Source organism: Paenibacillus sp. OV219, from assembly GCF_900110075.1.
Taxonomy (GTDB): Bacteria; Bacillota; Bacilli; order Paenibacillales; family Paenibacillaceae; genus Paenibacillus_Z.
Genome location: NZ_FOCJ01000007.1, coordinates 1 through 57671 on the forward strand (window position 1 = coordinate 1; position 57671 = coordinate 57671).

The 57671-nt window shown below is 50.9% G+C and carries 45 protein-coding genes, 18 tRNA genes and 1 rRNA gene (1 of these 64 running past the window's edge); 61 read left to right on the top strand and 3 right to left on the bottom strand.

Annotated features, from left to right (window positions below; translation table 11 throughout):
- The 27 genes from BMY11_RS17675 to BMY11_RS17805 form a co-directional block, all read left to right on the top strand.
- Positions 1-94 (top strand): 23S ribosomal RNA (locus tag BMY11_RS17675); the annotation flags it as partial.
- Positions 95-205: 111 nt separating this feature from the next.
- Positions 206-282 (top strand) — tRNA-Ile (locus BMY11_RS17680).
- A gap of 8 nt (positions 283-290) precedes the next feature.
- Positions 291-366 (top strand) — tRNA-Ala (locus BMY11_RS17685).
- Positions 367-384: 18 nt separating this feature from the next.
- Positions 385-460, top strand: a tRNA-Asn gene (locus BMY11_RS17690).
- A gap of 5 nt (positions 461-465) precedes the next feature.
- Positions 466-556: transfer RNA gene (locus BMY11_RS17695), tRNA-Ser, on the top strand.
- 19 nt (positions 557-575) lie between these two features.
- Positions 576-650: transfer RNA gene (locus tag BMY11_RS17700), tRNA-Glu, on the top strand.
- Positions 651-663: 13 nt separating this feature from the next.
- Positions 664-739, top strand: a tRNA-Val gene (locus BMY11_RS17705).
- Between the two features lie 13 nt (positions 740-752).
- A tRNA-Met gene (locus BMY11_RS17710) sits at positions 753-829 on the top strand.
- Positions 830-868: 39 nt separating this feature from the next.
- Positions 869-945, top strand: a tRNA-Asp gene (locus BMY11_RS17715).
- Positions 946-961: 16 nt separating this feature from the next.
- A tRNA-Phe gene (locus BMY11_RS17720) sits at positions 962-1037 on the top strand.
- 16 nt (positions 1038-1053) lie between these two features.
- Positions 1054-1129, top strand: a tRNA-Thr gene (locus tag BMY11_RS17725).
- Positions 1130-1133: 4 nt separating this feature from the next.
- Positions 1134-1217: transfer RNA gene (locus BMY11_RS17730), tRNA-Tyr, on the top strand.
- A 49-nt stretch (positions 1218-1266) separates the two neighbouring features.
- A tRNA-His gene (locus BMY11_RS17735) sits at positions 1267-1342 on the top strand.
- 27 nt (positions 1343-1369) lie between these two features.
- Positions 1370-1444 (top strand) — tRNA-Gln (locus BMY11_RS17740).
- A 10-nt stretch (positions 1445-1454) separates the two neighbouring features.
- Positions 1455-1530, top strand: a tRNA-Lys gene (locus BMY11_RS17745).
- A 33-nt stretch (positions 1531-1563) separates the two neighbouring features.
- Positions 1564-1643: transfer RNA gene (locus BMY11_RS17750), tRNA-Leu, on the top strand.
- 11 nt (positions 1644-1654) lie between these two features.
- A tRNA-Gly gene (locus BMY11_RS17755) sits at positions 1655-1729 on the top strand.
- Positions 1730-1733: 4 nt separating this feature from the next.
- Positions 1734-1804: transfer RNA gene (locus BMY11_RS17760), tRNA-Cys, on the top strand.
- A 22-nt stretch (positions 1805-1826) separates the two neighbouring features.
- Positions 1827-1903 (top strand) — tRNA-Pro (locus tag BMY11_RS17765).
- 351 nt (positions 1904-2254) lie between these two features.
- The gene (locus tag BMY11_RS17770; protein ID WP_177182696.1) at positions 2255-3952 is read left to right on the top strand and encodes an ankyrin repeat domain-containing protein; all 1698 of its coding nucleotides are present in this window, start codon (positions 2255-2257) and stop codon (positions 3950-3952) included.
- 228 nt (positions 3953-4180) lie between these two features.
- A complete protein-coding gene (locus tag BMY11_RS17775) occupies positions 4181-5401 on the top strand; it encodes a hypothetical protein (protein WP_090579025.1) in 1221 nt (406 codons plus the stop codon).
- A 195-nt stretch (positions 5402-5596) separates the two neighbouring features.
- The gene (locus BMY11_RS17780; RefSeq protein ID WP_090579030.1) at positions 5597-6703 is read left to right on the top strand and encodes an amidohydrolase/deacetylase family metallohydrolase; all 1107 of its coding nucleotides are present in this window, start codon (positions 5597-5599) and stop codon (positions 6701-6703) included.
- Positions 6681-7784, top strand: coding sequence for a DgaE family pyridoxal phosphate-dependent ammonia lyase (locus tag BMY11_RS17785; protein ID WP_090579033.1), 1104 nt, complete (start codon positions 6681-6683; stop codon positions 7782-7784). Before BMY11_RS17780 ends, BMY11_RS17785 begins: the two co-directional genes overlap by 23 nt.
- Positions 7785-7786: 2 nt before the next feature.
- Entirely contained in the window at positions 7787-8542 is a 756-nt protein-coding gene (locus BMY11_RS17790; protein ID WP_090579036.1) for a 2-dehydro-3-deoxy-phosphogluconate aldolase, read from the top strand.
- Positions 8535-9560, top strand: coding sequence for a sugar kinase (locus BMY11_RS17795; protein ID WP_090579039.1), 1026 nt, complete (start codon positions 8535-8537; stop codon positions 9558-9560). Before BMY11_RS17790 ends, BMY11_RS17795 begins: the two co-directional genes overlap by 8 nt.
- Positions 9560-10276 carry a GntR family transcriptional regulator gene (locus BMY11_RS17800; protein WP_090579041.1) on the top strand — a complete coding sequence of 239 codons (717 nt, stop codon included), beginning with the start codon at positions 9560-9562 and terminating at the stop codon, positions 10274-10276. The genes BMY11_RS17795 and BMY11_RS17800 overlap by 1 nt, the downstream gene beginning before the upstream one ends.
- 118 nt (positions 10277-10394) lie before the next feature.
- Positions 10395-11282, top strand: coding sequence for a fructose bisphosphate aldolase (locus tag BMY11_RS17805; RefSeq protein WP_090579044.1), 888 nt, complete (start codon positions 10395-10397; stop codon positions 11280-11282).
- 110 nt (positions 11283-11392) lie between these two features.
- Here BMY11_RS17805 and BMY11_RS17810 read toward each other — a convergent pair whose 3' ends face one another.
- Entirely contained in the window at positions 11393-13660 is a 2268-nt protein-coding gene (locus BMY11_RS17810; RefSeq protein WP_177182697.1) for a helix-turn-helix domain-containing protein, read from the bottom strand.
- Positions 13661-13852: 192 nt separating this feature from the next.
- Here BMY11_RS17810 and BMY11_RS17815 point away from each other — a divergent pair, with 192 nt between their 5' ends.
- The 29 genes from BMY11_RS17815 (at position 13853) to BMY11_RS17955 (ending at position 48191) form a co-directional block, all read left to right on the top strand.
- A complete protein-coding gene (locus BMY11_RS17815) occupies positions 13853-14830 on the top strand; it encodes an ABC transporter permease (protein WP_090579050.1) in 978 nt (325 codons plus the stop codon).
- Positions 14831-14890: 60 nt separating this feature from the next.
- Complete coding sequence (locus tag BMY11_RS17820; RefSeq protein WP_371262867.1) at positions 14891-15727, top strand: carbohydrate ABC transporter permease; 837 nt, start codon at positions 14891-14893, stop codon at positions 15725-15727.
- 52 nt (positions 15728-15779) lie between these two features.
- Positions 15780-17096, top strand: coding sequence for an extracellular solute-binding protein (locus tag BMY11_RS17825; RefSeq protein ID WP_256217620.1), 1317 nt, complete (start codon positions 15780-15782; stop codon positions 17094-17096).
- A gap of 12 nt (positions 17097-17108) precedes the next feature.
- Positions 17109-17354, top strand: coding sequence for a hypothetical protein (locus BMY11_RS29355; RefSeq protein ID WP_256217621.1), 246 nt, complete (start codon positions 17109-17111; stop codon positions 17352-17354).
- Between the two features lie 84 nt (positions 17355-17438).
- Positions 17439-19193, top strand: a complete 1755-nt coding sequence (locus BMY11_RS17830) for a glycoside hydrolase family 35 protein (RefSeq protein WP_090579055.1) — start codon at positions 17439-17441, stop codon at positions 19191-19193.
- Positions 19194-19232: 39 nt separating this feature from the next.
- Positions 19233-20492 carry a Gfo/Idh/MocA family protein gene (locus BMY11_RS17835; protein ID WP_090579058.1) on the top strand — a complete coding sequence of 420 codons (1260 nt, stop codon included), beginning with the start codon at positions 19233-19235 and terminating at the stop codon, positions 20490-20492.
- Between the two features lie 64 nt (positions 20493-20556).
- A complete protein-coding gene (locus tag BMY11_RS17840; protein ID WP_143069296.1) occupies positions 20557-20961 on the top strand; it encodes a hypothetical protein in 405 nt (134 codons plus the stop codon).
- A 553-nt stretch (positions 20962-21514) separates the two neighbouring features.
- Entirely contained in the window at positions 21515-21808 is a 294-nt protein-coding gene (locus BMY11_RS28530) for a hypothetical protein (RefSeq protein ID WP_143069297.1), read from the top strand.
- 127 nt (positions 21809-21935) lie between these two features.
- On the top strand, positions 21936-22589 hold the full coding sequence (locus BMY11_RS17855; RefSeq protein WP_090579070.1) for an alpha/beta hydrolase: 654 nt from the start codon (positions 21936-21938) through the stop codon (positions 22587-22589).
- Between the two features lie 330 nt (positions 22590-22919).
- Positions 22920-23150, top strand: coding sequence for a DNA-binding protein (locus tag BMY11_RS17860; RefSeq protein WP_090579073.1), 231 nt, complete (start codon positions 22920-22922; stop codon positions 23148-23150).
- 177 nt (positions 23151-23327) lie between these two features.
- Positions 23328-23576: a cold-shock protein gene (locus BMY11_RS17865; RefSeq protein ID WP_090579076.1), complete on the top strand. Its 249-nt coding sequence runs from the start codon at positions 23328-23330 to the stop codon at positions 23574-23576.
- Between the two features lie 51 nt (positions 23577-23627).
- Positions 23628-24776 (top strand): YecA family protein, encoded by a 1149-nt coding sequence (locus tag BMY11_RS29100; RefSeq protein WP_218150197.1) that lies wholly within the window; start codon positions 23628-23630, stop codon positions 24774-24776.
- A gap of 157 nt (positions 24777-24933) precedes the next feature.
- A complete protein-coding gene (locus BMY11_RS29360; RefSeq protein WP_256217622.1) occupies positions 24934-25383 on the top strand; it encodes an SEC-C metal-binding domain-containing protein in 450 nt (149 codons plus the stop codon).
- Positions 25384-25599: 216 nt separating this feature from the next.
- Complete coding sequence (locus BMY11_RS17880; protein WP_090579082.1) at positions 25600-26673, top strand: ABC transporter substrate-binding protein; 1074 nt, start codon at positions 25600-25602, stop codon at positions 26671-26673.
- 21 nt (positions 26674-26694) lie between these two features.
- Positions 26695-27612, top strand: coding sequence for an ABC transporter permease (locus BMY11_RS17885; RefSeq protein WP_371262868.1), 918 nt, complete (start codon positions 26695-26697; stop codon positions 27610-27612).
- Positions 27612-28406, top strand: coding sequence for an ABC transporter ATP-binding protein (locus tag BMY11_RS17890; protein WP_090579084.1), 795 nt, complete (start codon positions 27612-27614; stop codon positions 28404-28406). Before BMY11_RS17885 ends, BMY11_RS17890 begins: the two co-directional genes overlap by 1 nt.
- Before the next feature lie 449 nt (positions 28407-28855).
- Positions 28856-34132: a beta strand repeat-containing protein gene (locus BMY11_RS17895; protein ID WP_090579087.1), complete on the top strand. Its 5277-nt coding sequence runs from the start codon at positions 28856-28858 to the stop codon at positions 34130-34132.
- 211 nt (positions 34133-34343) lie between these two features.
- Positions 34344-34850 (top strand): GNAT family N-acetyltransferase, encoded by a 507-nt coding sequence (locus BMY11_RS17900; protein WP_090579090.1) that lies wholly within the window; start codon positions 34344-34346, stop codon positions 34848-34850.
- A 140-nt stretch (positions 34851-34990) separates the two neighbouring features.
- Positions 34991-36094, top strand: a complete 1104-nt coding sequence (locus BMY11_RS17905) for a glycosyltransferase (RefSeq protein WP_090579093.1) — start codon at positions 34991-34993, stop codon at positions 36092-36094.
- Entirely contained in the window at positions 36091-36708 is a 618-nt protein-coding gene (locus BMY11_RS17910) for a glycerol-3-phosphate acyltransferase (protein WP_090579096.1), read from the top strand. The genes BMY11_RS17905 and BMY11_RS17910 overlap by 4 nt, the downstream gene beginning before the upstream one ends.
- A gap of 100 nt (positions 36709-36808) precedes the next feature.
- A complete protein-coding gene (locus BMY11_RS17915; RefSeq protein ID WP_090579099.1) occupies positions 36809-39136 on the top strand; it encodes a xanthine dehydrogenase family protein molybdopterin-binding subunit in 2328 nt (775 codons plus the stop codon).
- Positions 39133-39975, top strand: coding sequence for an FAD binding domain-containing protein (locus BMY11_RS17920; RefSeq protein ID WP_090579101.1), 843 nt, complete (start codon positions 39133-39135; stop codon positions 39973-39975). The genes BMY11_RS17915 and BMY11_RS17920 overlap by 4 nt, the downstream gene beginning before the upstream one ends.
- Entirely contained in the window at positions 39972-40442 is a 471-nt protein-coding gene (locus BMY11_RS17925; protein WP_090579104.1) for a (2Fe-2S)-binding protein, read from the top strand. The genes BMY11_RS17920 and BMY11_RS17925 overlap by 4 nt, the downstream gene beginning before the upstream one ends.
- On the top strand, positions 40435-41499 hold the full coding sequence (locus tag BMY11_RS17930; protein ID WP_090579107.1) for an XdhC family protein: 1065 nt from the start codon (positions 40435-40437) through the stop codon (positions 41497-41499). The genes BMY11_RS17925 and BMY11_RS17930 overlap by 8 nt, the downstream gene beginning before the upstream one ends.
- Positions 41496-42107 (top strand): nucleotidyltransferase family protein, encoded by a 612-nt coding sequence (locus BMY11_RS17935; protein ID WP_090579110.1) that lies wholly within the window; start codon positions 41496-41498, stop codon positions 42105-42107. The genes BMY11_RS17930 and BMY11_RS17935 overlap by 4 nt, the downstream gene beginning before the upstream one ends.
- A gap of 186 nt (positions 42108-42293) precedes the next feature.
- The gene (locus tag BMY11_RS17940) at positions 42294-43379 is read left to right on the top strand and encodes a Gfo/Idh/MocA family protein (protein ID WP_090579113.1); all 1086 of its coding nucleotides are present in this window, start codon (positions 42294-42296) and stop codon (positions 43377-43379) included.
- 16 nt (positions 43380-43395) lie between these two features.
- The gene (locus tag BMY11_RS17945; protein WP_177182698.1) at positions 43396-45885 is read left to right on the top strand and encodes a GH116 family glycosyl hydrolase; all 2490 of its coding nucleotides are present in this window, start codon (positions 43396-43398) and stop codon (positions 45883-45885) included.
- Between the two features lie 49 nt (positions 45886-45934).
- Positions 45935-46924, top strand: a complete 990-nt coding sequence (locus BMY11_RS17950; protein WP_143069298.1) for a phytanoyl-CoA dioxygenase family protein — start codon at positions 45935-45937, stop codon at positions 46922-46924.
- A gap of 172 nt (positions 46925-47096) precedes the next feature.
- Positions 47097-48191 carry an AbrB family transcriptional regulator gene (locus tag BMY11_RS17955; RefSeq protein ID WP_090579119.1) on the top strand — a complete coding sequence of 365 codons (1095 nt, stop codon included), beginning with the start codon at positions 47097-47099 and terminating at the stop codon, positions 48189-48191.
- Between the two features lie 328 nt (positions 48192-48519).
- Here BMY11_RS17955 and BMY11_RS17960 read toward each other — a convergent pair whose 3' ends face one another.
- A complete protein-coding gene (locus BMY11_RS17960; RefSeq protein ID WP_090579122.1) occupies positions 48520-48747 on the bottom strand; it encodes a hypothetical protein in 228 nt (75 codons plus the stop codon).
- 11 nt (positions 48748-48758) lie between these two features.
- Entirely contained in the window at positions 48759-49820 is a 1062-nt protein-coding gene (locus tag BMY11_RS17965; protein ID WP_177182699.1) for a LacI family DNA-binding transcriptional regulator, read from the bottom strand.
- Positions 49821-50184: 364 nt separating this feature from the next.
- On the opposite strand from BMY11_RS17965, the gene BMY11_RS17970 reads away from it, so the two are divergent.
- The 5 genes from BMY11_RS17970 to BMY11_RS17990 form a co-directional block, all read left to right on the top strand.
- The gene (locus BMY11_RS17970; protein WP_256217649.1) at positions 50185-52539 is read left to right on the top strand and encodes a cadherin-like beta sandwich domain-containing protein; all 2355 of its coding nucleotides are present in this window, start codon (positions 50185-50187) and stop codon (positions 52537-52539) included.
- Between the two features lie 246 nt (positions 52540-52785).
- Positions 52786-54519, top strand: a complete 1734-nt coding sequence (locus BMY11_RS17975; protein WP_090579131.1) for a sensor histidine kinase — start codon at positions 52786-52788, stop codon at positions 54517-54519.
- 12 nt (positions 54520-54531) lie between these two features.
- Positions 54532-55305, top strand: a complete 774-nt coding sequence (locus BMY11_RS17980; RefSeq protein ID WP_090579133.1) for a response regulator transcription factor — start codon at positions 54532-54534, stop codon at positions 55303-55305.
- 196 nt (positions 55306-55501) lie between these two features.
- Positions 55502-57259, top strand: a complete 1758-nt coding sequence (locus tag BMY11_RS17985; protein ID WP_090579136.1) for a type 2 periplasmic-binding domain-containing protein — start codon at positions 55502-55504, stop codon at positions 57257-57259.
- An 88-nt stretch (positions 57260-57347) separates the two neighbouring features.
- On the top strand, positions 57348-57671 hold the beginning of the coding sequence (locus tag BMY11_RS17990; protein WP_256217623.1) for an ABC transporter permease. It continues 585 nt past the right edge of the window; only the first 324 of its 909 coding nucleotides appear in the window; its start codon is at positions 57348-57350; its stop codon lies beyond the right edge, outside the window.

A 57671-nucleotide genomic window follows, 5' to 3' on the forward strand; every position in this document is an offset into this window, starting at 1 on the left:
AGACCCCTGAAAGACGATCAGGTTGATAGGTTCGAGGTGGAAGCGCGGCAACGTGTGCAGCTGACGAATACTAATCGGTCGAGGGCTTATCCTAACGTCTCTTCTTAGAGACAACCAGCTAATGTTTTGCATGAAATCATATTCAGTTTTTATGGTGTCATCTTTGAATAGAATGAAGACTCCCACCTAACCGTGGGTTTTTTATTGGCCTTTAGCTCAGCTGGTTAGAGCGCACCCCTGATAAGGGTGAGGTCGGTGGTTCGAGTCCACTAAGGCCAACCATTCCCTTTGGGGCCATAGCTCAGCTGGGAGAGCGCCTGCCTTGCAAGCAGGAGGTCAGCGGTTCGATCCCGCTTGGCTCCACCAAACTTTTTTAAAAACTATTCCCTGATAGCTCAGTTGGTAGAGCACTCGACTGTTAATCGAGTTGTCACAGGTTCGAGTCCTGTTCGGGGAGCCATTTCTGGAGAGCTGTCCGAGTGGTCGAAGGAGCACGATTGGAAATCGTGTAGGCGCTAACCGCGTCTCGAGGGTTCGAATCCCTCGCTCTCCGCCAGAATTTTTCATCTGTATCAGGCCCGTTGGTCAAGTGGTTAAGACACCTCCCTTTCACGGAGGTAACAGGGGTTCGAGTCCCCTACGGGTCACCATCTTTATCTTTATGGAGGCTTAGCTCAGCTGGGAGAGCATCTGCCTTACAAGCAGAGGGTCGGCGGTTCGATCCCGTCAGCCTCCACCATATAACTTAATGACGCGGGGTGGAGCAGCTCGGTAGCTCGTCGGGCTCATAACCCGAAGGCCGCAGGTTCAAATCCTGCCCCCGCAACCAATTTCTTATTTCGAATATTTATTCGAAATAGCTCAACGCGGAGCCGTGGTGTAGTGGCCCAACATGCCTGCCTGTCACGCAGGAGACCGCGGGTTCGAATCCCGTCGGCTCCGCCATTTAACTTAATAATTAGGCTCGGTAGCTCAGTTGGTAGAGCAGAGGACTGAAAATCCTCGTGTCGGCGGTTCGATTCCGTCCCGAGCCACCATTTAAGAATTAAATATGCCGGTGTAGCTCAGTTGGTAGAGCAACTGACTTGTAATCAGTAGGTCGTGGGTTCGACTCCTATCGCCGGCACCATCATGGAGGATTAGCGAAGTGGCCAAACGCGGGAGACTGTAAATCTCTTCCTTCGGGTTCGGTGGTTCAAATCCATCATCCTCCACCACTCATTACCTAGGGGCATATGCTACCCATGTCATTTGAATAGTTGTATGGCGGTCGTGGCGAAGTGGTTAACGCACCGGTTTGTGGATCCGGCATTCGTGGGTTCAATTCCCATCGGTCGCCCCATAACAGCTAACACAACCTCTTATACGTTGGGGATTAGCCAAGCGGTAAGGCAACGGACTTTGACTCCGTCATTCCTAGGTTCGAATCCTAGATCCCCAGCCATGTTACTTTTGAGCCATTAGCTCAGTTGGTAGAGCACCTGACTTTTAATCAGGGTGTCGTAGGTTCGAGTCCTACATGGCTCACCATTTTCTAGCCAAGAAAATGGTCAATCTCATTATGCGCGTATGGCGGAATTGGCAGACGCACCAGACTTAGGATCTGGCGGGCGACCGTGGGGGTTCAAGTCCCTCTACGCGCATCTTATTTTCTGCGGAAGTGGCTCAGCGGTAGAGCATCGCCTTGCCAAGGCGAGGGTCGCGGGTTCGATTCCCGTCTTCCGCTCCATCATGGCGCCATAGCCAAGTGGTAAGGCAGAGCTCTGCAAAAGCTTCACCCCCAGTTCGAATCTGGGTGGCGCCTTGAAAGTTTTCTTCTCTGATTGCGGGATGTAGCTCAGCTTGGTAGAGCACCTGGTTTGGGACCAGGGGGTCGCATGTTCAAATCGTGTCATCCCGACCATATCTGCTTAGTTGGTTAAGACAATCTAAGCATTACATTTTGAGGAAATGTGGTTTGTAGAGCCACTGTTTGCCTCCAACATGAAAACCCAGTCCGCGTGAGGACTGGGTTTTGTTTTATCCTGAAACTGCAGATGAAAATTTCGCCTCCGCCATGCAACTCCACAACCGCAAGAGGTTGTGGGTTTTTGCTTTTAAGCTACCTTACGTTCTTCTTAATAAAAATCAATCGAGCCCGCACAAGATTAGTTTGTCTCTCGCGTTATTTTGAAAAACTACTTGCCGTTAACGTTACGTCACCTGTTATGGTTATCATAGAAAGACGAAGTGAAGAGGAAGGAGGTACATGTGCGTGAAAGGGAAAGGTGATACGTCCTTGTATCGTACGGGACGATTTGCAGAGACAGCGGGAGTTACGAAACGAACATTGAGGTATTATGACCGGATAGGCCTGCTTACGCCCAGTGGAATCTCTGATTCCGGGCAGCGTCTATATGCATCGGAGGATTTCATACGGCTGCAGCAGATCGTCACGTTGAAATATGTCGGTTTCTCGCTTGAGCAGATTAAGAGCATTATGGAAATGGAAGATGTTATTCAATTGCCCGCACTCTTGTCGATGCAACGAGAATGGCTGGAAGATAAAGTCCGGAATATGCAATCTGCCATTCAGGCCATCAAGGAGGCCGAGAGAGTTATAGAGAACGGTAACGAAGGAAGCGTTGAAAAAATCCAAACCATTATCGGAGTGATTGAAATGGAAGCCAACCGTGACTGGGAGCATGAACTTTTGGAAGCCGTTATTCAAGGGCGTGAAGATAAGGCAAAGACGATCCTGGCAGCTAACAAGCATTTATCCGTTTCAAGCATCTATGTGGCAGCCGCGCTTGGTGAAGTGGACAATGTCCGGAGCCTTCTGGCCATTGACTCGTTATTAGCGCGAAAACCCGGGGGACCGGAGCAGTGGGAGCCGCTGCTATATATGAGTTTCTCCTGCTTTCTTAAACATCGTGAATATAGTGATCGGTTTGAGCAGACAGCTCGTTTGCTGCTTGAGCATGGCGCGGACCCGAATGCCTTCTGCCTGCAGAAAAATGACGTTTATGGACGGACGCTTAGCGTACTATACGGTGCCATAGGCGCTGCGGGTAATGTGCCTGTAGCCAAAGTGCTGCTTGAAGCAGGGGCAGATCCTAACGATGGTGAATCCTTGTACCACGCGGTGGAATGGCCTACCCTTGATGGGCTGGAATTGCTACATCAGTATGGTGGCGATATCGGAGCAACGCCTGCTATATTTTTTCATAAACTTGATTTCGATGACGAGCCGGGAGTGAAGTGGTTTCTGGAGCATGGATCGGACCCCAATCAGATTTTCGGTGATTATGGCACTACCCTACACTTTGCGGTGTACAGGGGAAGATCTGCTGCGATCATCGAGCTTTTGCTCAAATATGGCGCTGATGTAGATGCACGGAGGTCCGACGGGAAAACTGCGTATATGCTGGCCGTACGCTATGGCGTAACCGAGATTGTCGATTTGCTGAGCAAACATGGGGCAACAACGGAAGTGGATGACACGGATAGACTCTTCGGGGCTTATGCGGAAGTGAACGAAGGAACTGTTCGAAGCATTTTGGAAAGAAAGCCCTCACTGCTCGCATCGTTATCCGAGCAAGACAGGATGATGATAATTGAATATGCAGAATTGAACAAGGCGGATACCGTAAAGCTCATGCTGGAGTCGGGATTCGACAGCTCCGTGAGGAAGGAACCTGGTACAGCGCTGCATTTTGCCGCTTGGCATGGAAACGTTGAGACGGTGCAGGTGTTAATTGAGCATGGAGCATCCATGACGGAAATCAATGCTTATGGCGGAACGGCACTGGGAAGCGCTATTCATGGCTCGATTCATCGCATTAATCCAAGGCCAGGGGTACATGCCAAAGTTGTAGAAGCATTGATTAAGTCAGGTGCTGTTGTGCCGGAAGTGGCTGCGGGAAGCAAGGAAGTAAATGAAGTGCTCTGTAAATACGGGGCGAGGTATTAATAATCCTAAATTTTGTGAGGCTGTGTTTTGCAAGAGCCATGGTTCACATCCACTATCACGTAAGCCGACCGAATGGGTCGGCTTTTTGTTATGTGGAAAAGGGATTTTCAACTTTCATCGACCGATTCATACTAAAAATAGTAACGTCAAAATAGCTATTGATTAATGATATGAGAGAATATAGAATTAAGGATATATTTCCAACTTTTGGATAATGGGTAATTGAATATGAAGAGATTTATTGCTGTTTTGGTTATCGCTATATGGCTTCTACCTTTCGCAATGACTGCTCAGTCGGCAAATGCCGATGAATTTGACGAGGACATACCGGAGACCGTTATTGTTGATGAAGAAGCTGATGATGCGCCGGATAGTATCCAGTTTACATTCAACCAGTCAGATGAAGATGATATAATAGTCAACTCGCTTACCGGGTATAAACTAACCAATGGGGCCGTACTGACACTTGATTATGAAAGTACAGATACGAGGGATGTCAGCTTCTTCAATCCTCCCGAAGGTGACGTTATTAAAAAAGTATTTCGGCAAGCTATAAAACCCGGTCATAATACATTGGATATTGTGCTGAACGATAAGAACCTCGGCAAAGCTATGGAGAATGAATCCATTACGATGATTCTCGGTTTTGACGATAAGACAAGCTTCCTTAACTTTAAGGTTGAAGAGTTAGAGGAGCTCCCGGTTCATGAAGGGACGTTGCCTGATTCCACTAGCAGCATTGATTATGGAATAGAGGCTTCCAAAAAGGAAACGCTGGTAGTCCACTCTTTAGAAGGATACAAGGTTTCCAATGGAATCATCCTCAAGGTTCGCGTGACCAGTCCGGACGCCAGAGATGTTACACTCTTCAACCCACCTGACGGTGACAAGGTAATGAAAACGTATAACAACAAGATCAGCAAGGGTGAAAATAGCTTTACCATCGAGCTATTAGATAAAGATGTGGAAAAGCTGAGAGAAGACGATACAGTGACCATGAAACTGGGATTGAAAGCAAACTATACGTTTCTTTTCTTCGACACCGCAATTTTCGATGACCTGCCTGTAAAGGAAGGAAGTATAAAAGTTACGAATGAACTGAATTACAACACCCAAGCGATGAAGGGCGATACCTTTACCGTTCTTTCTTTCAAAGCCTTTCGTGTTGGATCCGGCTTTCAGTTCGAGCTTATCTACCAAAGCCCAAATGTAAGAAGCTTCAGTATGTTTAATCCGCCTAACGGTAACAAGATTATGAAAAAGTTCAATAATCAGGTTAAAAAGGGTAAAAACAAAATTATCTTGAACTTGAGTGGAAAAGAAGTGGAAAAGATAATGGCAAGTAAGGAACTGACGTTTAAATTTGGATTTGAAAATAAATGTACATTCATTTACTTGAGAACGAGTGAACTTACGGACCTTCCAGTTAAACCGAGTAAGAAAACATAAATAATTCAGTGATATGGCTAAAAGACCGACCTCAAGAGGTCGGTCTTTTTAGTGTATAAATCCACTACTGAGCAAGGTTCAAAGTGTCGGGCACCCGATTTGATCGGCGATGAAACATTACAATGTTCATTGACTCACTCCTCGAATCCATATAAATTAACATTATAACGTTATAATCTTTAAGGTGGACTTATGATGACAGATAATATGGTGTTGCGAGGAGCGACGCTTACGGACGGTCGGAAAGTAGATATCGTGATCGTGGATGGCGTCATAGCCGAAGTTGCGGCTATGGGGACCTCCAATTCCGCTTGTGAGCGGGAGCTGGATTGCTCCGGATTGTTCGTATCGAGCGGTTGGATTGACCTTCATGTTCACGCTTTTCCGGAATTGGATCCCTACGGAGACGAGATCGACGAGATCGGCGTAAAGCAGGGCGTCACGGTGATCGTGGATGCGGGCAGCTGTGGCGCGGACCGGATCGGTGATTTGGCGGCGAGCCGCCAGGGAGCGCTGACGACTGTGTTTGCGCTGCTGAACATATCCAAGATTGGGCTGCAGCGTATCGACGAACTGTCTGATCTCGCTTGGCTTGACCGAGAGCTCGCTGTGCAAGCCGTTCAAATGTACCCGGACTTCATCGTCGGATGGAAGGCCAGAATGAGCGGCAGCGTCGTTCGCGAGAATGGCATTCAGCCTTTGCGGATTGCAAAGGAGCTGGCCGAAGCGACAGGTCTGCCGTTAATGGTCCATATCGGCTCGGCTCCGCCGAAGGTCGAAGATATCCTTCCCTTGCTCACGCGAGGCGATGTTGTGACGCATTATTTGAACGGGAAAAGCAATCGCTTGTTTCAAGAGGATGGCAGGCCGATTCCTGCTTTAACCGAAGCCGTCGCTAGAGGTGTGCGAATGGATGTCGGACACGGCACGGCTAGTTTCTCCTTCGAGACAGCGGAGGCAGCGAAGCGAAGCGGTATCCGGTTCGATACGATCAGCTCGGACATTTATCGCGGAAACCGGCAGAACGGTCCCGTTTACAGCTTGGCACATGTCATGTCGAAATTTCTAGCCTTAAGCTATTCGCTCGGCGAAGTGATCGGCGCAGTGACGGCGGGTGCGGCGCAGTGGCTGGGCAAACCGGAGCTAGGCCGCATTCAAGCAGGAGATCGGGCGAATCTGACGCTCTTCACCGTCACTGACGAGCATATCGTATTCGTCGATTCCGAGGGCGCGATGCGCACAGGCGAACATCAAATTAAAGCGAGAGGGGTTTATACGAATGGGCGACTCATTGAATGCTAAATATGGATTGAAACGCGTAATCAACGCCAGCGGGCGCATGAGCATTCTCGGCGTGTCAGCTCCTACGGATACGGTCATGGAGGCGATGAGGCAGGGCGGGCAAAGTTACGTTGAAATCGCTGATCTTGTGGACAAGGCAGGTGATTACATAGCTGGTGTGATCGGCTCTGAAGCTGCGGTTATTGTCAATTCGGCATCAAGCGGCATCGCATTGTCGGTAGCGGGCATCGTTACTCGGGGGAACCGCCGTCTGAGTGAACGGCTTCATCAAGAGCCAATCGAGCGGAACGAGATTATTATACTCAAGGGACATAATGTCCAATATGGCGCACCTATCGAAACGATGGTCTATCTTGGAGGAGGCAAGCTCGTCGAGGTTGGTTATGCGAACGAAGGCAAAGCCGAGCATATTGAGGATGCTATCGGCGAGCGGACGGCAGCGATCCTGTACGTCAAATCCCATCATGCCGTGCAAAAGAACATGATCGGTGTGGAGGAGGCTTGGGAGCTCGCGCAGCGCAGAGGGATTCCTCTTATTGTGGACGCGGCGGCGGAAGAAGACATTTATAAGTACGTGAAGTTCTCGGACCTTGCAATATATAGTGGATCGAAGGCTATCGAAGGGCCGACCTCAGGTATTGTCGCAGGCAAGCGGAATTACATCGAGATGGTCAAAGTGCAGCTGCATGGGATTGGTCGAAGCATGAAGGTCGGCAAAGAAGCCTCGTTTGGGCTGCTTCAAGCGCTCGACGAGTATACGGTGAAGAAGGATAATAGCGAGCAGGAGAAGGCGTCCTTGCAAGTACTTATGCCGCTGAACGAGCAGCCAGGCGTCAAAGTGACAGTCGTTCAAGACGAAGCGGGTCGCGCGATATTCCGTGCGCGCATCCAGATTGATCCTCAGCTTGCGGGGACGACAGCCAAGGCTGTCAACGATGGGCTGCTGGGCGGTGACATCGCCATTTATACACGCGATTATGGCGTGAAGCAGGGTTATTTTGATATCGATCCGCGTCCACTTCTCGGCGATGACATCGATGTCATCGCGGCTAGAATTCGTACGCTTACGGGAGGTAACTGAACATGTCTAACATGACCAAGAGACTATATAAGGGCCGCGCGGCCTTGAATGTGCTGGCAAACCAATTGGACAACGCAAAAGAAGTATTCGATGCCGCAGAAGGCTTCGTGCTCGTCGGCGTCCTCTCGAAGGACTATCCGACTGTCGAAGCGGCCGTCTCCGCGATGAGACAAATTGGCGAAGTGATCGACGATGCGGTCTCGATCGGGCTCGGCGCTGGGGACAATCGGCAGGCAGCCGTTGTCGCACAGATTGTGAAGCATTATCCCGGCACGCATATCAACCAGGTTTTCCCCGCTGTTGGCGCTACTCGGGCGAATTTGGGTGAGCGGGACAGTTGGATTAATAGTCTTGTTTCCCCTACGGGACAGGTTGGTTACGTGAATATTTCGACGGGTCCATTCAGTGCGGCGCAGCCGGAGCAGGCTATCGTGCCTGTGAAGACGGCGATTGCACTCGTACGCGATATGGGCGGCAATGCGCTCAAATATTTCCCGATGAACGGCTTGGCCCGTGAGGATGAGCTGCGTGCTGTGGCGAAGGCTTGCGGAGAAGAATGCTTCGCCCTCGAGCCGACAGGTGGAATCGACTTGGACAATTTCGAACCGATTCTGCGCATTGCGCTTGAAGCGGGCGTGCCGCAAGTTATCCCGCATGTCTATTCGTCCATTGTTGACAAGGTGACCGGCAGGACGAATGTCCAGGACGTACGAGTGCTGCTGGAGATCATGAAGAAGCTGGTCGACCGCAATGGCTAACCGCCGTGTACGCGTCGCCGCGTTTGGCGAAGTCATGATGCGTCTGCAGGTGCCCGGGTATGAATTATTGTCACAGGCAGACAGCTTGCGCTATTCGTTCTCCGGCACCGGCGTGAACGTAGGCGCGGCGCTTGCCCGTTTTGGTCATGAAAGCTTCCTCATCACAAGGCTGCCAGACAACTCTCTCGGAGACGCCGCGGCGGCAAACCTGAGGAAACTGGGGCTATCGCTGGATTACGCAGTCCGTGGAGGCCACTATCTTGGCATGTACTTCCTTGAGAATGGATTCGGTGCTAGACCGAGCCGGGTCACGTATTCCAACCGGCAAGAGAGCAGCTTTAATACGGGTCCGTCAGACGCCTACGATTATGAAGCAATAGCCGCTGGCATCGATCTGGTTCATTTTTGCGGGATTACTTTGGCTATGAATGATGCTGTCAGGGGGCATATGCTACAGCTGGCGAACGCGATAAAAGCAAGAGGCGGCACTGTTGTCTTCGACTGCAATTACCGACCGGCCCATTGGGGCGAGAATGGGTACGCGAAAGCGAAACGCCACTATGAGCAGATGCTTGCGCTCGCGGACATCGTCATGATGAACGAGCGCGATATGATCCACATCCTCGGCATGACGACGGACAAGACGGATCGCCTCGAACAGCTTACGGAACTGATACCGGCAGTGGCCAGCCGATTCGGCATCTCCGTAATCGCGGGCACGCATCGCACCATTCATGGTGATAACCAGCACTCGCTGCTCGGGTTCTTGTATAAGAACGGCGTCTTTTCTTTCGCAGGGCCTCGCACGTTCGCGGTTTACGACCGGATTGGAGCGGGAGATGCGTTTGCCAGCGGTATTATACACGGCGAGCTCTCTGCCTTCGAGCCGGAACGGACGGTCCGATTCGCGACCGCAGCTGCGATGCTCGCGCATACGGTGTCAGGAGACACGCCGATGTCGGGCGAGGGCGAAATTCTGCTAGCCGTGAAGGATGCGAATGGAGACGTGATTCGTTAATGAAGCTATCGCGCAGCAAGAAGCCGTTGTACGCGCAAATCGCGAACATCGTGAAGGATCGGATCCTGCACGGCGTCTATCCGGTTGGAACGAACATACCGACGGAGCCACAGCTTGAGGAACAATTTGGCGTCAGTAAAGTCACGGTGCGTAATGCAATCAAGGAGCTGGCGCGGAATGGCTATGTGGAGACGGGCAGTGGGAAAGGGACGAAGGTCATACGCAATACTTCCGCTTCCAAGCTGTCCAAGCTGAAGCGGTTTACGGAAGTGTTGGTGGAAGAGGGACATCGGATTCGCAAGCAGCTGCTTGTCGCAGAGAGCGCCGCGAACGAAGCGGAATCGGTGGCGTACCGATTGTTCGGAGAACGGTGTCTGCATATCGAGAGATTGTATTATTTGAACGACGAGCCATACATCCATTACACGCACTTCCTGTCGAGCCGAGCTGCGGGTCTCGAGCTGCCAGACCTGAGCGAGCAGTCGCTCTATGATTTGCTGGAAGAACAGGACGTGTCGCTTGGCAAGTACCGGGATGAATTTTCTGTCACTGCCACACCGCCTGCTCCCGTCTTAGTCGCTTTGGGAATCGAGGCGGGAACGCCGCTTCTCAAGCGTTCGCGTTATGCGTACGACGAGAGCGGGGAACTGATCGAATACAGTGAAGGCTACTACTACACCGAACGTCACCATTACGTCGTCAATTACGACGTCTGAGAGAAGCATAAATTGCTGCGCTTGCTCGAACAATAATACAGTTACGCTTGGTTTTATTGTAAAATAAGGGAAACGAAGCCACATGCCCCATTAGGCGATATTGAGGAGGGATATTCCGATGAACCAGGAACAGTTGAAGCGCATCCGCTCTGGCAAAGGTTTTATTGCAGCACTTGACCAAAGCGGTGGAAGCACTCCAAAGGCATTGCTGCAATATGGAATTACGGAAGACCAGTATTCCGGTGAGGAAGAGATGTACGTTCGCGTTCACGAGATGAGAACACGAATCATTCAGAGCCCAGCATTCAGCTCGGCCTCGATTCTCGGTGCGATTCTGTTCGAGAATACGATGGACCGGAAGATTGAAGGGCAGTACACCGCCGAATTTTTATGGGAGAAGAAGGGGATTGTGCCTTTCCTGAAGATTGACCAAGGGCTTGCTGCGCTTGATGGAGGCGTTCAGCTGATGAAGCCGATTCCCGGGCTGGACGAGCTGCTTGCGCGTGCGAACGAGAGACATATTTTCGGGACAAAAATGCGCTCGGTCATCAAAGAGGCAAATACCGATGGCATTCGAAAAGTGGTGGAGCAGCAGTTCGATATTGGCAAGCGGATTATCGCAGCAGGGCTTGTACCGATCATCGAGCCGGAGGTTGACATTCATTGCGCGGATAAAGAGGAGTCAGAGCGGCTGCTCAAGGCAGAGATTAGGAAGCAGCTTGATTTGCTCCCATCAGAAGCCCTCATCATGCTGAAGCTATCGATCCCGACAATAGATGACTTCTATCGCGATTTGATGGATGATCCGCATATCATCAGAGTTGTCGCGCTTTCCGGCGGATACGAGCGAGAGGATGCGAATACAAGATTGTCTCGCAATCATGGTCTTATCGCCAGCTTCTCTCGTGCACTGGCAGAAGGACTTACTGCTCAGCAATCGGATGACGCATTCAATCAGATGCTATCCGAGACGGTACAATCGATCTATGATGCATCTATTACGTAAGTATCCGTTCTTCAAGCTAATGCATAGGAGCCCGGCCTAAGAGGTCGGGCTTTTTTTCGTGTCTTACATAACACAAACTGTTGGGTAAGTTCATCCTTATTAGATCACCGTCATGTAGACGAATTGTCTACATGGGCATCCGCATTTCTTCTATATTCGGTCGGGGTGACGCCGGTAAACTTCTTGAACGTGCGATTAAATGAACTGAGCGTATTGTAGCCGGACTTCAAGGCGACATCTTGAATTTTCAGCTCCGATTGAAGCAGGAGGACTTGTGCTTGCTTGATTCGGAACTCATTGACATAATCTACGAAATTTGCCCCCGTCATCTCCTTGAAATACGTCGACAAGTAACCTCTGCTAATATTCAATTTGCCGGCGATGATATCAAGAGACAGCTCTTCGCTGAAATGCTCCTCCATATAACGCAGGGTGAAGCTGATAATCGGATCGTGCGTATCTTTCTTGAGCCGAATCAGCCTTCCGGCCTCGCTGACCAGCTCCTCGAAATACGCATCGAGCTCCTCAACCGTATGCCGCTTCTCGATGGATTGCGCGATCCCGGACAATGATCCGCTGTCAATCTGCAGTCCATGAAGCACGCGCAGCACCTTATCCGTCGTCTCTTCGGCGAATCGATGGAATCTTGTCGCGGCGATATGTTTCTTCTTCATCTTGGCCATCATCCGGCGCAGCGCTTGCAGGGCAAGTGTATCATTCCCCTCTTGCAGACTCACATTCAGCTCGTGCTCGAGCGCGGCGGGTTGCAGCATAGGCTGAGCGTGAACCTCGCCAGCTTGCAGGATATGCGTCGCATCGTCGAAAGGTCTCAAGCTGATTAACTGCAGCGCTTCTTGGTAAGCGCTCGTCATATCGGAAGCGTGCTCATAATAGGAGCTGACGGCAATGGCAAAGAAACTATAGGCGCTATCGGTATCCAGAACGGATTTGATACGGTCCAGCTCGGATCTCAAACGGGCGTCATCGCCATCGCCCAGATAGACGACGGACAGAATTTGGTTCGTTTCGATTTGAAAGGTTTGGGCGCCAGCCATGGCGTTGCCTATTGCTTGAATGAGGTATTCGCGGATATAGGCGATCGTCCGTTCTTCTTCCCCAGGCATCTCATTCCAATAGCGCGGCTTGAAATTCATTTGGAGCAGAATGAACCGGTAGGGACGGCTATCTGCCTCATAGGTAGTACCTTGCTCTTGATATTCAATACGGATGCGCTTAAGCAGATTCATCAGCGAGTAATTCCGTAGATGGCTCTGTTTGTGCTGCATGCTGCGCTGCGCTTCCTGGTTGACCCTAATCATATGACCGATGTTAGCGTGAATAAGCTCGAACTCGTTCGTTGTTCCGCGAGCGAGTTCTTTATTTTCGTTCAAGCTCCGGATAGACTCCACGATTTTGCGCACTGGATTATTGAATCGCTTACTGAACAGGACCGACAGAGCCGCGCTAATGACCACCGAGACGAACAGTAGCACAATAAGTGTGACATTAAGCCGGATCAGCCGTTTCGAGATGCTGCTCTCCGGGATGATATTGACATAAGTTAGCCCGGTTGTGTTCCCCGTCTTATAGAAGTAATAATTCCTGCTTTGCTTTACCCAGTCCTTGCCGGACTTCAATTCCGGAAGAGGCTGGCTAGCCGTCAACCCGGACGAGTAGAGCACCTCGCCTTGCGGGCTTAGCATATAGAAGTTGTCGTTTATCGATTGATGATAGTCGCGATAGAACAAATCGACATCGATAAAAGCTAGAAACTCGTAATCGGGATAAAGCTTGCTGCGGAACAAATAGGGTAGGACGCGCTCGGTATTCGTATCCGTTTGGGGTGCCGTGTCGCTACTGAAGGAGTCGACTGGATACAGCTTCGAGTCGGAGCTTGCCGCCGTCAGCTCCTGCTGCCAGAAGCCAGGCGCATGTATGCGGCTCACGTAATGCTCGGAGAACATGACGTCGAGACGATTCCCGCGGCTGTTATCCAGCACAAAACGATGCTTAACGTCGTAAACCAACATATTTTTCAAATAGAGCTGCGGATTAAGGGTAAGTTTCTGGATATCATCAATGACGTTTCCGGCGGTGAGGTAATAATGCTTCGCCTTTTGCAGATCGCCTAAATTTCTGTCCAAATAAAGACCAACGAGCGAGTTGTTTAATAGATCGAAGTACTTCTCCATCCCATAGGTCGTATGAGTTAGATTCGAATCATTATAGGTAATAATTTCTCCATGAATGCTCTGCCTGAACAAAGCCAGCGACACGAGATTGAACGACACGAATAGGAAAATGATTGCGATGAAGCTCATCATGATCTTCGCGAAGATGGAATGGGTGTTGATCCTCAATTGCATAATCTGCCGCACGAATATTCCCCTTCTACTCGGTTGTGATCCGATTATCGAAAACTGTGCAATTTTTCGGATATCCGGAATTTTGCACGATTCTAGGCATAAATCGGATATGCCTTTGACGGTAGAACCCATATTATAGCCATAGTTTAAAAAAATCAAGATTCGTTCATGCAGTTAGACAAAAGCACATAAGGGGGATCATCTTTGAACCACTACAAGCTTACAGGGCATGCCGCATCCTCGCAGGCTGTTGCTTCCCAGAAGAAGAGAAGCCGGGTATCCTCGGTAGCGGTTAAGCTGTGGAATGAGCGCTACTTGTATCTGTTGCTTCTCCCAGGACTTCTTTACTTTATCGTTTACCGGTACGTTCCGATGCTCGGGAACGTCATTGCCTTTCAGGACTTCAGTCCGTTTCAAGGCTTTCTGCACAGCGACTGGGTCGGGCTCAAACACTTTAAGAAGATATTCGCGGATAGTGAAGTCATCAGAGTCATTTGGAACACGCTCTATCTTTCTTTCTTGCAGATCGCATTCGCCTTCCCTGTTTCGATAGCGCTTTCACTGATGTTGAACGAGGTTCGGAATGAACGGTATAAACGGGTCATTCAATCGCTCGTCTATTTGCCGCATTTCTTGTCCTGGGTCGTCGTTGCCGGGATTGTAACCGTACTACTCAAATCGGAGGGCATTGTAAACCACTATCTGCAAGCGGGATTGGGCATCCATTCCATTCCATTCTTAACTTCTCCTCATTGGTTTATGCCGCTAATCGTGTTAGAGGTGATCTGGAAAGAATCCGGCTGGGGGACGATCATCTTTCTTGCCGCTCTATCAGGCGTCAACCCTAGTTTGTATGAAGCAGCTGTCGTCGACGGCGCGAATAAGTGGAGGCAACTGTGGCATATTACGCTTCCTTCGATTCGAAGCACAATTATTATTTTGCTGATCCTTCGTCTAGGCAGCGTTCTGGATGTAGGGTTTGAACAGATATTCCTCATGTTGAACCCGCTGAATAAGTCGATTGGCGACGTTCTGGATACGTACGTGTATTACAAAGGGATCCAGAGCTCGGATTTCAGCTTTGCAACGGCAGTCGGGTTGTTCAAGTCGCTCGTCGGGCTGGTCTTGATTGTCGGCGCGAATAAACTAGCCAAGAACTTTGGCGAAGAAGGAATCTACTAAGGGGCGAGACATGTGGTTAAAAATCATTCAAAATTGGAAAAATTAGGTGGAGCACTGAATGTGGTCTTGCTAACCTTGGTTGGACTCCTGATGTTGTTTCCGTTCTATTACATGATCGCCACTTCGTTCACTTCGGGGGCGGAGAGTGCGGCGAAGACTTTCGTGCTGTTTCCGAAAAGATGGGTCGTGGACGCCTATCAATATATTTTTAATTCCAAGGTGTTTGTCCGTTCGCTCATCGTTACGGCTGGCGTTACGGTCGTCGGAACGCTGTTCAGCCTGCTTCTGACCTCTATGATGGCGTATCCGCTCTCACGGAACATTACCGGTCAGCGATTCTATCTGTTTCTCGTCCTCTTTACGTTTGTTTTTGGTGCAGGTATCATTCCAACCTATATGGTGGTGAAATCGACGCACTTGATCGACACGTATTGGGCACTCATTATTCCCGGGGCGATCAATTCGTTTAATTTGATCGTGCTTAGACAGTTCTTTCTGGGCATCCCGAACGATCTTACGGAGGCCGCGGTACTGGATGGCGCCAATGACTTGCAAATTTTCGCCCGTATCATCCTTCCGCTGTCCAAGCCTGCTTTAGCCGCTTTCGGCTTGTTCTACGCGGTTACGAGCTGGAACACCTACTTCACCGCACTTATTTATATTAACGATCCAACCAAATGGACCGTGCAGGTGATTCTGCGGCAGATCGTTATTCTGAGCCAGCGGCTGGATTCGTTGTCGGACGGCCAACAGGCTGCGATTGCCCAGGCCGCTCCGCCAGGTGAAACCATCGGCATGGCGGCGATATTGATCGCGACGCTTCCGATTCTTGCGCTGTACCCATTTCTGCAAAAGCATTTTGCGAAAGGGGTGATGCTCGGCTCCGTCAAAGGGTAGCAAGAAGCTTCATGTTATCGAATGGCTAAGACAAATAGAGGAGGTCAAGCGTATGCGAAACAAAGTTGTCTCATCTTTACTTCTTGTTGCGTTATTCAGCTCCGTTCTAGCGGCATGTTCTTCTAAAGGTAATGAATCCCCTGGGTCCGCCGAGAACGCGAAAGACCAGAAAATCTCGATCGATTGGTTCGACGGGACATGGGAAGATCCAGTTCCGAATCCGGACAGTGAAGCCGTGAAGAAAATCGACGAGAAGTTCAATGTCGATTTCAAGCCGCAGTACATCCCCTTCGATACGTACGAGGAGAAGCTTGCGGTAAAAATGGCGTCTGGCGATATTCCGGACGTAATCGGCATGGAAACTGTAGATGCAAACTATATGAAATGGGCGCAGCAAGGCGCATTCCTGCCACTAGACGAGTTTCTGAAGCAGTATGAGTCGACCAAAGCGGTGCCCGACTATGCTTGGGATTCGCTCAAGGTGGACGGAAAGGTGTACGGCATCCCGACGTACTTCTCGCCTAAGGGCGGCAAGAAACCAGTCATTCGGAAAGACTGGCTGGACAAGCTCCACCTGAAAATGCCTACGAATTATGAAGAGCTGAAGCAGGTCATCATCGCTTTCACGAAGGGTGATCCCGACGCCAACGGCAAAGACGATACGATCGGGCTCGGACTTGCCAAGGGTATCTATTACGATCCTTCGTTTGGCGCGTATTATGGCAACTCGACCTGGTACAACAAGAATGCTAGTGGACAATTGATTCCAGGCGCCATTGCGGATGGGAACAAGGAGAAAGTCACCTTCTTGGCCGACCTGCAGAAACAAGGTATCTTGCAGGCGGATTGGGCGGTCACCGCGTACAAGGATATCTTCAAAGCCTTTAACGCAGGAAAGGTTGGCGTATGGTATGAGCAGCCCGGCGGCAGCGGGAACAACGGCATTCAGTTCGACGTGCTGAAGCAGAACGCTCCGAATGCGGAAGTCGTGCCGATCCCGCCGTTCAAGGCTCCGGACGGATCGGAAGGATTAACGATCAACGGCAGCTGGTACCGGATGTATATGATCTCAGCCAAACTGAAGGATCAACCGGAGAAAGTAAAACGCATTCTGGAGATGATCGACTACTTCCATAAACCGGTCGGGATCGATCAGCGCAACCCGCAGAACGAATACTTCGACTGGCTGTACGGCGGCGAAGGCAAAGGTTACAAAATGGAGGACGGAGTTGCGCAGCCAATCGCAGAGAACCGTTCGAATGTTGCTCCAGGCGCTTATATTATCGAGGGCGGCTGGTTTATGAAGGATGAAGATTTATTCGCATTCCCTAAGATGGCTAAGACGAAGGTAGAGCAATCGTTCCAGTAATCGTTAGCCGATATGCTGCACACGCAGAAGTTCTATGTGAACCCGACGGGCCGGATTATCTCACCTATCCTGATGGAGAAGAGCGGGGAGCTGCAGGAGTATATTACAACCGAGACGACCAAGATGATTTTTGGCGAAAGACCGTTATCCGACTGGGACAAAATGGTTCAGGAGTATATGGATAAAGGCGGCAAGGACATGATTGACGAGGTGAACAAGACTCTGGAGGCAAACAAAATCCAGGGCGAATGGAAGTAAGGGATTCCTCAAGGGACAGCACGAACGACCTTCGGTTTGTGCTGTCCAATTCTATACACATTCTTTGGCAAACGAGGTGAAGTGATGCCTATATTAACGACAAATAATCATTCATTCCTGCTGGGTGGCGAGCCGTTCCGCATTCTATCAGGCGCCATTCACTATTTTCGCGTCGTACCGGAGTACTGGAAGGATCGCCTCTGGAAGCTACGGGAGGGCGGATTTAATACCGTTGAAACTTATGTTGCCTGGAACTTACACGAGCCTGCCGAAGGGCAGTTCGACTTTGAAGGGATTGCGGACCTGACCCGCTTTATTGAGATCGCTGGCGAGCTCGGTTTGTATGTGATCGTCCGTCCTAGCCCGTATATTTGCGCGGAATGGGAGTTCGGGGGACTGCCCGCTTGGCTGCTTGCCGATCCAGGTATGCGCCTGCGCTGCATGCATCAGCCGTTCTTAGACAAAGTGGATGCCTATTATGATGTGCTGCTACCGAAGCTGGTTCCGCTTCTTTCCACAAACGGCGGTCCTATTATCGCGATGCAGATTGAGAACGAGTACGGCAGTTATGGCAATGACAAAGTGTATTTATCCTACTTGGAGCAAGGCATGAAGAGCCGCGGCATTGACGTGCTGCTATTCACGTCCGACGGACCGGGTGACTTCTACTTGCAGGGCGGGATGATGGATAACGTGCTCGCAACCGTCAACTTCGGTTCGCGTTCGGAAGAAGCGTTCGCGAAATTGAGCGAGTACCAGCAAGACAAGCCGCTGATGTGCATGGAGTTTTGGAATGGCTGGTTCGACCACTGGGGCGAGCAGCATCATACACGCGATTCGGATGACGCTGCTGCCGTGCTGGATGAGATGCTTGCTGCCGGCGCATCGGTGAATGCATACATGTATCACGGTGGCACGAATTTCGGGTTCTACAACGGTGCGAATTATGGCGACAACAAGCATCAACCGACCATTACAAGCTACGATTACGATGTGGCGATCAGCGAGTCGGGCGACTTGACGGACAAGTTCTATAAATACCGCGAAGTTATTTCGAAGTATGTGGAGCTTGAACCGCTTAGCCTGCCAGAACCGATTAAGAAGGTAGCATACGGCCGCGTCGCAATGACGGGATATGCCTCGTTGTTCGACTCGCTAGACAAGCTCTCTGTGCCAGTCAGTCGTACATGCCCGGAAACGATGGAGCAGCTTGGTCAGAACTACGGCTTTATTCTGTACTCGACTCACGTCATCGGGCCACTTGCCGCTACCCGCCTTAACCTTCAGGACGTGCATGACCGTGCGCTCATCTTCTTGAATGGCGAGTACAAAGGCACGATCGAGCGAAATTGCAAAGACCACGACGTGCTGCTTGAAATCCCGGCCGAGGGCGCTGCGCTGGACATTCTGGTGGAGAATATGGGGCGTATCAATTATGGTCCATACTTGAAGGATGCCAAGGGCATCACGGAAGGCGTACGGCTTGGCCCGCAATTTCTATACCATTGGACGATTCGTTCGCTACCGCTCGATCAATTGAGCAAGGTTGAATATCAGTCGGAGCCGTTAACGCCAACACAAGAGCAGCCGACGTTTTATCGCGGACATTTTCAAGTAGACGAATTGGCCGATACCTTCCTTGCGCTTCCAGGCTGGACGAAAGGCGTTGTATTCGTGAACGGCTTCAACCTTGGCCGTTATTGGGAGATCAGACCACAGCAGACGCTGTACGTACCGGCACCATTATTGCGTGATGGCAGCAATGAGCTCGTCATCTTCGAGTTGCACAGCTGCGAGCAGCCAGAAGTGATGCTGCAAGATAGCGCGTCGCTCGGATAAAGTTTATAAAATGCAATCATATTTATTGGGGAGATTACGATGAAACAACTTACCGCGATACTGATTGGGGCAGGAGCGAGGGGCGCGAACAGCTATGCACCGTTTGCGCTCGATTATCCGCATGAATTAAATTTCGTTGCCGTTGCCGAGCCGGATCAGACCCGGCGCGAGCAGTTTGCCCTGAAACACGCGATTCCAGAACACTCGTGCTATGAATCATGGGAACAGCTGCTTGCAGGACCTAAGATTGCCGATATCGCCGTCATTTGCACACAGGATCGTATGCATTACCATCCGACCATACAAGCGTTAAATAACAAGTATCATGTTCTGCTAGAGAAGCCGATGTCTCCTGATCCGCGAGAGTGTCTGGAGATGGAACAGGCTGCCCGCGACAACAACTGCTTGCTGTCTATCTGCCATGTTCTGCGTTACACGCCGTTCTGGAATACGATCAAGCAAATTTTGCAGGAAGGCCGCATTGGCGACATCGCGTCCATTCAATTGAACGAGAATGTGGGCTATTGGCACATCGCCCATAGTTTTGTTAGAGGCAACTGGAACAACTCTTCAACGTCGAGCCCGATGATCCTGTCGAAGTCCTGTCACGACATGGATGTCTTATCTTGGCTGATGGATAAGCCGTGTGAGCGGGTGAGCTCCTACGGGTCTCTGATGCACTTTAACAGCGCGAACGCGCCTGAGGGCTCGGCCGATCGCTGTCTGGACTGCGCGGTCGAATTGTCTTGCCCTTATTCGGCGCCACGGTTTTACTTGAGCGAGCAGTTCAAAGGCTGGGCACGGCATTTCACGCCTGATCTGAAGAAAGAAAATATCGTCCAAGGGCTGCGTGATACCGATTATGGACGCTGTGTATACAGAAGTGATAATAACGTCGTCGATCATCAAGTCGTCAACATGGAGTTTGCAGGCGGAGCAACCGCCATGTTCAGCATGAGCGGCTTTACGTTCGAGCAGGAGCGTAGAATTCAAATTATGGGAACAAGAGGGGAATTGCGAGGGGATGATAACATCATCACTGTATATGATTTTCTAACCCATCAAAAAACCGAAATTACGATTCCTACGCAAATGAGCGGCCATGGCGGCGGCGATGCCGGCATTGTCCGAAGCTTCCTGGCCGATGTGCGGAGTTATCACGGGCAAGAGACGCTGACCTCGGCCGGCGCTTCCGTGCGCAGTCATCTGATGGCATTCGCTGCGGAAGAATCGCGGCTGAGCGGCGGCAGATCGATCGAGCTTGCCAAGTATGCGGAGGAATTGCTGCTTAAATGTTAATGGCATGAAAGTAATATTTGGAGTCAAATGATGAGGGGCACCGGTAACGGTGTCTCTTTTTTTCATGTCAATGCTACTTGAGGGTAAGCCGCAGCTTACATACCGTGATTTCAGCCAATTGGCCAACGATCTAACGACATCTTCGTTGTACGTGATCTCCATTAATTCGGACATGCAGCATTACCCTGTCGCCGCGATCGATTTACCAGAATCGATAGCGAAGCTGCGCAAGGAGATCAAAGGAAGCAAACAATCCGAAGACGCCATATTGGATCGGTATAACGGGACGCTTCTGCATTATAATGTTCATTTTGTCAAAGATGGAAGCGGCATTCTGTATCTAGTCATTGTCGATAATAAAGCAGAAGCTGGAGATAGGGATGGCAAGTCTCCGTCTATTTGGAAGAACAATTATTTCATTGGCGGTCTCGTTGCGGCTGTGATGTTGGTAAGCTATTTACTCTGGTGACAGCGCGTCCGGCCTGAGTCTGCACGTGAAAAACCTGCACCGCCTGAACCTACACCACAGGAACCTGCACCGCCAACTAAGTTACCAACGAGCGAAACGAATTCCTTGGAGCCGTCCGCCCGGCCCGTCTTAACCCGGTTGATCGACAAGTACTATACGTATGAAGAAATGGGTGGGGCGGAATTCAGGTCCGACATTGAATACTACCAAAATTGGCTGAACCGGATGTTTAACAACTATATCGTTCCGCGTCAGGAAGAGATGTCAAGGCTAATATCTTCGATTCGGGACCTGCTTCTTGAGCTGAACCATGTTGGGCGCAAGCATCGTGAAAGAATGGATTCGTTGTCGAAAAAGGAGAGCTGGGTAGGAACCAAGTACAACGCACAGCGTGACGATTTACGGCAACTGTCGATGGCGAGCATCCATAACAAAGCAGTCAGAGATCGGCAGATGAGTCTCATGAATCAGATTCATGACGATACAAAGGCTCTGCTTCCGAGAATCGAGGGCGCCATTAACGAATGTTACCAGCTGAAAAATAGCCTTTGTCATGACGACCGACCCGCTCTACCGTGTACAGACCTTTGCAGGTCCGCTTGGCATTCAGTTGACTTCACAGAAGCAGTTGGATGCATTGAGGGACAATGTACTCGTGTTGGAGATGGAGGAATTAAGCGCAATTCCTAACAATCCGCACAGTATCTCGAAGAAGCTGTTCGGGAACAAGGAATTGGTAAAAAAGCTGTATGATATTGTTGCAGACGACTACAACACCTACCGTGAGGACTTCGGTTTTATGGATGCCATCAGTTCGGAATACGATTTCCTTCTTGAGTTCGAGTGAATCATGGGAGGGCATTAACCACATCCGCAAGAGGATGTGGTTGGTTGCTTTACCTCAATAAACCGTCTTTTTCTGCTATACTTAAATTGGAATTAATTTCTAATCTTGAGCGAAGGGGCTAATAAACATGCGAAGAAGCAATATGCTGCTTTCCTGTTGTTTGCTGCTCATAATCGGATTGATATTAAGCGGATGTTCTTCAAGCGAGAAGGGGAACAATAACGTAGAGGCGTTCTCCAAGATCGACGACATCGAAATTTACAGCAAAGCCTTGAAGAGTAATATGAGCTTCGATGTCTATACTCCGCCAGGCTATAATCCGAAGTTGAAATACCCGGTGGTTTACATGCTGTATGGTTATGGAGGAAGTCGCGGCTATGTTTTTGACAGTATGGGGCTGGGTCAAGTTGCTGACCGTCTTATTGCTAATGATGACATCGCGCCGTTGATTATTGTGTCTCCCGATTACGGAAACAGCTTTGCGGTAAACACCGTCCCCGGGCAAGGCAAAAATCCGGGCAGTGTAGATGAAGGCAGCTATGAGGACTATTTATTAAAAGAGGTCCTCCCCTACGTGGATACGAATTACAGTACGGTAGCCTCGCGGGAGGGCCGTTATGTTGGCGGGTTCTCGATGGGAGGTTACGCAGCTCTTTATCTCGGGTTCAATCACACCGATCTGTTCAGCAAGATTGGCGGACATAGCGCAGCGATCTGGGATTATACGGACAGTGTTTATATACGGATCAGCGGGACTGGCTCTACCCCACGCCAGCGTTAAGGGATCAGCGGGACCCCTTCAAGCTAGCTATCAGCCAAAACCTGAGCGACGTACGCGTTTACCTCGATGCGGGAGACTCCGATTTTCTAGCTGGAGTGGATGAGGAACTATATACATTATTGAAAAGCGAAAATGTTCAAGTGGAGTGGCATACCAATCCCGGAGGTCATACCGTGTCCTATTGGACAGAGCATTTTGGGGATTACTTGAAGTTTTATTCCGGTAGCAGTGGCTCAAAGTGATCGCTTGGTTCAATTTTATGTATCTGTGCGAGTTCGTGCTATAATAAATGAATCGGAACAATTACAGAGGTGGAAGAGGATGCCTGATATGCAAAGTTTTAAGGATTACAATCTGAAGGTGAAAGATACGTTTAATGCGACCAGCAATGAAGTAGTATTAACTGTAACGGAAGCCGGAAATGCCTTAGGCTTCTCCAAGGATCAAATGAAGATCTACGTAGAAAAGAATAAACTAACTAAAGTTTCTATTATGAGAAGTGCACATCGTTATCTGTTGTTGAAAAGTGAAATTGATGGAATCCTTCGTCTGAAGAGATAGCATTGCATGGGATGTTGGAGGTTACATGAATAATATGGTTTCGCTAATTCAGTCAAAATGTGTTATAATTTAATTCTCGTATAGTAGACGTAATGTCACATGCCGAAAAGGTTGCGATGCTTCCTTTTTTGATATGTGGCTTTTTTTATGAAGCATAAATTAAAGGAGGGCTTGCTCATGTATTTTTCCCGTAAGAGACCCCCAGAGGATTATCCAACTGAAATGACAGCCATTTGGAAGTGTGCAAAAGAGGACTGCAACGGCTGGATGAGGAAGGGCTATTCATTTGAGGACGTGCCAACCTGCGCGCAATGCATGTCTCCCATGGTCACTAGCATGAAAGAACTCCCTGTTTTGTTTGATTCGGGGCTTGATCGTAAGGCAGCGGTAAAGAATTTGAAAATAAAGAATACAACTACTGAGTAACATCGTCTGATACATGTTTGACTTCGTATGATATGTAAAAGGAGTACAGGTATGGATTTAAAAGAAGAGATGCTACAGCTGAATATTAATAATGCGATCAAAGGCCCGGTTGTGACTAGCTTGAAGGATATTCTTTCACAGCTAACAAAAGATCGGCTGAATTTCATTGCTGCCAATTGCGCACTTGCGGGTCGCTCAAAGCTGAAGAAGCAGGAGCTCGTGGAGGCGCTTTTCGAGCGGATTACGAATGTAATTGAAGTACGGACGGCTTTCCTATCAGCGGAGACGCAGGAGTGGGAGCTTGTGAACCGGCTTCTCGGTGTTCCTTACATTCAAGACAACGCGATATTTGCGGATGCCTATTTGTTCATGATGGATAAAGGCTTGGTGTTCAGCTTCATCGAACAGGACAAGCTGTTCTTTGTCATGCCGGAGGAAGTCAAGGCCGCTTATAAGCAGCTGGATCAGAAGTCTTTTGAGAGTGAACGCAGCGTAAGCAGGCTGGTGTTGCATTATACGGAAGCTGCTGCTAACTTATACGGCATCTGCCCTGTCCAGAAGCTCATTGAGATCATTAACGATCAGAACGATGTTAGCTTGACGGAGGAACAAGTCAATCGGGTTTATTCATCCGTCACTGATAAGGTGCTGACCTGGGATGTTCAACGCGGATTTCTATTTAGCGATGGCTTAGATGGAGAGAGTCTGGACGATTATGAAGAGTTCTTGGAGAGCGTGAAGGACAGACCCTATTACATTCCTCCCAAAGAAGAGCTATTGCGTTACGCTGAGAACGATTATTTCGAGATGACACCTCAGCTAGAGGCATTGAAGAGCTATATCATGCTGAAGCTAGGCAAAGTCGAGCGGATGGCTGAAGCGCTCACGGATGATATCCAACTTGCATGCTCGATGGAAGAGCCTCTTAGCGTTATCATGGAAGAGTTTGAGTTACGTAAGATTCGCTTGAGCAAGAAGCAGGCAGAGGAGATCATGCCGCTAATTATTCAAGTGCATAATACGACGAGAATGTGGTCCAATCGCGGCTTTACGCCTGATGAGCTAAGTCCGAGTCCAAGTCCAAGTCAGGGCGCGAGTGGTAGCAATATCGTTCAATTCCCGGCGGCTTCTTCGAAAATCGGCAGAAATGAGCCGTGTCCATGTGGCAGTGGGAAAAAACATAAAAAGTGCTGTTTGTAATGACTCCAGCATTAAAACCACATCCGTGCGAGGATGTGGTTTTTTCTTGCTCTCAACACCTGTTTGTAATTATTGGGATAGGCTTATCTTGTGAAACATGGTAAAATAGCTTGGTTATGAAGTCATTTGTTGTGACGGATAGAAGGGATCTAACATCATGGATTTAGCAATTAGAACGAAACTGAGCGATATGTTGTCGGCACTGACGAAGGATCGCTTAAACCAAATTGCCGCAGCATGTGAACTTGCTGGCCGTTCGAAGCTGAAGAAGCAGGAGCTCGCGGACGCACTTGTTCAACTCCTCACAGAAGCTGAATTCCCGCAAACGAGTCTGCAGCACCCAGATATACCGGAAGAGATCCGGGAACTGCTCAGCAGCACGGACGCACACGCGCCTGAAGCCCCTGCAGCGCCTGAAGCTAAGCCAGAAGCTCCGCAGGCTACAGCGCAAGCGCAAACGGCTGCAGCAAGCGTTACAAGCCCGATTCGCGCTTCCTACCAGAGAACGATCACAGCGCCTCGCCGCCCGGTTACGTCTGTCAAGATTGGCAGAAACGAGCCTTGTCCGTGCGGAAGCGGGAAGAAATATAAGAAATGCTGCTTGTAAACTAAGCGCGCGCGAAGACCACATCCGGATAGGGTGTGGTCTTCGTTAAATTTTTAAACAATTGACGAACTTGTGAACTCCTTTTAATATAGATAAAAAGCATGTTAGCGTTCTCAGGGGATTCTGCTAGATTCACACTTTGTTGCTGTTTGGTGATAAAGCGTCGCAGTTTTTCAGAACAAATGTAATGCTTACAACGAGAGGGGAAATAATGTTATGAGAAAATGGTCTTTATTAGTGCTCGTATGTTCTATCGTTCTACTGATCGTAGGTTGTGGCAGCAAGAAAGAAGAAACAAACAACACCGCTGCGGCAGGGAACAACACAACTGCTAACACAAGCTCGAATGCAGGCGACACAGAGACACCAGCGGAAAAATCGTACAAAATCGCAATTTCTCAAATCGTCGAGCACCCATCTCTTGATGCGACTCGTGAAGGCTTCCTGGCGGCGCTTAAAGACGCTGGCATTGAAGAAGGTAAGAACTTGACTGTTGACTTCAACAACGCGCAAGGCGACTCTTCGAACAACCTGTCGATCGCTCAGAAGATCGCGGCAGAGAAGAATGACCTTGTCCTTGCAATTGCAACGCCATCGGCGCAAGCAGTGGTACAGCAAGTGAAGGATACGCCTGTGCTGTTCGCAGCAGTTACCGATCCGCTAAGCGCGAAGATCGTAAGCAACCTGGATGCACCAGGCGGCAACGTCTCTGGCGCATCGGATACAAACCCTGCGGCAACAACGCAGTTGGTAGACTTTATCGCTGCGAACTTCCCGAATGTGAAGACAGTCGGCGTTGTCATTAATGAAGGTGAAGAGAATGCAGTCGTGATGGCCAAGATGGCTGAAGATGAACTGTCCAAGCACAACATCAAGCTCGTTAAAGCGGCAGTAACGAACACATCTGAAGTGAAGCAAGCGGCAGAATCGCTGGTCGGTCGTGCCGATGCACTCTACATTACGCTCGACAACATGGTTGTAAGCGGCGTAGATTCGATTATTCAAGTGGCACAAAAGAATAAAATTCCGTTCTTCTCCTCTGACCGCGATACGGTAGAGAAGGGTGCTTTTGCAACAGTGGGCTTCAAATATTACGATCACGGCTATCAAGTTGGCCAGATGGCTGCAGAAGTGCTCAAGAACGGTAAAAAAGTAGGCGATCTGAAAGTAAGTATGCAGGAGAAGCTGGATCTGATCCTCAACCTGAAAGCGGCTAAAGCTCTTGGTATTACAGTGACAGACGACATGAAGAAGGCTGTTCAGGATCAAGCGCAAAACATCATTCAGTAATCCAGTAATCGGAGGTTCATCATGCATGCTATCATCCATTCCATGCCAGGGGCCATTGAGCTAGGCTTGCTATACGCGCTGATGGCCCTCGGCGTATACATCACGTTTCGCATTCTTGATTTTCCCGATCTAACGGTGGATGGGAGCTTCACAACGGGGGGAGCCATCGCCGCGACGATGATTGCCCACGGCGCATCGCCTTGGATTGCAACAATCGTTGCCTGTCTCGGCGGCTGTGCGGCAGGAACCGTCACAGGTTTGCTGCATACGAAAGGACGGATCAACGGGCTGTTGTCCGGGATTCTAATGATGATCGCGCTCTATTCCATTAACCTTCGGATTATGGGCCGTCCAAACATCTCGCTGCTCGGTCAGGATACGATATTTAGTTCGCTTTCCATTCTAACGTTTATGATCGTTGCCGTGATCCTGATCCTGGCGCTGCTGAATCTGTTCCTTAAGACAGACCTTGGACTTGCGCTGCGGGCGACTGGCGATAATGCGAGAATGATCCGAAGCTTCGGCGCGCATACCGACAATACGATTATTCTCGGCATCAGCTTATCAAACGGCCTCGTTGCTCTATCCGGCGCACTCGTTGCTCAGCAAGCAGGCTACGCAGACAATTCGATGGGAATCGGGATGATCGTGATCGGTCTTGCTTCCGTCATTATCGGGGAAGCTATTCTTGGTGCGAGAACGATTCTATGGGCGACACTGGCTGCTGTGCTTGGTTCGGTCGTATACCGAATAGTCGTTGCGTTGGCGCTTCAGGTCGACTGGCTGGATGCATCTGATCTGAAGATCATTACTGCGGTTATCGTTATCGTAGCGCTTATCATTCCAACTGCTCAGCGATCTTGGAAGCAGAAGCATGCGGCGCGCAAGCGTTCTGCAGAACTGGCCGAAATGTTTGCGGCTGTGGGAGGTGAGCGTTAATGCTGGAACTAGCTAAGGTGTCTAAGCTCTTCTTCCCCGGAACGCCGGACGAGAAGGCGGCGCTGCTCGGCATTAATCTGACTCTGAAGCCTGGCGATTTCGTAACGGTAATCGGCAGTAACGGCGCTGGGAAGTCGACGCTGATGAATATCATTTCCGGTGTCGTATCACCGGATTCGGGAGATGTGCGCATCGACGGAAATGTGGTCTCAGATTTGCCAGAGTACAAGCGAGGCCGCTGGATCGGCCGCGTCTTCCAGGATCCGATGGCGGGTACTGCTCCGCATCTGACGATTGAGGAGAACTTGGCTATCGCGTATGTAAGAGGTAAGAAGCGCGGACTAAGCTTCGGAATCACTCGTGCGAAGCGTGCATTCTTCCAGGAGCAGCTGAAGAAGCTGGGGATCGGTCTCGATACACGGCTGCGTGCCAAGGTTGGACAGCTGTCCGGTGGGGAGCGTCAAGCACTAAGCCTGCTCATGGCGACGTTCACCAAGCCGCAGATTTTGCTGCTAGATGAGCATACCGCGGCGCTTGACCCGTCGAGAGCGGAGCTCATTACGCGTCTCACGGAGAACATCGTACGTGAAATGAAATTAACGACCTTAATGGTCACTCATAACATGGAGCAAGCGATTCGACTTGGTAACAGACTGATCATGATGGATAAAGGCCGAATCATCCTCGATATCGACGAGGAGCGGAAGAAAGACCTGACGGTCGAGCAGCTGCTGCGTGAATTCGAGAACATCAGCGGTCATAAGATGGCGGATGATCGTGTTGTGTTTGGTTAATCTGTAAGTAGAAGCAGGTGGTGCAGAAGTTATTTCTGCGCCGCCTGTTTTTTTATGTGGCAGGATGAGGAGATGGCTTGCGAGCTGATTGGACGGATTGCGAAAGGGCTCTCTGGTGTTGTCCAACAGGCTGGGGCTAATGGCATAGAATAATTTGTCGGCATATGGCGACGGCAATCCTGATGCACTACATTTATAAGCCGGTTTAATAAAAAATATATGGTTTATTATTGTCGTAAAAGTGTGCTTTTTGCTGTCGTGAATTAGGATGATCAGCCACCGTTCGTCAGTGGGTAAGCTGTAAGCCCTATTCAATCGGGATATATTGACATTTTTCGAAATCGTTCAGCAAATTTCAGAAAAAATTCAAACTGCACTAAACAATATGGCAGAAATAACCGATAGAGCTAGTATGAAGCTACTATATCATACTGTGGAGGGAACATTACATGAAGCTTAAGGCTAGGTCTAAAGTACAACCACAAGCTAAAGGCAAGACGAGTAAGCTTGCTGCTGGCTTACTGAGCGCAACACTGTTATTAGCCGCAATTAGCCCGACGGCAGCTATCGCTGCGACGGCAACAGACATTACAATCGTGAATAATAAGGCTGGTATTTCCGATACGATTACAGTCGCTAATGTAAATCAAGGTGACATTGTAAAGGTATACACGGCTTCGACTGGCGGTACCCTGCTCGGCAGTGCTACTGCTGAGGATTCATCAGTAACGGTAGAAGTTGCGCAACTTGGTGCTGCAGCGGGTAATGCCTATATCCAGGTCAACACTGGTACTCGGATTACGAAAGCGTATACTGCAGAAACATCTGCAGCGCTTGCGGCAACGGCAATTACAAGCGTCATCAACAATACAACCGGATCCGACTCCGTTAAAGTTAGCGGCCTCAAAGCTGGGGATAAAGTAACGGTTTATGGCGCTCTCGTTGCAAGTGCTACGGCATCATCGGACGGAGATGTAACGGTCACCGCGGATGATCTGTTGCTTGCAGCTGGCGGAAGCTTCCAAATTACCGTCACGCGGTTGAACAAGCTAGAAAGTGCGAAGATTACGAAAACGTATTCGAAGTCCTCGCTCACTAACGCACCAGGTGCTGACTCCATTACGGTCAACAACAATTACCTCGTGAATGACTCGGTCAAGGTTACGGGCTTGTCCACAGGCGCAACAGTCAAAGTTTATAAAGCGGCAACAGGCGGAACTGCTATTGCTACCGACACTGAGACAAGCGGAGAAGTGACACTTGATCTGGGCACTACAACTTTGGCCGCAGCTGCGGGTAACCTTTATGTCAGTGTGACAGAAGCAGGTAAGGATGAGAGCGGAAGAACGGTTAAGGCGTACACGGCTGAGCAAAGCTTGCCGCTTGCCGCTGCCAATATCGTTACACTAACAAATGGTGCGACAGGTAAAGATGACAGCGTGCAAGTGGAAGGTCTCGCTGTAGGCGACACCATTAAAGTGTACAAAACAAGCGCAGCAACAGATACAACGGTGCTCATGACTGATACAATCACTAGCGGGACAACAGCAATTGCAAAAGCAGTAGACGCTTTCGCTATTGGCACTGGCTCGGTCTATGTTTCGGTTGAAAGGGTGGGCAAGAAAGAAAGCACGCGTGTAGCAAAAGCATACACGGCTCAGAAGCCATCCGCAGCGCTAACTGTTAGTCAAATTACGGTTAACAACAACAAAGGCCAGGATGATACAGTTGTTGTAACAGGCCTTACTACTGGCGCTAAAGTATATGTGTACAAAGCGGCAACAGGCGTAGCTATCAATCCAAGTGGTGAGCAGGAATCCTCCGGCACAGCAACGATAAACCTTGGAACAACCAATTTGCTTGCTGGCACAGGAAGTATCTATCTAAGCGTTGAGAATCCGGACGAGCTTCTGAGTACGAGAGTGGCTAAGCCGTACACATCAGAGACTAGCGTTACCGCACCGGTAGCGAATATTACAATTGCCAACAACAAGACAGGCGTTGACGACACGGTGAAGGTAGTTAGCACTTCAGCGTACAGCCTAGCAGAAGGCGACATAGTGGCTGTGTACGATGCGGCAACAGCTGGTAATAAGCTCGGCGAAGCAACAGTTGATACTGGTGATACAGAAGTGACTGTATCCTTGTCTGGCTCTAATGCGCTGAAGATTGCAGGAGGCAGTGTTTATATTTCGGTAACGAAAGTGGACAAAGGCGAGAGCGCGCGTGTTGCGAAAACATATACTGCTCAAGCGTCATCGACTGCACTTATTGCGTCACAAGTTACAGTCAGCAACAACTACAACACAGCTGATACTGTAGTTGCTACAGGCCTGACTCCAGGCGACGTAATCAATGTGTACAAGCTGGCAACAGGCGGCACTGCTATTGGTACAGCAACAGTGGCAACGGGTAAAACGGATGCTACTGCATCACTTTCCGAGGATCTGGGCACTGTTACAGGTTACGTCTATGTCAGCGTGAATAAAGATGGCGGATTGGAGAGCGCCAGATTGAAAGTTGCTTTCGGCACGGATGGAAGCACTGCATTGTTAGCTTCGGCCATCACAGTCACTAACAATTATACTGGCAATCAAGACGAAGTATCGGTAACGGGTCTGACAGAAGGCGATGTTATCACCCTGTATGCAGCAGCATCCGGCGGTACTGCACTTGCTACATCATCAGCTGTAGCTACAGCTGAGACAACGGCATCGATTGAGCAAACAGACTTGCTGACTGTAGCTGGTGGCTCCGTGTTTGTGTCCGTAACGAAGAAGGACAAGAAAGAAAGCACACGTACGAAGCAAACATACATCGCTGAGCCGAAATCTGTTGCGCTTAATGCGGCTGACGTTACCGTAACTAATAACGCGGCTACAGGTACGGATTCAGTTAAAGTAATAGGTCTGAATGCGGGCGATACAATCAGAGTGTATGGGGCTTCAACAGGCGGTTCAGTGCTTGGAAGCGGAACTCCTACTAATGGTACTGCTCAATTTACACTACCAGATTTGACTGCTGCAGGCAGCATGGTCTACGTCAGCATTCAGCGCTCACAGGAACAAGAAAGTAATCGTGTTGCTGTAGCGTATCAGTCGCAAATTTCCAATGCGCCTACAACAGCAACTATTAGTGTTAGTAACAGCTATGGCACAGCTCTTGATACGGTGACAGTTTCAAGCCTTGAGGTCGGTGACATCGTTAAGGTCTATGCAGATAATGTTTCAGCTACTACAGCTGAGGCGACTGCTACTGTAGCTTCTGGTTCTTCCGTAGTCGTCGACATGTCTGCTGCAACTCCTGGGCTCAGCGACACGGCTAATGGAACAGTCTACGTGACGGTAACCAAACCTAATAAATCTGAAAGTGCAACTCGAACTTCAGCCGCTTACAATAAGGCGCCGCAATCTACAGCTCCAACTGCAAGTAATATCGCGGTAGTTAACAACGGCGAAACTAACAATGATATTGTAAATATTACGAACGGCACGGTTGGCGACATCTTTAAAGTGTACAGCGCGTCAACAGGCGGTTCAGCGATTGGAACAGGTACGTATGCAGGCGGAACGTTAGCAATTGATATTGGAGCTGCGACCTTGACTGCTGGTGCTGGCGGTTCCGTATATGTCACTGTTCAGAATGCGAACAAAACGGAAAGTACTCGAACAGCGAAGACTTATATCGCAGAAACGCAATCCGCTGCGCTTGATTTGAGTGATATTACAGTAGTTAATAACACGGGTACAGGTACTGATGCAGTTACTGTGGATGGCCTAAATCCAGGCGATATTGTATATGTGTACCCTGGAACATCAGGTGGTACAGGTACAGCTGGAACTCCTACTAGTGGCAAGGCTACAGTACCATTTGTTCTGACTGATGCAGGCGGTACTGTCCGTGTCAGCGTAAAACGCTCAATGGAACTGGAAAGCACATTGATTCCTGTAACGTATTCGTCGCAAGTATCGAAAGCTCCGATAGCATCATCCATTACCGTTACGAATGGCTTCGGTTCTGCAGTTGGCGCAGATACAGTGACCGTTACAAACCTTGCGGTTGGTGATGTAGTTAAAATCTACGCTGATAACAGTACAAGTTCTGTTGGGGCGACTGGTACAGTAACTTCTGGTTCTGCCGTCGCGATTGATCTGAATGGTTCAGCTATTACGCTGAGCGACATTGCTAGCGGGTCGGTCTACGTGACAGTAACTAAGCCAAACAAGGATGAGAGTACGCCTCGAGTAGCGGCAGCTTACATCAAGGCGCCACAATCTTCGGCTCCAGCTGCAGGCGATATCGCGGTTGTTAACAACGGCGAAACCAACAATGACTTTGTTAATATTACGAACAACTCTGGTAATATCTCAGATGGCGATGTCTTTAATGTGTACAGTGCGTCATCAGGCGGTTCAGCGATTGCAACAGGTACGTATGCAGGCGGAACGCTTGCAATCGATATTGGAACTGCGAACTTGACTGCTGGTGCTGGCGGTTCCGTATATGTCACTGTTCAGACTACGAACAAAACGGAAAGTGCTCGTACAGCGCAAACTTATAACGCAGAAACACAATCCACAGCGCTTGATCTGAGTGACATTACCGTAGTTAATAACTCGGGTATAGGCTCGGATACAGTTACAGTGGATGGCTTGAATCCAGGCGATATTGTCTATGTGTATTCGGCAGCAACAGGCGGTACAGGCACATCTGGAACTCCTACTAGCGGTAAGGCATCAGTAACATTTGCTCTGACTGATGCAGGCGGTTCTGTCTATGTCAGCGTAAAACGTACAATGGAACGGGAAAGTACTCGTGCAACTGTCTCTTATCAGTCGCAAGTGACGAAAGCTCCTGCAGTAGCATCCATTAGTAATGCAAATGGCGTCGGTACTGGTGCTGGCGTTGATACGGTGACAGTTGCAAACCTTGTGGTTGGCGATGTAGTCAAAATCTATGCAGATAATAGTACAAGTACTGTTGGAGCGACTGGTACTGTAAGTGCAGGCACCTCCGTAACAATTGATCTGAATGCTACTAGTATTACGCTGAGCAACACCACAGCTGGCACAATCTACGTGACGGTAACAAAGGCAAGTAAGGATGAGAGCACGCGTACAGCGTACACTTACACAACTGCGCCACCGTCCGCTACTCCAACTGCAGGTGATTTCACAGTTAAAAACAACGGCGGAAGCAATAATGACGTTGTAACCGTTACGAACAACTCTACTAATATTGCAGCAACCGATGTCTTTAGAGTATATTCCGCGGCAACAGGCGGTACACTGCTTGGAACAAGTGTTGGGGATGCGAGCGTGCTCGCAACACCGCTTGACATTGACCTTGGCTCAGCATCTGCACTGGTTGCAGCTGGCGGCAAAGTATACATCACTGTTCAGAGTGCGGGCAAAATTGAAGGTCCTCGTGTAGCTGTGACTTACACTGACGAAAACAGTGTTGCACCAACGTTGGCTCAAATTGCGGTTCTGAATGATACTGGATCTACTGATATTGTCAGAGTCTCTGGAATGGTATCTGGTGATAAAGTAACCGTATACGCTGCTGACGGAACAACAGTACTTGGTACAGTTTCTTGGACTAGCGGTACATCCATTAAAGTTACTGGCTTAAATCTGGCTGCAGGCAGCACGATTAAGGTGTCTGTGACTAACGGAACTAAAGCAGAAAGTACAAAAGTAACAGTAAGTTATAACGTAGAGTAATTCATAAAGAAGCAGCCGTTCAGGGTTCATCCCTGGACGGCTGTTTTTTTGCATATACTCTCCTATAATCTACGAGGTGAGCTGCTTGAGGCGAGTTTGGCGAAGCACGGTCAACAGCGTAACGACAAGTGGCCACCGCTATACAAATCGTAGCGTCTCCTTTATCATATGGCTATATCCAAGGCACACTGCAACTGAGGAGCGTTTAACGATGCCAAATATTTTTATCGAACAACTACATGCCATTAATGAATCCACCTTAAAAGAGCTGTCCGAGCTGCTCATAACGGTGGTGGAGGATGGTGCATCAATTGGCTTCTTGCCGCCACTAACCGAGCAAGAAGCGAAGCAATACTGGAAAACAGTACTCGCCGCGGACGTCCTTCTGTTCGTCGCGCGCATGAACGGACGCATTGCAGGCACTGTGCAGCTTCATCTGTGCATGAAGCCGAACGGCACTCACCGCGCGGAGATCGCCAAGCTCATGACACATCCTGACTTCCGGCGCAACGGAATCGGGCGTCAGCTGATGCAGGCTGCGGAGGAGAGGGCGAAGCAGGAGGCTCGCTCATTGCTGGTGCTCGATACAAGAGAAGGTGACCCGTCGAATCTGCTGTATGCCTCGCTTGGCTACATTCAGGCAGGCCGCATTCCAGGCTTTGCGCAATCAGCTAATGGGGAACTGGAAGCGACGATCTTGTACTACAAAATGGTATAGAGAACACCAAATCGAATCCACAATCTCACATGATTGTGGATTTTTTGTTTCCCATAGAATTGCGTTCATAGAATGGGAGTGAGCCGCCATATACTTGTAAAGATCGCGATAAACAAGCTATTTGGGGTGGGGGGACTAATATGGAGATCGTTGTTGCAGTGCTGCTCATTTGCACTTGTTTCGCGGGTTTGCTGTTGTTCCGCCGAAATACAGTTCCGGTGTTGCCAGAACATCATCCGCTGCCACAAGGTAAGCTGTCCGTCATCATACCAGCCCGAAATGAAGAGCGTAATCTTGCCTTTCTGCTCAGCTCCCTTCAGGCACAGACGATAGGTAAGATGGAGATAATCGTTGTCGATGATCACTCCGAGGATCGGACGCGAGAAATTGCCGAACAGTTCGGTGTGACGGTCATTTCGTGCCCAGCGCTGCCGCTTGGGTGGACAGGCAAGAACTGGGCTGTGTGGAACGGCTACCAGCTAGCGAGTGGTGACCTGATCGCTTTTCTCGATGCAGATGTCCGGCTTGCGCCGCATGCGATGGAGGCGCTGCTCGCAGCACGAGTGCAGAAGGGCGGAACGATATCCGTAGTGCCCTATCACGAAGCGGAGAAGTTCTATGAGCGGCTCGCCTTAATCCCGAATCTGCTCGGTCTCTATGCATTTACGTCGCCTATGGAACGGACCAATCCGCAGAAAGGGCTCTATGGCTCCTGTATCGTCACGACGAGAGCGGACTACGAGGCTGTCAACGGTCATGAGAGTGTGAAGGCGGAGCTGCTCGATGATCTTAATCTAGGCGCGAAGTTTATGCAGGCCGGTATTCCGGTCAACAACTATATCGGGTATGGCACGGTGTCGTTCCGGATGTATCCGGGCGGCATTCGCAGTGAAATCGAAGGGTTCAGCAAAGGGGCGGTGCTCAGTACAAGCAAGCTCAGTATAGGGACGACACTGCTTGTTGCCTTGTGGCTCATCGGTCTGATTGCGGCAGAGTCGGCTCCTTTGCTGCTGGGCACGTCCTTGGCACTGCCGCTTGCAGCTGGGTATTTGTTGTACACGGCGCAAATTTATTATTTTATCCGCTACACGGGCCGGTTCGGGAGATGGCTGCCTGCGCTGCATCCGATTAGTACGGTCTTCTTCCTGTTTATTATGCTGTACTCCATCTACCAGGTTGTATTCTGCGGGCAGGTCGCTTGGAAAGGCAGGCACATCGAGGTTGGGGGGCGGTCGAAGCGATGATCGTCGTATGGACGCTGCTGGCTTACCTCTGCGGGGGGCTGATGTTCTCTTACTGGCTTGGTCTGCTCGCTAAACAGAACCTGAAGGAGCATGGCGACGGTAATCCCGGCGCGCTCAACCTGTGGAAGGCAGCAGGTTACTCGTATGGTCTGACTGGCATCGTGCTTGATTTTCTAAAAGGGTACCTTCCCATCTTATTGCTCATCCGTGCGGATGCATTAGTGGGCTTCGGACTCATCCTTCCATGTGCAGCGGCGGTGCTTGGTCATATTTTCTCGCCTTTCATGAAGCTAAGAGGCGGCAAAGCGATCGCGGTGACTTTCGGTGTATGGAGCGGGCTCACGGCATTCACGGCTTCACTCGCATATGCAATTATTCTCGCAATTCTGTTGCTTACAGGGAGGTTCCTGAGCAAAGGCATGCCGACCTCGTCGGAGGCGGACGGCTTCCAAGTTGTGCTCGGCATGCTCGTCCTGACAATCTATACACTCCTCTTCGATTACTCCGCTTCAGTTGTCACATTCGGACTCGTTAATTTCCTATTACTGCTGTACTCGCATCGCAAGGAGCTGCGCCGGTTCATCGGCACGTTTAACGTTCATATGAAGCGCTAAAGAGCGGCTCCCAGGGAGCCGTTTGTTGTTGCTGCGCATAGGACAGGCAGGCTCCGCTATATGATCTAAGAGGTGCTTATCCCTAAAGGAGTGTGGTCGCTTGGAAATCATCGGAAAGCCGATTCCGCGGGTCGAGTCGCGCGATAAAGTGACCGGCTTCGCCCGTTACACAAACGATTCAGAATCGCCTAGCCAGCTGCATGGCTGGCTTGTGACGAGCCCTTATGCGCATGCGCGGATTGTTTCCATCGACACAACGGAGGTGCTGAAGGTCATCGGCGTACAGGCTGTCGTCATCGGCGCTGATTTTCCCGTGCTCACAGGTCCGTTTCTTGTCGATCGCCCGCCTCTGGCTGTAGATAAGGTGCGTTATTACGGTGAGCCAATCGCGGTGGTCGTTGCGGAAACCGAACGAATCGCGAAGCTGGCGGCGGAGCTTATTCTGGCGGCATTCGAGCCGCTTCCGATTGTGCTGTCGCCAAGCGAGGCACTACAGCCGGATGCGCCATTGCTGCATGCGGATTTAGGCAGCTATGTGAAGGTTGGCAATGTATATCCGGTTCCGGATACGAACATTGGCAATGATGTGCGAATTCGTAAAGGCGATATGGAGGCAGGCTGGGCAGCGAGTGAAGTGGTGGTGGAGGACACGTTCTGCTTCGACACCTCGGATCATGGTGCAATGGAGCCGCGCTGCGCGATCGTGGAGGTTATGCCAAGTGGGATCGTGGAGATTCAGTCAGCGACGCAGGACCCGTTCAATATGAGAAGAGCGTTCCAGCGATTCTTTCAAGTGGAGGAATCGAAGGTTATCGTGCGGACGCCTCTCGTTGGGGGAGGTTTCGGCGGCAAAGGCTCATTCCAGCTGGAGTATATCGCATATATGGCATCGAAGAAGTGTGGAGGCCGTCCGGTCAAGATCAACAATACCCGCGAGTCGGACATGATCAGCTCGCCTTGTCATATCGGACTGGAAGCGACATTGAAGCTTGGTGCGACGCGGGACGGGAAACTGATGGCGGCGCAGTACACGATGCTGTTTAACACGGGCGGCTACAGCGATACCGGTTCATCTGTAACCCAAGCAGGCGCCAACGACTGCACAGGTCCCTATCGAATAGACAACGTTTACTGCGACGCCTTATGCGTGTACACGAATCATCCATACGCAACGGCTTACCGCGGCTTTGGTCATGCGGAGGCGGCGTTCTGTAATGAACGGATGATGGATCTGCTTGCGCGCAAATTGCAGATGGATCCTGTACAGCTGCGTCTTATTAATGCCATTAAGGCTGGTGATACGTCGCCGACACAGGCGTTACTGACGGAGAGCAATCTAGGCGATTTGCCGGCATGCATTGCGAAGATGAAGGAGCTAATAAGGTGGAGCGAAGGAGAGCGCCTCGCAGTTGATGCTCAAACAATTAGAGCCAAGGGAGTCGCATGCATCTGGAAAACATCGACGTCTGCCATCGAGAGCGGAAGCGGCGCCATTATAACATTCAATCACGACGGGACGATGAACCTCAGCGTAGGGACGGTCGAGATCGGGCAAGGCAACCGGACGGCTATGGCGCAAATCCTTGCCGAGCGTATGAACGTGCCGATCCAGCAAGTTCATATCAAGCTGGATATCGATACGCAATCGAATCCGGAGCATTGGAAGACTGTTGCGAGCGTCGGCACGACGATGGCGGGGCGCGCGGTGCTGGCGGCAGCCGAGGACGCGATCGCACAATTGAAGCACAACGCGTCGCTTGTAATGAAGCTGCCGCCGGAGGAGCTTGAAGTCGGCGGAGGCAACGTGTACGTCAAGGGCAATCCCGACCGCTCCATTGCGGTACGTGACCTTGCAATAGGCTACACCAATCCGGATGGCACTGCGGTTGGAGAGCCGGTCATTGGCCGTGGGACGTATCGGATTCCAGATACGACCAAGATGGACCCTGAGACGGGCAAAGGAAAGCCCGGCAATGTGTGGACGCTTGGCGCGCAAGCGGTGGAGGTTGAGTTCAATCCGCTGGATTGTACATATCGCTTGTTGAAGGCGGTTTCGGTGTTTGATGCCGGCAGAGTAATTAACGAAGGCACCGCCCGAGGACAGGTATATGGCGGTATGAATATGGGGCTTAGCTTCGCGACGAGAGAGACCTTCCAATTCGATGATGCTGGGAGAGTGCTGAACCCACAGCTTCGTTCTTATAAGATTACCCGCTACGGAGAAACGCCGGAATACGACGCCGCTTTCGTCGAGACGCCCTTCAAGGAAGGGCCGTACGGCGCGCGCGGTGTCGGGGAGCACGGTGTAATCGGCATGCCGGCGGCCTTAGCCAACGCCTTATCCGTTGCGGCAGGGGTCGAGCTGAACATGCTTCCGCTCATCCCAGAGCTCATCTGGCGCTATAGAGGGGGCGGAGAACAGACATGATCGCTTTCGACTTCGACTATTATAAGCCGCGGACCGCAGAGGAAGCGGCCAGACTATTCAAGCAGGCGGATGCGGAGGGGAAGCAGCCGCTTTATTATGGCGGCGGCACTGAAATCATCTCCATGGCACGGATGAATCAGCTGCGAACAGGCGCGGTTATTGATTTTAAAAGCATCCCCGAATGCAATGTGCTTCAGACGAAGGAAGGGAAGCTCACTATCGGGGCTGCGATTACGCTCAAGAGGCTTGAGGATGAGATGGAGCTATTCCCGCTGCTTGGCGCGACGGTCAGAGATGTGGCAGATCATTCGATTCGGTGCAAAGCGACAATTGGCAGCCACTTATGCGGGAAGTTTTATTTTCGTGAAGGGCTGCTGCCGTTTCTGCTCGTGGACAGTGAAGCGGTTCTGGTCGGGCCCGAGGGCAGGCGGACAGTGCCGATCAGCCAAATTTTAAACGGGGAGCCCTGTTTGGGAAAAGGAGAATTGCTCGTTCAAGTCATAAGCAGCGAACGGCTCTTCGGCATGCCCTATTGCACGGTGAAGAAGACGAAGATGGAACGCATTGACTATCCGATCGTGCGCATTGCTGCGCTGCGAACCGAGCAAGGCGTACGTATCGCATTTAGCGGCGTCAGCGACATCCCGTTCCGATCAAGAGAGCTGGAGAACATCTTGAACAATAATTCGATGCCGCTGAATGAGCGGATCGAGCGTGTTGTTCAGGCTTGGCCTGCACCGATATTGGATGATTTGCTCGCGTCAGCGCCTTATCGCACATTTGTCTTGAAGAACACCCTGTCGGAGACGATGACGGCACTTGAACGGAGGCGGGTATGAGTACACAAGGGTTTGCCAAATGTGAGCTGGAGCTGCTTGTGAATGGTATGCGGCGGCATGTGACAATTCGTTCAGCAGACACGCTGCTGCGTGTGCTGCGTGAGCAGCTTGGACTGACGGGAGCCAAAGCCGGCTGCGAAAATGGCGATTGCGGCGCGTGTACAGTCATCGTAAATAAGGAGCCAATTAAGTCCTGCTTAATGCTAGCGGTCGAGGCGCACGGCTGCAAGGTGACAACAATTGAAGGGCTCAGCGATACGCCGATCCAGCAGGCGTTTATTGATAAGTTCGCGTTCCAGTGCGGCTTCTGCACGCCTGGCTTTATTATGGTGTGCCAAGCGCTGATTGAGCAGCGTCCGCATGCAAGCGAGGCAGTCGTGCAAGAATGGCTGCGCTCCAACATTTGCAGGTGCACGTGCTATCAGGAAATCCGCGAGGCGGTCAGGTCGGTGATCGGTCATGAATGATCGTTACCGGATGCTGCAGGTGCTGAAGCGGAATCAAGGGCAGCGTTACGCCATGGCGACGATAATCGCGGTGGAAGGCTCCTCGTACCGCCATGCAGGCGCCAAAATGCTCATCGGCGCAGACGGCAGCCAGCACGGAGCGATTAGCGCCGGCTGTCTGGAGGAGGATCTGCTGCATCATGCGCAGGAAGTCATTCGGAGCAGGGAGCCGCGTACGCTGGAGTACGACTTGCGGTCGGAGGATGACCTCGCTTGGGGGCGAGGAGCGGGCTGCAACGGACGCATTCACGTCTATCTGGAATGTTGCGAGTGGGGCGGGGAATGGGCGGAAGTTGAACGGCATTTGAATCGTGGAGAATCCATCGTTTGTGCTCGAAGAATGATGCGCAGCAAAGGAACGGGCACCGTGCAAAATGAGAATAGGCTGTTGTTGTATGCAGCATCCGGCATGGTTAGCGATGACGATGGCGATTCGCTCACCGAGCAGATGGAGGCGCAGTTTCGCTCGTTTATGTTGGGAGATGATACCACGGGAATCGAAGTTCTGTCGTCGCCTGCTATCGAAGGCGAGCTGCTAGTCGAGAGGTATCGACCGCGAGAGCAGCTGTTCATCTTCGGTGCGGGCTCTGATGTTGAGCTGTTAGCAAGGCTTGCATCGGAGCTTGATTTCGAGGTATGCATCGTTGATCCGCGAAGCGATAGATGCAGTGAGCGCCATTTTCGGACAGCAGACCGGTTGTTCAACATCCATCCAGATCAGTTTCTGCTCCAGCACTCGATTGCTTCAAGCAGTTACGTGCTCATCATGACGCATCAATTTCAGCAGGATCAAGCGATTTTGCGTCAGCTGGTGAAGGCACCACCAAGCTATATAGGCGTCTTAGGATCGCGCTCAAGAACGGAGAGGCTGCTGCACCCTGAACCGGTACCGGACTTTGTTCACGCGCCTGTTGGGCTTGCGATCGGCGCGGAAGGCGCGGAGGAGATCAGCGTAAGCATCGTAGCAGAGCTAATCCGAGTTAGAAGCGGGACACAGCCAAGAGGAGGAGTGCGATGAGTATAGGCAGCATTGGCGCGATTATTCTGGCGGCTGGGATGTCGACACGGATGGGCGAGTTTAAGCCGGTCATTCCGCTGCGAGGCAAGCCCCTGCTTCATTTTCCGATTGAAGTGGCTGCTGAGTGCGGGCTTGGGCCGATTGTCGTCGTTGGAGGCTATTGTATTGACGAGCTGCGTTCATGTGCCGCTCCTTTCAAACAGCTCAGTATCGTAGAGAATCGTGACTATGCATCAGGTATAGGCTCTTCGCTTCGGCTTGGCATTGAAGCAGTGACGGGGAGGACGGACGCAGTCTTCATATTTCTGGCGGATCAGCCGCTCGTCTCTCCCGTTGTGGTGGTGGCGATGCTTGAGCAGTATCGGCGGATGCGCTCAGAAGGGGCTCGGATCTTGCGTCCCGTTTACGCCGGTATGCCTGGGCATCCGGTATTATTCGATGCAGAGTTGTACACGGAGTTCGCAACCATTCAAGGGGATGAGGGTGGCAAGTCGATTATTTCGGGGCACCGATCTGAGCTGCTGCTTATGCGCTTTGATCAGACGGAATGGGGCATTGATGTGGATACGCCGCAGGATTTACTGGATTTGAAAGGTTTCTGTAAATAAAATTAGTTGAATGTAAACTTACGTGGTGAAATAGTAACCCAATTGTCGAATAAAATGTAGTGTTTACAGAGTAATAGCCGAGTACTATAATCAAAATTATGAAAGTGTTTATTAAACGACTTTACATTTTTTATTTTTGTAAACTAAATACCAATTACATCTCAAGGGAAGAGGTGCTTCTTGTTCATGAGCGGACGCGTGCTTAATGTTGGACTGATTGGTCTTGGCGAGGTTGCCCAGGTCATCCATTTGCCGGTGCTTCAATCAATGCCGGAGCAATACCGAATTGCAGCAATATGCGATATTTCACCGAAGCTGGTGGCGCATATCGGCGGCCAGTATGGAGTAGACAAGCTGTATACCGATATGAGGGAGCTTGTTAGGCAAGAGGATCTTGATGTTGTGTTTGTGCTTAATAGCGATGAATATCATGCGGAATGCGCAATTGAAGCTGCTAATCAGGGGAAGCATGTGCTGATCGAGAAGCCTATGTGCCTCACGTTTGCTGAAGCGGAATCGATTATTGAGGCGAGGGATCGGAATGGCGTCCATGTGATGATCGGCTACATGCGCCGTTACGCGGCGTCGTTCGTTCAAGCTGTGCAAGAGATCGGTGGCTTAGACAACATTACATACGCAAGAGTGCGCGATATTATCGGGCAAAATCATTTCTTTATCCGCCCGACGAGCCGCACGGTTATGTTCGACGATATTCCTGAGGAAGCGAAGGCGGATCGCAAGGAGAGAGCGGAGCGACTTGCCCGTGAGGCGACGGGGCTTGAACCGGATTCTCCGTTGTTCAGCTTCTACAGGCTGCTGGCTGGTCTTGGCAGCCATGACCTATCGGCGATGCGCGAGGCAATCGGTATGCCGAAGGCTTGTCTTGGAGCGAAGCTGTCGGTTCATAAGGACAGTATTTTCTTAAATGCGATTCTCGATTATGGTACCTTCTCGGTTACGTATGAGACAGGAATGGATCAGCAAGGGCGATTCGATGCGCATGTGGAAGTGTATGCAAGCCGCAAGACGGTGAAGGTGCAGTATGACACGCCGTATATTCGCCATTTGCCGACGAAGCTGCACATTTATGAGACAGAAGGCGAAGCCTACACGGAATCGGTCATCCGTCCGACGCTCACCGATCCGTATACGCTGGAGATGAAGCATCTGTACGATGTCATTACAAACGATCATGCGCCGAAGACGACGCCTGAGGATGCGCGTGAGGATCTGTATATTTTCCAAATGATTATGAATGCGCTTAAATCCTGAGGAAGCGGGTGAGTCTGTGAGTCAGCGATATAACGGTGTATATGCCGGTGAGCGCAATGCCCATATTGCGTTTCCGCTAGGCGGTATTGGTGCAGGGATGCTCTGCTTGGAGGGTACGGGAGCGCTGTCGCATTTTGCGATGCATCACCGACCGAATAACTTGAATGAGCCGATGGTGTTCTCTGCTCTAAGCGTGAAGACTCCTGGTGGGGACGTTGTTGCAAGAGTGCTGGAAGGGCAGGTTCCGCGGCGCAAAATATCCGGGAGCAAGGTGAAGGACTATGAGCCGGGGCCGGGGAGCGGGCTGTATGGCAAGCATTACGGACTGCCTCGGTTTGCGGAGAGCAGCTTCGAGGGGCGATTCCCTTTCGGAACGGTGAGCCTGCAGGATGAGAAGATGCCGGTTGCGGTGTCCATTACGGGCTGGAGCCCGTTCATTCCTCTGAATGCGAACGATTCCAGCTTGCCTGCGGCGGGCTTGGAATTCACCTTCGAGAATAAGACTTGTGAATCGCTTGAGCTTGTTTATTCGTTCCATGCAGCGAACTTCATGAGCAGCTGGAACATGGAGGGACGCCGTGTGCTAGGAGCCGAGGGAGAGGCGAATGGCTTCGTACTAGACCAGCCGGCGCTTGCGGATGAGCCTTGGAAGCAGGGTGCATTCAGTGCGGTTACCGATAACCCTCGGGCCAAAGTAGATTGTGCTTGGTTCAGAGGCGGCTGGTTCGACTCGGTGACGATGATCTGGAACAAGTTGGCGGCAGGTGAGTTGTGCGAGCATCCGCCAGTGAAGGAAGGGGCGCCAAGCCCTGGCGCAAGTCTCTATGTGCCTCTGGAGCTGCTGCCGTACGAACGACAAACCGTGAGGGTCATGCTGTCCTGGTACGTGCCGGAATCGAACCTGAATGCAGGTATTCCCGTCGCAGTGACGGAGCGGGAGGGTGTTGACTCCACTGCTGGAGTTGGCGTTGGCAGTTCTTCGGTCGGCTACTATAAGCCTTGGTATGCAGGAAGGTTTGCAAATATTACAGAAGTGGCTGGCTATTGGTCACAGCAATACTCTCGATTGCGCGCGGAAAGTGAAGCCTTCACAGACAGCTTCTTCGGCACCTCGTTGCCGCCGGAGCTTGCAGAAGCAGCTGCTGCGAACTTGTCGATATTAAAGTCGCCAACGGTGCTCAGGCAAGTAGACGGCAGGTTCTGGGCGTGGGAAGGCAGTGAGGATCTGCAAGGCAGCTGCCACGGCACATGTACGCATGTATGGAATTACGCGCAGGCGCTGTCGCATTTGTTCCCTGAGCTGGAGCGCACCATTCGCGATACGGAGTTTGAGGAAGGCCAGGATGCAGCGGGCCATCAGAATTTCCGTGTGCCACTGCCGATTCAGCCGGCTGATCACGATTTCCATGCCGCAGCCGACGGGCAGCTTGGTGGCATTATGAAAGTATATCGGGAATGGCGGATTAGCGGTGATACGGCATGGCTGCAGGTGATCTGGCCGAAGGTGAAGCAAAGCCTTCACTACTGCATCGAGACTTGGGACCCTGATAAGACTGGCGTGCTCTCTGAGCCGCATCACAATACGTATGACATTGAGTTCTGGGGACCGGATGGCATGTGCTCGTCCATTTATCTCGGTGCGCTGAAGGCAGCTGCCCGTATCGCGGAGGCTTGCGGGGAAGACGCCGATCAGTACGAGGAGATTTATAAGCGTGGACGTTTCTTTGTGGAGCAGGAGCTGTTTAACGGGGAGTATTTTGAACAGCGAATCGTGTGGGAGGGGCTGCACGCTCCTTCGCCGCTTGAGACGAAGGATGCGTGGAACGTCAATTACTCCGCTGAAGCGCGAGCGCTACTTGAGGAAGAGGGGCCGAAATATCAGTATGGCAAAGGCTGCTTGTCCGACGGAGTCATCGGCGCTTGGCTTGCGGAAATGTGCGGCCTCGGCGACATTCTCGACCAGTCGAAGGTGAGGAGCCATCTGCTCAGCGTCTATAACTATAACTTGAAGCGTGACCTGACGGAGCATGCCAATCCGCAGCGGCCTGGTTTTGCGCTTGGCGCTGAAGGCGGTCTGCTGCTCTGCACATGGCCGAAGGGCGGCAAGCTGTCGCTGCCGTTCGTATACAGCGATGAGGTATGGACGGGGATTGAATATCAGGTGGCCTCCCATCTGATGGCGCTTGGCAGCGTGCAGGAAGGGCTTGATATCGTGCGTACCTGCCGTGCACGCTATGACGGGCGAACGCGCAACCCGTTCAATGAATATGAATGCGGCCATTGGTATGCACGAGCGATGGCGTCATACGGGCTCATTCAAGGCTGGGGCGGCGTACGCTATGACGCCACTGAGCGGAAGCTCTATGTATCACCGCGGATCGCTGGGGATTACAGCGTATTCCTGAGCACGGCTAACGGCTATGGGCATGCTGGTGTGCGGGATGGAGCGCCTTTTGTAGATGTGAAAGCAGGGCAGATTACCGTTGATCATGTGGAATTCGTGTAACTAACCTTGTAGCAGATAGAGCGGCTTGAGGTGGCAGGATGCTATTATAATGGCTAATTATTTTACGAATCGAGGAGTGTCTGGCATGTCGAAGGTGTTGACTGAAGCGCAAGTGCAGCATTTTAAAGAAAAAGGCTGGGTCAAGGTTGAAGGTGCCTATCCGCGTGAAGAGGCGCTGAAGGTGCAGGATTTTCTATGGGGAGAGCTCGCGAAGCGGGGCATTCACAAGGAGGATAAAAGCAGCTGGACGGAGCCGGTTGTTCGGCTTGGCAATTATGTAGATCCGATTATGGATGGACTGAACTCCGAGCGTCTAACCGGTGCGATTGAAGATTTGCTTGGGGAAGGGCGCTGGCAGGAAGGGAAGATGATGCAGGGCGCTATGTGGGGCGGTTACATCATCAACTTTGGACCGGAGATTCCGGGCGGGTGGCATTACGACGGCAGTCATTTCCGTCATTACTTAGATAGCTGGGAGCAAGGGCTGCTGCTGGTCTGCCTGTTCTCGAGTGTGAAAAAAGGCGGCTCGGGCACGCTTGTTGCGGAAGGCTCGCACCATATTGTGTCAAAGGTGCTGGCACAGCATCCAGAAGGCATGGGACTGGGCGAGGCGCTGCGCGAGTGTGGGAAGCATCCTTGGCTGTCGGAGCTGATCGGCAAGAAGCAGTCAGCCTCGGACGATATTTATGCTGATTCTCCGGAGCAGGACAAGCGGGAGCAGGAGAAGCTGTCGAAGAAGGAGCATTTGGCGAAGTTTATGGACAACACGTACGAGGATCCGGAAGGTTACTCCTTGCGCGTTGTTGAGACGACGGGAGAGCCAGGGGATCTGGTACTCTGCCACCCGTTCTTGTATCACGCTCCGTCTGCGAACGAGCTTGGCATACCGCGTTTTATGTGCAACCGCGTCGCGCCGACGCATGAGCGGATGAATTTCAATCGGGAGAATCCGGCGGATTATTCGGTTGTCGAGCAGATGATTCGTGAGGCGCTTGGTTTGAAGGACGGAGAGCGCTGCGAGTGGGCTAGAGTAGAGTAGAAGCGTGTAGTTTGTGATTAGATAAGTGCATAGATAAGTGCATAGATAAGTGCATAGACGATCGTCCGGCAATTGCCTTCTGCATGGGGGCATCCGGGCGATTTTTGTTTTATTGGCACAGTCGTAGTATTGTTAGTTGATATTGATCTACGTAAGAAGGTGTTAGTTGAAAATGGGGAAGACACTTATAACTGCGCTGCTCGGCGGCGCGCTGTTTATGCTGCTGCATGCGCCGATCCCTTGGCTGATTGGGCCAATGCTTGCTGTCTTGATCGGTTCGAAGGTTTTTGGCCGAACATCTGCTTACAGGTGGCCCTCCTCCGTTCGGAATGCGGGAATGATTACCGTCGGCTATACGATTGGGCTCGCCATGACCGCTACGGCGCTTGCAGAGATGTCCCATCAGCTGTTATCGATGGTACTTATGATTGTTCTGCTGTTGTTGTTTTGCGCAGGTATGGCGTTCGCTGTTGCCAAGCTCTCAGGTACGGACTTCAAGACCGCGCTGCTCGGCAGTGTGCCCGGAGGGCTGACACAGGTGTTGGCGCTGGCGGAGGAGACAAAAGGCGTTAATGTCACCATCGTCACGGTCACGCAGGTCATTCGGCTGATGATGATCATTGTGTGTATTCCGATTATCGTGTTCAGTCCGCTCATCGGAGGGACACATGACACGGGTGGGACTGTGGGTGTGGCTGTGGCTGTGGAACAACTGCACCATGCAGTCGCGACTTGGAGCGGGCTGTTCCCTGGTATGCTGTGGTTCGCGCCGGTTGCGATAGGCTGTGCGCTGCTCGGCAGCCGGGTCAACTTCCCAACGGCGTACCTGCTCGGTCCGGCGATTGGGACCGCTGTGCTGCAGTTGCTGTGCGGCTTGGAAGGTCCGGCGCTTCCGGCATTGTTCATTGATGCGGCGCAGCTCATGATCGGCGCCTATGTGGGGCTGCTCCTGAAGCCGGAGCAGCTGGAAAATAAGCTGCGGACGATCTCGCTCGCGGTAGGCAGCGGACTGCTGCTTATCGTCGGTGCTTGGGGATTCAGCTTGCTGCTGACAAAGCTGTACCCGATCTGGCTGCCAACGGCGCTGCTCAGCCTGGCGCCGGGCGGAATGGACCAGATGGGCATCATCGCGCATGAGATTGATGCCGACTTGTCCATGGTCGCTGGTTACCAGCTGTTCCGGATGTTCTTTATCTTCTTCGCAGTTCCACCGCTGCTGCGGCTGCTGTTTCGTCGCTCGCTTAAGCGTAGTTCCAGCAAGGGCTAGCAAGGTGGGACGGATGGGGAGCGTCGGCACGTGGAGCTGACCCTGCCCGACTAAGCCGAATCGACGATACTCGATTCGGGCTTTTTTGTTTATAAGTGGAAAAATCCACTTATTCGTGGCGATTAAGGGCTACGACGGCTTAGTAAGTGGAAATATCCAGTTATTTGGAGTGGAATAGGAGGTTTGAGCCCATTTCGGCTAAAATAAGTGTAGAAATACACTTATTTATCGGTGTACGCCGCAAACTGGACGATTTAAGTGGATATTTCCACTTATACCTGTGAAAGGTCGTATCTGCGCGATTCGAAATGGACTTGCGGATGAGTGTTTAAATACTGATGAAGTCCAGCAAACCAGCTACATTCGCCGATTCCCCCGGAATTCCACCAAAGAGGTCCAGCAAACCAGCTACATTCGCCGATTCCCCCGGAATTCCACCAAAGAGGTCCACCGAACCAGCTACATTCGCCGATTCCACCTTATTGCAGCAGCTGCGCTCCGCGCCAAGCCTCCCCCAAAACAAAAAACAGCTGCGCAGCGCAATTCGCGCCTGCACAGCCGTTCTATTTATCCCCTCACAGCGGCCATCGTGCTTTCGCCGAATACCACTTTCGTCGCGAGGCGAATCGTCTCGTAAGCGCGGTCCGGCTTGCTCAACCGTTGCAGCAGTTGCTCCGTCGCCCGCAAGCCGAGCTGGTGCTCATCGTGCGCCACCGTCGTTAGCGTGTAGCCGAGGAACTCCGCCTCCTCAATCTGGTCAAACCCGGAGACGGCGAGGTCGCCGGGGATGGACTTGCCGATCTCTCCGGCATACTTAATGACGTTAAGCGCAATCTTATCGTTGACGCAGACGAATGCGTCAGGCAGCTCATTCATCTCTTTCAGCGAGCGTGCGAAACCTTCATAGTTCTGGAAGCCATCCGCGCTTGCCGATGTGATGCAATAGGCCGGGTTCATGGGCAGTCCTGCATCAAAATGCGCCCGCTGGAAGCCGAACCAGCGCTCCATGAAGCTGCGGCAGGAGCTAATATCTCCAATAAAGCCGAGCTTCTGGTGGCCTGCTGCAATAAGCTGGCTCGTAATCTGGTAGATGCTGTCCTCATTCTCCATGAATACAACGTCTGTCTCCAAGCCAGAGAGCGGCAGCTCAGGATTAATGTTAATAAATACTTTCGGAATCGGGAGCTGGAGCAGTTTCTCGGTGTAAGGCTTGTCCATGCTGCCTGCAACGATAAAGCCGGCAATATCGCCGCTTGTCAGTACGGCGGGAAGCATAAGTGCGTCGATATCTTCGTTCTTCACGAAGCTAATCTTCATCTCGTAGCCGTTGCCACTCGTAATTTCCTCGACTCCGCTCATCACATTCATCCAAAAGCCCGTGCCGTGATACAGCTGATGCTTTGTAAGATAAGCGATGCTCTGTGTTTTGCCAGAAGAGGTGCCATCGGACTGTGACTGTGAAGCAACGATCTGTTTCACCTTCTTATAGCCCATCGCAATCGCCTGTTCGATAACACGCTGCTTCGTTTCATTTGTAATGCTTGGATGGTCGTTAAGCGCCTTGGAGACGGTGTTTCGGGAAAGGCCGAGACTTAACGAAATATCGTGGGTCGTCACCTTTTTGCTCAAGCGTATCAATCCTTTAGTCATAGAGTCCTTGGTTCAATTGTAGAATAGTGCATCAGTTTGTCAATAAACAAAATCTTAATTTTGTAACATTACAAAATTAAGAGAAAATTAAACAAAAGTCTTATTTACAGAAAGGTTACAGGTACATTATAATCTGATTTGACGGAAAATATTACATAATTACGACAAGTGTAAGGTATTTATGTTACAAACCACTCGACAAAAGGAGGGTATTAAGTAAACGATCTGCTGTGCGTATGGTATGCTGTCACAGCTGTGACTAGAAATGAGATGAAGAAGCGTCATTATTTCGCTATTTATGTAAGCGCTTAAATACAAAGATGAGGTGAACAAGAACGTGAATATGAATAGAACTCGCCGATTGGCCGCACTGTTTCTCATTATGAGCATGATTGCGGCAATGCTCGCTATACCTGCAAGTGCAAATGCGACTACCGACACAGCCTTATTCAATTTCGAAAATGGCTCGCAAAGCTTTACAGGTACAGGTGGAGCAGCGCTCTCCGCCAGCAGTGAACAAGCATACGCAGGCGCGCAATCACTGAAGATGAGTGTGAACGTCACAGGGGCTTCGACAAGCCCATTCGCGAAGCTGAGCAATCCTGCCGGACTTGCGGCAGGCAGTACGTATGAGTTTCATATTTGGGTGCCGAGCGGCGCTAATATCGCGGGCATTCAGCCTTATATGATGGACAAGAACTGGTCCTGGACGGGAGCGCTCGTCTCTTACAGCAGCTTGACGAAGGATAGCTGGAATACGCTCACGCTCACGATTCCGGCTGCCGCGCTTAATCCGTTTAACGAGCTTGGCGTTCAGTTGCAGACAAGCGGCGACTTTAACGGCAGCATCTACATCGATAGCATTGGCCTTGTCGGCGGCGCTCCTGTCGAAACGCCCAGCCCGGCAAGCCTTAGCGATCTTCGCGTGAACGGGGTGACCGTAGCCGGCTTCTCGGACAAGAATCTCTCCTACATCGCGCATGTTCCGAACGCCACAACATCAGCGGCAATCACAGCTGCAACAACGGACTCTGCAGCGACAGCGGTAGTTAGCGGCGGCAGCAATCTGGCGGTCGGCGAGAATGAAGTGTCCGTGCTCGTCACGGCGAAGGATCTTACGACCAAGACGTACACCATTAAGCTGATCCGCGATCTCCCAGGCGGTGGCAGCAATCATATTAACGTACAAGGCACGAAGTTCTACGCGGGCCATGAACCGATCTGGTTCAACGGGGCGAACACGCCTTGGGATAACTGGAATGATTTTGGCGGCGACTTCGATTTCAGCTTCTGGGATACGCATTTCCAGCAGCTCCATGACAATGGCGTCAATGCGACACGCGTCTGGATTACGAGCAACGGCGAGGTTGGTATTGATATTGATGAATCCGGCCATGTGTCCGGCGCAACAGCGGCGCATTGGAACGATCTCGACAGCTTGTTCTACCTGGCGCAGAAGCACGGCGTCTACATTATGGCAACGCTGATGTCGTTTGACCATATGAAGGACTCGCATCCGAACTATAACAGCTGGCGCAACATGCTGATGAACGACGCGAACATCGACTCGTACGTGACGAATTACGTCATTCCTTTTACAAACCGCTATAAAGATAATCCTTATCTGTGGTCGATTGACTTCATGAACGAGCCGGATTGGGTGTTTGAAGAGAGTAAGCTCCCATGGGAACAACTGCAGAAGCTGTTCGCGAAGATGAATGTTGCCGTTCATGGGAACAGTCATGTGCTGACAACTGTCGGTATCGCGATGGTGAAATACAACAGTGGCACATGTACGGAAGGCTGCCAAGGCAACAAAGTCGGTGATACGGAGCTGATGGGGGCAGTTGGAGGCAATGCGCTTGCGAAGCTGGACTTCTGGGCGCCGCACTATTACGACTGGATGGGTCAGTATTGGGGCGTTCCGATGTATGTGACGCCAGAGCAGTTCGGTCTGAGTGCGGATCGTCCGGCTGTCATTGGCGAGACGGCAGCTCTTGGCACGACAGGGCATAAGCTGGAGCAGGATTATTTCAGCGCATATGCGAATGGCTGGCAGGGCATGATGCCTTGGACCTCCAACGGCGTTGACTGGCTTGGTGATTTGACGAAAGTTGGACCTGCGGCGAGCAGCTTCTACAGCCAGCACCAGGCGCTCGTATTCCCGCCGATCCACTCGAACGATGCATCTTTAAGCGATTTGCAAATCGACGGAGTAACAGTCGCGGGCTTCTCAGCGGGTACAACCAGCTACAGCGTTGAAGTACCGATCAAGACGAAGGAAGTGACGGTTACGGCAACGGCTACTGACGCGAAGTCAACGGTAACGGTTGTCGGCGGCGCAAAGCTGAAGAAAATTCCGAATACGGTGACCGTTCTTGTTACCGCAGAGGACGGCACGCAGCGCACGTATACGCTGACGGTTAACCGAGTTAAATCGAATGTGGCTTCGCTTAGCGACTTGCAGGTGAACGGCGTTCAGGTAACTGGATTTAATCCAAATGTCCTCGCCTATTCGATTCAATTACCGAGCGAGGCGACATCGGTTTCTGTGACGGCGACAGCGCTTGATGCACAGGCCAAAGTTCATATTAACAACGTGAAGAAGCTGAAGGCTGGGGCGAATACAATTACGGTACGCGTGAAGGCGGAAGACGGCACAGAGCTAACGTATAGCATAATTGTAACTCGGGGCTAATTCCGCTTATCGTTACTCGCGGCTAAGCCGCCGCATCATCGTAACGCGCAGCTAAAGCTGCTTCATCAGCAGAACGAAGGCTGGTCCGAAGGTCTTAATTGACCGCCGGGCCGGCCTTCAATAGTCCTAGGCAAGCCGGAATGGATTGACGCGAAGCAGGTCGATTACGTAAAATGATGAAAAATCATTACAGAACTGTAAATTTTTATACAGTTTTGGCTCATGCTTCCGTGAGGGGGACAACTCGTGCTACCCAAATCATCGTACTCGCTTAAGAGCAGAGCCTATTTCTTCCTCGTGCTCAGTTCGATTATTCCTCTTGCCCTAATCGGCTATATCTCCTATATTTCTATCATTTCCTTACTAAACAACAATATTGATGACGGTATCCGCAGCAATATGAAGCAGATTCAGATCAGCACTAGCAATGTGTTCACCAATCTGGAGGATTCGGCACTGCAGCTGGCGATGTATAACGGCAGAGTGGCCGACGATATTGAGACGTATATCGATACGGATGATATTTTGACCAAGTACGAGAAGAAGAAGGCCGTTATTGAGAGCATCTCGCTCATCAACGCCGCGAAGCCGGATATAGGACTCATCTTCTTCTATCACGCGGGCATGCATCAAGTCATGTTCGAGAATCAGAGTGTGCAGGAAGGGTTCCGCTTATCGAACCTCCCGACGCTTGCCCATGGCATTAACGCCACGTTCTTCGGGCCGCATCAGACGATGAAATCAACCAAGGACAGCGTGGTGTTCTCGGTCGCACGCAAAGTGAATCTCATTGAGGGTGCCGATCTCTACGTTTATATGGAGACAAGTATTAAATTGTTTGAGGATTTGCTTAAATCTCAGCAGTACAAGCTCGCGGTAACTTCCATTATGCTTAATTCACAGGGCAAAGTAATGTACAGCCAGGGGCAGAAGGATTTTCCACTCGGCTCCTACATTGATGTCAGTAAGTTGGATGATAAGGGCAAATCCGACTCGATAAAGAAAGGCTACTATATCTTCGCAGAGCAAGGCGAGCAAGGCTGGTACATTCTGTCGGCGGTCGAGAAGAAAGCGTACAGTTCGGATGTGCGCAAGTGGATGGGCAAGTTCGCGCTACTGGCAGTACTGTCGATTGCGATCAGTTTATTGTTGGGTCTATCCATCTGGCGAGTCGTATACAGGCCGCTGCGTACGATTCACCGCGAGATTACTCTGTTATCCCATAACAAGTTCAACTCCGAATTGAAAAGGACGGGCATCACGGAGTTCGACAGCCTGCTCGTACAATTTCATGTGATGAAGGACAAAATCTCCGATCTGTTCAAGGAGCTTGAGGAGAAGGAGCGCAAGAAACGGGCTGTCGAGGTGGAGAAGCTGCTTCACCAGATTAACCCGCACTTCCTGCACAATACGCTCAATACGGTGCAGTGGCTGGCTCGGATGAACGGGCAGGACGAGATTGACCGGCTTGTTGCGCTATTTACAAGAGTGCTGCATTACAACCTCGGCAAGGAAGGCGGCATCGTCTCCTTAAACGAGGAAACGGAGGCGCTTCAGAACTACGTCGATTTGCAGCGTATCCGGTATGCGTACCATTTTGACGTGCAGATCAAGGTCGATCCGGAGCTTGGCGATGTTGCGGTACCGCGCTTTATTATGCAGCCGATTGTGGAGAATGCGATCTACCATGGGCTGAAGGATGAGAGCGGTTATATCCAGATCAGCGCGTATGAAGAAGCTGGCAAGCTGATTATCACGGTCCAAGACAATGGCGCAGGCATGACGGAACAGGAGATCGGGCGGCTGCTTGAGCCGCAGGCGGACGCGCATAAGAAAGTCGGTATGGGCATTGGCCTTAGCTACGTCCGGGATATGCTTGAAGTCAATTACGGAAGCGCTGCTTCAATGGAGATTAAGGGTGAGAAGGATCAGGGAACGACCTTCAAGCTCACGCTTCCGATAAGCCGCAGCATGATCTAAGGGGGAGTCGCGATGATGAAGACATTAATTGTGGATGACGAAATTTTTGTACGAAAAGGGCTCATCTCTGTACTGCCATGGCAGAAATTCGGCTTCAAAATCGTAGGAGAAGCGAGCGGCGGCGAGAAGGCGCTTGAGTTTCTAGCGAACAATCGTGTCGATATTGTTTTTATGGATTTAACGATGCCAGGCATGTCTGGCTTTGAATTGATGAAGGCGACGCGGGATGCTTACCCGGACCTCAAGGTGGTCGTGCTGACTTGCCATCAGGATTTCAACTATATCCAGGATGCCATGCGCCTTGGCGCGATTGATTATATTGTGAAGACACAGCTCGAGAAAGAGACACTCGATGATGTGCTCGAACGGATCTCCGCTCGTATTCGGCATGACAGCAAGGAGCGCGGCGGCTTCGTTTCGGCTCCGACCTTTATGAATGAGCAGGGTAAGCGCTACTCGGACGAGGTTGTTGCTAGCATTAACAATGCGATTCAGTACTTGAATGATCATTTGTTTGACGGCATTAATCAAGAGGAAGTGGCCAAAGCGGTCAATATGAGCCGAGGCTACTTCAGCGTCTGCTTCAAGGACATTACGGGAACACAGTTCAGTGATTATCTAAGAGGGCTCAAGCTGAGCAATGCGGAGGCGCTGCTGCGCAAGACGGCGAAGCCAATCTATGTCATTGCCGACCAGTTGGGCTTCCAGGATGAGAAGTATTTCAGCAAGCTGTTTCGGGAGCATAACGGCATAACGCCGTCGGAATATCGGGAGCGGAATCGGTAAATTCACACGCATTCGTAAACGCTTTCATACACAAGAGAAACTTTTCATCAGTTAGTAGGAATGTTGTCATGTAAACGCCTACAATTGATTACTAAACTCCCATTAGAAGAGGAAGATCGTCTATCCCGCGATCTTCCTCATTTCACTTAATATAGAGACAAGCAAGTCATACTACTCAAGTCTTAGGGGGATTCAAGTGAAAAAGAAATTAAAAGCAGTAGCATCTGTATCACTGGTCACCGCACTTATGTTAACAAGTGCAGCTTGCGGCAATTCGAACAACGGGGGCAATACAAAAGACGGCAATGCTGCAGAAGGCAACGCACAAACGACAAATGCGAGCGCGAACAACAGCGGCAATGCAAACAGCACGAACGACAAGGCGGCGAATACGGCCGCGCCTGCTGAGAAGCCAGATCCGTTTGGCAAAATGTCAGAGATGGTCGAGTTCACGACAGGGATCTCGCTCTCTGCAGAAACAAAACCACCTGCAGGGGAAAGCTTCGAGAACAACGATGTAGAGAAGTGGTTCGAGCAGAATTTGAACGTGAAGCCGAAGATGGCATGGTCGACAAGCGACCAGAACTTCGCCTTCGAGCAGAAGATCAGCCTCTTGATCGCGGCGAACAACATTCCAGATGTCCTGTCCATAAGCGTGGACCCGAATGGACTTAGCATCCTGAAGAAGCTTATCAAGGCAGACATGATCGAAGATTTGACGCAAGTGTATAACGATTACGGTTCCCAGAACTTGAAGGACAGCATCGCGCTTGGCGGACCAGATGCGCTGAAGTCAGTTTCCTCGGATGGCAAGCTGTATGCGATTCCTTCGATTGCCGACGTTGAGACAGCTATTCCGGTTATCTGGACGCGGAAAGATTGGCTGGACCAAGTGGGCCTCCCAGAGCCGCAAACGCTGGATGATGTAGAGACAACATTGAAAGCATTCAAGGATAAATTCGGTGCTGGCGCGCTTCCGTCGCAACAGAACATTTTCGGAGCAGATACAGCTTCCTTCGATTTCGTGTTCGGCGCGTATAACTCGTATCCGGGGCAATGGATTAGAACAGCAGATAGCAGCGTTGGCTATGGCTCCGTACAGCCTGAGATGAAGGGCGCGTTGGAGCGTCTTGCGAAGTGGTACAAAGACGGTCTGGTTGCGAAAGATTTCATTATGAACGACAGCAACAAAGCGGTAGAAGCGATTGCGAAGGGCAGAGCCGGCGTGTTCGAAGGAGCATGGTGGGCAACATGGTACCCGCTGCCGGATTCGGTGAAGAACGATCATAATGCGAATTGGCAAGCGACTGTACTTAAAGGTGTTGACGGCATCGCGCATGCGAAGGGCTATGGCGCCGTGAGATCGTTCGTTGTCGTGAAGAAGGGCTTCAAGCATCCGGAAGCGATTATGAAGATGCTGAACTATGCACAAGAAGCGAACACGAAGAAGCTGGACTGGTACAACAAGCTGACGATCGACGAAGGCGCGAAGTACTTGAATGCGAAGATGCCTTTGCTGCCTGCAAGTGTCAGCGCGAAAGATCCGCATGAAATTACGGTTCGCTACAAAGCGATCATGGACGTTGTAAACGGCAAGGCGAAGATGGAAGATACAGATCCAGAGACGAAAGTACAAGCGACTTCGATTCTGAACTACAACAAGGCAGCGGACAAATTCGCGGATATGGGATTGTGGAGCCTTGCGAACCAGTTCGCGATCGGTGCGGCTGGCCTTGTGAAGAATCCGGTTCAGCAGACGCTTCCGGCATTTATCGGTTCGACCGATCTGATGCAGAAGAAGAAAGCATCACTTGACGATCTGGAGAAGAAGACTTTCCTCGAGATCATTACTGGTAAGAAGTCTATTGATGATTTCGACAAATTCGTAGAGCTGTGGAACAACATGGGCGGTAAAGATATTACGGCAGAAGTTAACGATATCGTAGGCAAATAAGGATAACGGATCACAAAACAAGTGCTGAGCCTGCTGCAAGGCTTGAGCGACTCAGCATTTGTTTGATTCGAACTGGGGTGAACTTATATTGAAAGCTAACGGCAGAGTGCGCAACAAGGAAGCGATTCACTATCACTTTATGCTCTTCCCAAGTATCGTTATTTTGGCTATTTTCAGCATTTATCCTACGCTCGGTTCGATTATGGCTTTCAAATACTTTGATCCGATTGCAGGCATCTGGGGCTCTCCATGGGCGGGACTCGATCATTTCAAAATGCTGTTTCAAATACCGGAGTTCAAACAAATTACGATTAATACCATTACCATCTCGGTCGTTAAGATCATTCTGAATGTCTCGTGCGCACTGGCATTCGCCCTGCTGCTGCATGAAATTAAGAAAAAATGGTTTAAG

Coding starts and splice junctions, on each gene's coding strand:
- BMY11_RS17775 (WP_090579025.1), top strand. CDS start 4,181: ATGAAGAGATTTATTGCTGTTTTGGTTATCGCTATATGGCTTCTACCT.
- BMY11_RS17780 (WP_090579030.1), top strand. CDS start 5,597: ATGACAGATAATATGGTGTTGCGAGGAGCGACGCTTACGGACGGTCGG.
- BMY11_RS17785 (WP_090579033.1), top strand. CDS start 6,681: ATGGGCGACTCATTGAATGCTAAATATGGATTGAAACGCGTAATCAAC.
- BMY11_RS17790 (WP_090579036.1), top strand. CDS start 7,787: ATGTCTAACATGACCAAGAGACTATATAAGGGCCGCGCGGCCTTGAAT.
- BMY11_RS17795 (WP_090579039.1), top strand. CDS start 8,535: ATGGCTAACCGCCGTGTACGCGTCGCCGCGTTTGGCGAAGTCATGATG.
- BMY11_RS17800 (WP_090579041.1), top strand. CDS start 9,560: ATGAAGCTATCGCGCAGCAAGAAGCCGTTGTACGCGCAAATCGCGAAC.
- BMY11_RS17805 (WP_090579044.1), top strand. CDS start 10,395: ATGAACCAGGAACAGTTGAAGCGCATCCGCTCTGGCAAAGGTTTTATT.
- BMY11_RS17825 (WP_256217620.1), top strand. CDS start 15,780: ATGCGAAACAAAGTTGTCTCATCTTTACTTCTTGTTGCGTTATTCAGC.
- BMY11_RS29355 (WP_256217621.1), top strand. CDS start 17,109: ATGCTGCACACGCAGAAGTTCTATGTGAACCCGACGGGCCGGATTATC.
- BMY11_RS17830 (WP_090579055.1), top strand. CDS start 17,439: ATGCCTATATTAACGACAAATAATCATTCATTCCTGCTGGGTGGCGAG.
- BMY11_RS17835 (WP_090579058.1), top strand. CDS start 19,233: ATGAAACAACTTACCGCGATACTGATTGGGGCAGGAGCGAGGGGCGCG.
- BMY11_RS17840 (WP_143069296.1), top strand. CDS start 20,557: ATGTCAATGCTACTTGAGGGTAAGCCGCAGCTTACATACCGTGATTTC.
- BMY11_RS28530 (WP_143069297.1), top strand. CDS start 21,515: ATGACGACCGACCCGCTCTACCGTGTACAGACCTTTGCAGGTCCGCTT.
- BMY11_RS17855 (WP_090579070.1), top strand. CDS start 21,936: ATGCGAAGAAGCAATATGCTGCTTTCCTGTTGTTTGCTGCTCATAATC.
- BMY11_RS17860 (WP_090579073.1), top strand. CDS start 22,920: ATGCAAAGTTTTAAGGATTACAATCTGAAGGTGAAAGATACGTTTAAT.
- BMY11_RS17865 (WP_090579076.1), top strand. CDS start 23,328: ATGTATTTTTCCCGTAAGAGACCCCCAGAGGATTATCCAACTGAAATG.
- BMY11_RS29100 (WP_218150197.1), top strand. CDS start 23,628: ATGGATTTAAAAGAAGAGATGCTACAGCTGAATATTAATAATGCGATC.
- BMY11_RS29360 (WP_256217622.1), top strand. CDS start 24,934: ATGGATTTAGCAATTAGAACGAAACTGAGCGATATGTTGTCGGCACTG.
- BMY11_RS17880 (WP_090579082.1), top strand. CDS start 25,600: ATGAGAAAATGGTCTTTATTAGTGCTCGTATGTTCTATCGTTCTACTG.
- BMY11_RS17885 (WP_371262868.1), top strand. CDS start 26,695: ATGCATGCTATCATCCATTCCATGCCAGGGGCCATTGAGCTAGGCTTG.
- BMY11_RS17890 (WP_090579084.1), top strand. CDS start 27,612: ATGCTGGAACTAGCTAAGGTGTCTAAGCTCTTCTTCCCCGGAACGCCG.
- BMY11_RS17895 (WP_090579087.1), top strand. CDS start 28,856: ATGAAGCTTAAGGCTAGGTCTAAAGTACAACCACAAGCTAAAGGCAAG.
- BMY11_RS17900 (WP_090579090.1), top strand. CDS start 34,344: ATGCCAAATATTTTTATCGAACAACTACATGCCATTAATGAATCCACC.
- BMY11_RS17905 (WP_090579093.1), top strand. CDS start 34,991: ATGGAGATCGTTGTTGCAGTGCTGCTCATTTGCACTTGTTTCGCGGGT.
- BMY11_RS17910 (WP_090579096.1), top strand. CDS start 36,091: ATGATCGTCGTATGGACGCTGCTGGCTTACCTCTGCGGGGGGCTGATG.
- BMY11_RS17920 (WP_090579101.1), top strand. CDS start 39,133: ATGATCGCTTTCGACTTCGACTATTATAAGCCGCGGACCGCAGAGGAA.
- BMY11_RS17925 (WP_090579104.1), top strand. CDS start 39,972: ATGAGTACACAAGGGTTTGCCAAATGTGAGCTGGAGCTGCTTGTGAAT.
- BMY11_RS17930 (WP_090579107.1), top strand. CDS start 40,435: ATGAATGATCGTTACCGGATGCTGCAGGTGCTGAAGCGGAATCAAGGG.
- BMY11_RS17935 (WP_090579110.1), top strand. CDS start 41,496: ATGAGTATAGGCAGCATTGGCGCGATTATTCTGGCGGCTGGGATGTCG.
- BMY11_RS17940 (WP_090579113.1), top strand. CDS start 42,294: ATGAGCGGACGCGTGCTTAATGTTGGACTGATTGGTCTTGGCGAGGTT.
- BMY11_RS17950 (WP_143069298.1), top strand. CDS start 45,935: ATGGCTAATTATTTTACGAATCGAGGAGTGTCTGGCATGTCGAAGGTG.
- BMY11_RS17955 (WP_090579119.1), top strand. CDS start 47,097: ATGGGGAAGACACTTATAACTGCGCTGCTCGGCGGCGCGCTGTTTATG.
- BMY11_RS17970 (WP_256217649.1), top strand. CDS start 50,185: ATGAATAGAACTCGCCGATTGGCCGCACTGTTTCTCATTATGAGCATG.
- BMY11_RS17980 (WP_090579133.1), top strand. CDS start 54,532: ATGATGAAGACATTAATTGTGGATGACGAAATTTTTGTACGAAAAGGG.